The sequence below is a fragment of the Methyloceanibacter sp. genome (assembly GCF_058506495.1).
In genome coordinates, this window is record NZ_JBZMXT010000009.1 from 1 (window position 1) to 51,809 (window position 51,809).

At 59.0% G+C, this 51,809-nt stretch carries 55 protein-coding genes and 2 tRNA genes; 26 read left to right on the top strand and 31 right to left on the bottom strand.

Going from position 1 to position 51,809, the window contains the following annotated elements; all coding sequences use genetic code 11:
* Positions 1–71: 71 nt before the first annotated feature.
* The gene (locus AC33YF_RS03405; RefSeq protein WP_491775794.1) at positions 72–221 is read right to left on the bottom strand and encodes a hypothetical protein; all 150 of its coding nucleotides are present in this window, start codon (positions 219–221) and stop codon (positions 72–74) included.
* A gap of 258 nt (positions 222–479) precedes the next feature.
* Between AC33YF_RS03405 and AC33YF_RS03410 the strand changes: the two genes are divergently transcribed.
* Positions 480–752: a DUF3303 domain-containing protein gene (locus AC33YF_RS03410; protein ID WP_491775795.1), complete on the top strand. Its 273-nt coding sequence runs from the start codon at positions 480–482 to the stop codon at positions 750–752.
* 37 nt (positions 753–789) lie between these two features.
* Here AC33YF_RS03410 and AC33YF_RS03415 read toward each other — a convergent pair whose 3' ends face one another.
* The 6 genes from AC33YF_RS03415 to murA form a co-directional block, all read right to left on the bottom strand.
* Positions 790–1,260, bottom strand: coding sequence for a hypothetical protein (locus AC33YF_RS03415; RefSeq protein WP_491775796.1), 471 nt, complete (start codon positions 1,258–1,260; stop codon positions 790–792).
* 109 nt (positions 1,261–1,369) lie between these two features.
* On the bottom strand, positions 1,370–1,822 hold the full coding sequence (locus tag AC33YF_RS03420) for an arsenate-mycothiol transferase ArsC (RefSeq protein ID WP_491775797.1): 453 nt from the start codon (positions 1,820–1,822) through the stop codon (positions 1,370–1,372).
* Positions 1,823–1,826: 4 nt separating this feature from the next.
* On the bottom strand, positions 1,827–2,330 hold the full coding sequence (locus AC33YF_RS03425; protein ID WP_491775798.1) for a UPF0262 family protein: 504 nt from the start codon (positions 2,328–2,330) through the stop codon (positions 1,827–1,829).
* Positions 2,327–3,631 carry a histidinol dehydrogenase gene (hisD, locus tag AC33YF_RS03430; protein WP_491775799.1) on the bottom strand — a complete coding sequence of 435 codons (1,305 nt, stop codon included), beginning with the start codon at positions 3,629–3,631 and terminating at the stop codon, positions 2,327–2,329. Before hisD ends, AC33YF_RS03425 begins: the two co-directional genes overlap by 4 nt.
* A 6-nt stretch (positions 3,632–3,637) precedes the next feature.
* The gene (locus AC33YF_RS03435) at positions 3,638–4,129 is read right to left on the bottom strand and encodes a DUF2948 family protein (RefSeq protein WP_491775800.1); all 492 of its coding nucleotides are present in this window, start codon (positions 4,127–4,129) and stop codon (positions 3,638–3,640) included.
* An 85-nt stretch (positions 4,130–4,214) separates the two neighbouring features.
* Positions 4,215–5,504 carry a UDP-N-acetylglucosamine 1-carboxyvinyltransferase gene (gene murA, locus AC33YF_RS03440; protein ID WP_491775801.1) on the bottom strand — a complete coding sequence of 430 codons (1,290 nt, stop codon included), beginning with the start codon at positions 5,502–5,504 and terminating at the stop codon, positions 4,215–4,217.
* A 518-nt stretch (positions 5,505–6,022) separates the two neighbouring features.
* On the opposite strand from murA, the gene AC33YF_RS03445 reads away from it, so the two are divergent.
* Positions 6,023–6,097: transfer RNA gene (locus AC33YF_RS03445), tRNA-Thr, on the top strand.
* A gap of 640 nt (positions 6,098–6,737) precedes the next feature.
* Here the strand turns inward: AC33YF_RS03445 and AC33YF_RS03450 are convergent.
* Together AC33YF_RS03450 and AC33YF_RS03455 are read right to left on the bottom strand one after the other, a co-directional pair.
* Complete coding sequence (locus AC33YF_RS03450; RefSeq protein ID WP_491775802.1) at positions 6,738–7,037, bottom strand: hypothetical protein; 300 nt, start codon at positions 7,035–7,037, stop codon at positions 6,738–6,740.
* 44 nt (positions 7,038–7,081) lie between these two features.
* Positions 7,082–7,243, bottom strand: a complete 162-nt coding sequence (locus AC33YF_RS03455) for a hypothetical protein (protein WP_491775803.1) — start codon at positions 7,241–7,243, stop codon at positions 7,082–7,084.
* Between the two features lie 123 nt (positions 7,244–7,366).
* Between AC33YF_RS03455 and AC33YF_RS03460 the strand changes: the two genes are divergently transcribed.
* The gene (locus tag AC33YF_RS03460) at positions 7,367–7,612 is read left to right on the top strand and encodes a hypothetical protein (protein ID WP_491775804.1); all 246 of its coding nucleotides are present in this window, start codon (positions 7,367–7,369) and stop codon (positions 7,610–7,612) included.
* A 145-nt stretch (positions 7,613–7,757) separates the two neighbouring features.
* Here AC33YF_RS03460 and AC33YF_RS03465 read toward each other — a convergent pair whose 3' ends face one another.
* Positions 7,758–7,928 carry a hypothetical protein gene (locus tag AC33YF_RS03465; RefSeq protein WP_491775805.1) on the bottom strand — a complete coding sequence of 57 codons (171 nt, stop codon included), beginning with the start codon at positions 7,926–7,928 and terminating at the stop codon, positions 7,758–7,760.
* Positions 7,929–8,282: 354 nt separating this feature from the next.
* On the opposite strand from AC33YF_RS03465, the gene AC33YF_RS03470 reads away from it, so the two are divergent.
* The 3 genes from AC33YF_RS03470 (at position 8,283) to AC33YF_RS03480 (ending at position 10,008) form a co-directional block, all read left to right on the top strand.
* Positions 8,283–8,516: a hypothetical protein gene (locus AC33YF_RS03470; RefSeq protein ID WP_491775806.1), complete on the top strand. Its 234-nt coding sequence runs from the start codon at positions 8,283–8,285 to the stop codon at positions 8,514–8,516.
* A gap of 845 nt (positions 8,517–9,361) precedes the next feature.
* Positions 9,362–9,544 carry a hypothetical protein gene (locus tag AC33YF_RS03475; protein WP_491775807.1) on the top strand — a complete coding sequence of 61 codons (183 nt, stop codon included), beginning with the start codon at positions 9,362–9,364 and terminating at the stop codon, positions 9,542–9,544.
* Positions 9,545–9,747: 203 nt separating this feature from the next.
* Positions 9,748–10,008, top strand: coding sequence for a hypothetical protein (locus AC33YF_RS03480; RefSeq protein ID WP_491775808.1), 261 nt, complete (start codon positions 9,748–9,750; stop codon positions 10,006–10,008).
* Positions 10,009–10,142: 134 nt separating this feature from the next.
* Here the strand turns inward: AC33YF_RS03480 and AC33YF_RS03485 are convergent, their stop codons facing one another.
* The gene (locus AC33YF_RS03485; RefSeq protein ID WP_491775809.1) at positions 10,143–10,400 is read right to left on the bottom strand and encodes a hypothetical protein; all 258 of its coding nucleotides are present in this window, start codon (positions 10,398–10,400) and stop codon (positions 10,143–10,145) included.
* A 249-nt stretch (positions 10,401–10,649) separates the two neighbouring features.
* Here AC33YF_RS03485 and AC33YF_RS03490 point away from each other — a divergent pair, with 249 nt between their 5' ends.
* The 3 genes from AC33YF_RS03490 to AC33YF_RS03500 all read left to right on the top strand — a co-directional run bounded on the left by AC33YF_RS03490 (position 10,650) and on the right by AC33YF_RS03500 (position 14,236).
* Positions 10,650–10,955, top strand: a complete 306-nt coding sequence (locus AC33YF_RS03490; RefSeq protein WP_491775810.1) for a glutaredoxin family protein — start codon at positions 10,650–10,652, stop codon at positions 10,953–10,955.
* Positions 10,956–11,158: 203 nt separating this feature from the next.
* On the top strand, positions 11,159–13,573 hold the full coding sequence (locus tag AC33YF_RS03495) for a mechanosensitive ion channel domain-containing protein (RefSeq protein ID WP_491775811.1): 2,415 nt from the start codon (positions 11,159–11,161) through the stop codon (positions 13,571–13,573).
* Positions 13,574–13,729: 156 nt separating this feature from the next.
* Positions 13,730–14,236, top strand: coding sequence for a GlcG/HbpS family heme-binding protein (locus tag AC33YF_RS03500; RefSeq protein ID WP_491775812.1), 507 nt, complete (start codon positions 13,730–13,732; stop codon positions 14,234–14,236).
* A 124-nt stretch (positions 14,237–14,360) separates the two neighbouring features.
* Here AC33YF_RS03500 and AC33YF_RS03505 read toward each other — a convergent pair whose 3' ends face one another.
* The 3 genes from AC33YF_RS03505 to AC33YF_RS03515 form a co-directional block, all read right to left on the bottom strand.
* Positions 14,361–16,088 (bottom strand): L-lactate permease, encoded by a 1,728-nt coding sequence (locus AC33YF_RS03505; protein WP_491775813.1) that lies wholly within the window; start codon positions 16,086–16,088, stop codon positions 14,361–14,363.
* Positions 16,089–16,844: 756 nt separating this feature from the next.
* Positions 16,845–17,117, bottom strand: a complete 273-nt coding sequence (locus tag AC33YF_RS03510; RefSeq protein WP_491775814.1) for a hypothetical protein — start codon at positions 17,115–17,117, stop codon at positions 16,845–16,847.
* Positions 17,118–17,171: 54 nt separating this feature from the next.
* A complete protein-coding gene (locus AC33YF_RS03515; protein ID WP_491775815.1) occupies positions 17,172–17,984 on the bottom strand; it encodes a class I SAM-dependent methyltransferase in 813 nt (270 codons plus the stop codon).
* Between the two features lie 209 nt (positions 17,985–18,193).
* Between AC33YF_RS03515 and AC33YF_RS03520 the strand changes: the two genes are divergently transcribed.
* From AC33YF_RS03520 to AC33YF_RS03540, 5 genes are all read left to right on the top strand, one after another.
* Positions 18,194–19,486, top strand: coding sequence for an MFS transporter (locus tag AC33YF_RS03520; RefSeq protein ID WP_491775816.1), 1,293 nt, complete (start codon positions 18,194–18,196; stop codon positions 19,484–19,486).
* A gap of 198 nt (positions 19,487–19,684) precedes the next feature.
* Positions 19,685–20,047 carry a hypothetical protein gene (locus AC33YF_RS03525; RefSeq protein ID WP_491775817.1) on the top strand — a complete coding sequence of 121 codons (363 nt, stop codon included), beginning with the start codon at positions 19,685–19,687 and terminating at the stop codon, positions 20,045–20,047.
* A gap of 64 nt (positions 20,048–20,111) precedes the next feature.
* Complete coding sequence (locus AC33YF_RS03530) at positions 20,112–20,507, top strand: A1S_2505 family phage non-structural protein (RefSeq protein ID WP_491775818.1); 396 nt, start codon at positions 20,112–20,114, stop codon at positions 20,505–20,507.
* A complete protein-coding gene (locus tag AC33YF_RS03535) occupies positions 20,504–20,731 on the top strand; it encodes a hypothetical protein (RefSeq protein WP_491775819.1) in 228 nt (75 codons plus the stop codon). The genes AC33YF_RS03530 and AC33YF_RS03535 overlap by 4 nt, the downstream gene beginning before the upstream one ends.
* Before the next feature lie 212 nt (positions 20,732–20,943).
* Positions 20,944–21,162 carry a hypothetical protein gene (locus AC33YF_RS03540; RefSeq protein ID WP_491775820.1) on the top strand — a complete coding sequence of 73 codons (219 nt, stop codon included), beginning with the start codon at positions 20,944–20,946 and terminating at the stop codon, positions 21,160–21,162.
* Between the two features lie 42 nt (positions 21,163–21,204).
* Here AC33YF_RS03540 and AC33YF_RS03545 read toward each other — a convergent pair whose 3' ends face one another.
* The 8 genes from AC33YF_RS03545 to AC33YF_RS03580 all read right to left on the bottom strand — a co-directional run bounded on the left by AC33YF_RS03545 (position 21,205) and on the right by AC33YF_RS03580 (position 29,334).
* Positions 21,205–22,008 carry a sulfite exporter TauE/SafE family protein gene (locus AC33YF_RS03545; RefSeq protein ID WP_491775821.1) on the bottom strand — a complete coding sequence of 268 codons (804 nt, stop codon included), beginning with the start codon at positions 22,006–22,008 and terminating at the stop codon, positions 21,205–21,207.
* Positions 22,009–22,071: 63 nt separating this feature from the next.
* Positions 22,072–23,556, bottom strand: coding sequence for a sulfate adenylyltransferase subunit 1 (locus tag AC33YF_RS03550; protein WP_491775822.1), 1,485 nt, complete (start codon positions 23,554–23,556; stop codon positions 22,072–22,074).
* A complete protein-coding gene (cysD, locus tag AC33YF_RS03555) occupies positions 23,556–24,461 on the bottom strand; it encodes a sulfate adenylyltransferase subunit CysD (RefSeq protein ID WP_491775823.1) in 906 nt (301 codons plus the stop codon). The genes AC33YF_RS03550 and cysD overlap by 1 nt, the downstream gene beginning before the upstream one ends.
* Complete coding sequence (locus AC33YF_RS03560) at positions 24,458–25,612, bottom strand: phosphoadenylyl-sulfate reductase (RefSeq protein ID WP_491775824.1); 1,155 nt, start codon at positions 25,610–25,612, stop codon at positions 24,458–24,460. Before AC33YF_RS03560 ends, cysD begins: the two co-directional genes overlap by 4 nt.
* A complete protein-coding gene (locus AC33YF_RS03565; protein ID WP_491775825.1) occupies positions 25,599–27,254 on the bottom strand; it encodes a nitrite/sulfite reductase in 1,656 nt (551 codons plus the stop codon). The genes AC33YF_RS03560 and AC33YF_RS03565 overlap by 14 nt, the downstream gene beginning before the upstream one ends.
* Positions 27,241–27,537, bottom strand: coding sequence for a DUF2849 domain-containing protein (locus AC33YF_RS03570; RefSeq protein ID WP_491775847.1), 297 nt, complete (start codon positions 27,535–27,537; stop codon positions 27,241–27,243). The genes AC33YF_RS03565 and AC33YF_RS03570 overlap by 14 nt, the downstream gene beginning before the upstream one ends.
* Positions 27,530–28,975: a siroheme synthase CysG gene (gene cysG, locus AC33YF_RS03575; protein WP_491775826.1), complete on the bottom strand. Its 1,446-nt coding sequence runs from the start codon at positions 28,973–28,975 to the stop codon at positions 27,530–27,532. Before cysG ends, AC33YF_RS03570 begins: the two co-directional genes overlap by 8 nt.
* The gene (locus AC33YF_RS03580) at positions 28,975–29,334 is read right to left on the bottom strand and encodes a 2Fe-2S iron-sulfur cluster-binding protein (RefSeq protein ID WP_491775827.1); all 360 of its coding nucleotides are present in this window, start codon (positions 29,332–29,334) and stop codon (positions 28,975–28,977) included. Before AC33YF_RS03580 ends, cysG begins: the two co-directional genes overlap by 1 nt.
* Before the next feature lie 536 nt (positions 29,335–29,870).
* On the opposite strand from AC33YF_RS03580, the gene AC33YF_RS03585 reads away from it, so the two are divergent.
* The 3 genes from AC33YF_RS03585 to pip are packed head-to-tail and all read left to right on the top strand — an operon-like array spanning position 29,871 to position 33,006.
* Positions 29,871–30,176 (top strand): DUF4212 domain-containing protein, encoded by a 306-nt coding sequence (locus AC33YF_RS03585; RefSeq protein ID WP_491775828.1) that lies wholly within the window; start codon positions 29,871–29,873, stop codon positions 30,174–30,176.
* Positions 30,177–30,179: 3 nt separating this feature from the next.
* Entirely contained in the window at positions 30,180–32,024 is a 1,845-nt protein-coding gene (locus tag AC33YF_RS03590) for a solute symporter family protein (protein ID WP_491775829.1), read from the top strand.
* 19 nt (positions 32,025–32,043) lie between these two features.
* Positions 32,044–33,006 (top strand): prolyl aminopeptidase, encoded by a 963-nt coding sequence (pip, locus tag AC33YF_RS03595; RefSeq protein WP_491775848.1) that lies wholly within the window; start codon positions 32,044–32,046, stop codon positions 33,004–33,006.
* On the opposite strand, the gene AC33YF_RS03600 is transcribed toward pip, so the two are convergent.
* The gene (locus tag AC33YF_RS03600) at positions 33,007–33,441 is read right to left on the bottom strand and encodes a secondary thiamine-phosphate synthase enzyme YjbQ (RefSeq protein ID WP_491775830.1); all 435 of its coding nucleotides are present in this window, start codon (positions 33,439–33,441) and stop codon (positions 33,007–33,009) included.
* 178 nt (positions 33,442–33,619) lie between these two features.
* Between AC33YF_RS03600 and AC33YF_RS03605 the strand changes: the two genes are divergently transcribed.
* The 3 genes from AC33YF_RS03605 (at position 33,620) to AC33YF_RS03615 (ending at position 38,522) form a co-directional block, all read left to right on the top strand.
* Positions 33,620–36,637 (top strand): SEL1-like repeat protein, encoded by a 3,018-nt coding sequence (locus tag AC33YF_RS03605; protein WP_491775831.1) that lies wholly within the window; start codon positions 33,620–33,622, stop codon positions 36,635–36,637.
* 144 nt (positions 36,638–36,781) lie between these two features.
* Positions 36,782–37,708: a sulfite exporter TauE/SafE family protein gene (locus tag AC33YF_RS03610; RefSeq protein WP_491775832.1), complete on the top strand. Its 927-nt coding sequence runs from the start codon at positions 36,782–36,784 to the stop codon at positions 37,706–37,708.
* A 1-nt stretch (position 37,709) separates the two neighbouring features.
* Entirely contained in the window at positions 37,710–38,522 is an 813-nt protein-coding gene (locus tag AC33YF_RS03615; protein WP_491775833.1) for a TIGR02186 family protein, read from the top strand.
* Positions 38,523–38,527: 5 nt separating this feature from the next.
* On the opposite strand, the gene pdeM is transcribed toward AC33YF_RS03615, so the two are convergent.
* Both pdeM and AC33YF_RS03625 read right to left on the bottom strand, forming a co-directional pair.
* On the bottom strand, positions 38,528–39,253 hold the full coding sequence (gene pdeM, locus AC33YF_RS03620) for a ligase-associated DNA damage response endonuclease PdeM (protein ID WP_491775834.1): 726 nt from the start codon (positions 39,251–39,253) through the stop codon (positions 38,528–38,530).
* On the bottom strand, positions 39,240–41,843 hold the full coding sequence (locus tag AC33YF_RS03625; protein ID WP_491775835.1) for a ligase-associated DNA damage response DEXH box helicase: 2,604 nt from the start codon (positions 41,841–41,843) through the stop codon (positions 39,240–39,242). Before AC33YF_RS03625 ends, pdeM begins: the two co-directional genes overlap by 14 nt.
* Positions 41,844–41,962: 119 nt before the next feature.
* On the opposite strand from AC33YF_RS03625, the gene AC33YF_RS03630 reads away from it, so the two are divergent.
* Complete coding sequence (locus AC33YF_RS03630; protein ID WP_491775836.1) at positions 41,963–42,310, top strand: DUF6460 domain-containing protein; 348 nt, start codon at positions 41,963–41,965, stop codon at positions 42,308–42,310.
* A gap of 37 nt (positions 42,311–42,347) precedes the next feature.
* Here the strand turns inward: AC33YF_RS03630 and AC33YF_RS03635 are convergent, their stop codons facing one another.
* Complete coding sequence (locus AC33YF_RS03635) at positions 42,348–43,421, bottom strand: quinone-dependent dihydroorotate dehydrogenase (RefSeq protein ID WP_491775837.1); 1,074 nt, start codon at positions 43,419–43,421, stop codon at positions 42,348–42,350.
* Positions 43,418–43,765, bottom strand: coding sequence for a DUF952 domain-containing protein (locus AC33YF_RS03640; RefSeq protein WP_491775838.1), 348 nt, complete (start codon positions 43,763–43,765; stop codon positions 43,418–43,420). The genes AC33YF_RS03635 and AC33YF_RS03640 overlap by 4 nt, the downstream gene beginning before the upstream one ends.
* Before the next feature lie 169 nt (positions 43,766–43,934).
* Here AC33YF_RS03640 and AC33YF_RS03645 point away from each other — a divergent pair, with 169 nt between their 5' ends.
* Positions 43,935–44,576 carry a S24 family peptidase gene (locus AC33YF_RS03645; RefSeq protein WP_491775839.1) on the top strand — a complete coding sequence of 214 codons (642 nt, stop codon included), beginning with the start codon at positions 43,935–43,937 and terminating at the stop codon, positions 44,574–44,576.
* A gap of 22 nt (positions 44,577–44,598) precedes the next feature.
* A complete protein-coding gene (locus AC33YF_RS03650) occupies positions 44,599–45,249 on the top strand; it encodes a thermonuclease family protein (protein WP_491775840.1) in 651 nt (216 codons plus the stop codon).
* Between the two features lie 6 nt (positions 45,250–45,255).
* Here the strand turns inward: AC33YF_RS03650 and AC33YF_RS03655 are convergent, their stop codons facing one another.
* Entirely contained in the window at positions 45,256–46,896 is a 1,641-nt protein-coding gene (locus tag AC33YF_RS03655; protein ID WP_491775841.1) for a lysine--tRNA ligase, read from the bottom strand.
* A 200-nt stretch (positions 46,897–47,096) separates the two neighbouring features.
* On the opposite strand from AC33YF_RS03655, the gene AC33YF_RS03660 reads away from it, so the two are divergent.
* A complete protein-coding gene (locus tag AC33YF_RS03660; protein ID WP_491775842.1) occupies positions 47,097–47,510 on the top strand; it encodes a tellurite resistance TerB family protein in 414 nt (137 codons plus the stop codon).
* 13 nt (positions 47,511–47,523) lie between these two features.
* Here AC33YF_RS03660 and AC33YF_RS03665 read toward each other — a convergent pair whose 3' ends face one another.
* On the bottom strand, positions 47,524–48,819 hold the full coding sequence (locus AC33YF_RS03665; protein ID WP_491775843.1) for a hypothetical protein: 1,296 nt from the start codon (positions 48,817–48,819) through the stop codon (positions 47,524–47,526).
* Between the two features lie 277 nt (positions 48,820–49,096).
* Between AC33YF_RS03665 and AC33YF_RS03670 the strand changes: the two genes are divergently transcribed.
* Complete coding sequence (locus AC33YF_RS03670; RefSeq protein WP_491775844.1) at positions 49,097–49,981, top strand: sterol desaturase family protein; 885 nt, start codon at positions 49,097–49,099, stop codon at positions 49,979–49,981.
* On the opposite strand, the gene AC33YF_RS03675 is transcribed toward AC33YF_RS03670, so the two are convergent.
* Complete coding sequence (locus tag AC33YF_RS03675) at positions 49,978–50,844, bottom strand: transporter substrate-binding domain-containing protein (protein ID WP_491775845.1); 867 nt, start codon at positions 50,842–50,844, stop codon at positions 49,978–49,980. The genes AC33YF_RS03670 and AC33YF_RS03675 overlap by 4 nt on opposite strands.
* A 150-nt stretch (positions 50,845–50,994) precedes the next feature.
* Positions 50,995–51,069: transfer RNA gene (locus tag AC33YF_RS03680), tRNA-Gly, on the bottom strand.
* Between the two features lie 150 nt (positions 51,070–51,219).
* Between AC33YF_RS03680 and AC33YF_RS03685 the strand changes: the two genes are divergently transcribed.
* Positions 51,220–51,809: radical SAM protein (locus tag AC33YF_RS03685; protein ID WP_491775846.1), on the top strand; the 590-nt coding region annotated here is incomplete at its 3' end.

The window sequence follows — 51,809 nt, forward strand, 5'->3', positions numbered from 1 at the left end:
GGCCAGGAATTCCTGGCCGGGGTTGGCATTGCCGTAGAGATAACCTGTTTTGCTATCTCGTCGTTAGCTGCTTAGCCGAGCTTCAGCGGCTCAACAACAACGGTCTCCTGGTGGTGGCCGAAGCAACCGCCCAGACCGATCGAGGCAGAAACGACAATCGCGAGAGCGACGAACATGCGCATGGTTGGATCCCCCAAAAAAATTCCCTGCAGAATCGACATCTGATGAGACTCTTATAGACCAACCCGTCGCTCGATGCTGTGTTCTCTATGCCACAGTCGCTGTTTTTCGACCATTGCAGGCACCGCCGTGAGCACTCTTGTTAGTGCGAAGCCTCAGTTTTTGCTGCGTGAATCGTCGTGACCCTCCGGGAGCCATTGGCCAGAGCGAACACGCCATTTTGCGGTTGATTTGGCGACCGGAGCGGCAACTATGGCGTCGTCAGCGGGCATTGGGCCAATGAGTTTGAGGGGACCGAAATGCTGTTGATGTGCCATGTCACGATGCAGCCGGAAGACCGTGACGAGAGCCTCGGCCGTTTCATGGAAAATGGGGTGCCGGAGGTTCCCGGAATCAAACTGAAGGGCGTTTGGATTTCGCTCATGCAACAGGAGTCGTTCATTCTGGTGGAGTCGGATAAGCCGGAGGCAATCGCGGCGCTTTTTGAGCCTTGGACGAACCTGAACGTGCATGACCTGGTTCCGGTCATGGACTTCGATCAGCCGAAGAAGTTCCTAGGATCCAAGGGCTAGTACCGCCTTGGTTGGGCGCTCAGAGGCCGCTCGCGACTTAGGCTTTCATTTTGGAAGGCCCTTTAGTCAGTGCGCCTTGCGAAGGCGGTCCACTACGATCTGCACCGTTCATCTTTGCAGACCCATTCTGCAGCGCGCCTGAATTGGGCGCCGCCGCCTCCCACTGCATCTGGGTCTCGATGACGGTGTGGACCTCCTGAGCGGAATCCCGCAGCGCGGCGTCGAAGCGTTCTAGGTCGCCAACGACACTCTTGGCCATCTCAACATAGGTCTGGTGGACCAGCAGCAAACGATGCCGGAGCTCGTTATTGAGCGCTCGATAGGCTGCTGTCTCTTGCTCCTGGGCCCCAAGGCGCGTCCGCAATTCGTTACGCTCCGTCACCAATTTCTGAATAGCGGCGGCACCTGCGAGCGCCGCGCTCTCGACCGCCTGGTCGGTAGTCAGCTCCAGGGTCTGATTGTGGCCCTGGGGCACGCCCGCAGGGTTTGCTCTTGAGACTTCATTCATCGCCTGGCCCTTCGTTACGCTCGTTACAGGTTTCTAAAGACACAAAAAAAACGGCTTGGCGCCCAAGCTGTTCCAGTTGCGGAAAAAGATTCTGTTCTCCGACCGGCCGTTAGACGCCGCCTGCGGCTTGGACGGGGAACTCCGTCTTGACCCTGTCGAACAACTGGTCCCGGACTTGGCGATAGGCGTCGAGGATCATATCCCGAGAACCGCTGGCTAAAGTCGGATCTGGCGTTGGCCAGTAGTCCACATCGATTGCATACCCATGCGCTAGTTCTAGCGCCTTGTGCTGCGCCTCCGGAGCCAGAGTAACAATGCGGTCGAAGCCAAGATCGTGGAGATCGTCGATCGACTGGGCTACGTGATCGGAAATGTCGACACCGATCTCGTCCATCACAGCAATTGCGAACGGGTCGCGCTCGCCGGGTCGAACGCCGGCCGATTCGACATAAACCCGCCTGCCTGCGAGATGACGCAGTATCGCGGCTGCCATGGGCGAACGAATGGCGTTGCTGGCGCATATAAAAAGAACAGCGCCAGGCAGATCGCCGCTAGCGCTCAACGGATCAGCCCTTCCAGTGAAGAGCGCAAAGGAGCGTGAACAATCGCCGTGCCGTGGCGATGTTGACCGTTACCTTGCCCCGAAGGCGCTCCATCAATAGGTGACTGCCCTCATCGTGCAAACCGCGCCGCGCCATGTCGATGGCTTCGATCTTGGAGGCAGGCTGCGTCTTGATGGCGGCATAGTAGCTGTCGCAGATCAAGAAGTAGTCCTTCACGATGCGACGAAATGGGGACAGCGACAGCATGATCTGCTGTAGCAAAAGTCCTTCTTCGCTTGAGATCGCGAATACCAGCCTATTGTCGGCCAACGAAAGATGCAGCGTGTACGGCCCTTCTTGCCCCTCGGCTTCAAGGAGAAAATTGTTCTTCTCAATGAGGTCGAAAATCGCGACCTCGCGCTCATGCTCGACCTCAACGCTATCGCGCCCGAGCGAGGCCTCGTCCAACGTGACGGAGAGTAGGCGTGCTGTTTCCGGAAATGAGCTGTCGTCGTCCGTCTCTGTCATGACCAATCCGGGAAGTTAAGCCTTACGCCGACGGAACGGCGATGCGCGTCGAGTCCTTCGGATCGCGCGAGCGTCATGGCGGCGGGACCTAACGCCTTTAGAGCCTCGGCATTGAGCTTGAGCAGCGACGTCCGCTTCATGAAGTCCAGAACGCCGAGGCCCGACGCAAACCGGGCGCTGCGCGCGGTCGGCAAGACGTGATTGGTGCCCGCCACGTAGTCGCCGATGACTTCCGGTGTAAACCGGCCCACGAAGATCGCCCCGGCGTGACGAATTTTCTCGGCTAGGGCGTCCGCGTTCTCCGTTGCAATCTCGAGATGCTCCGGCGCGAGCCGGTCCGAGAGTGCGGGAGCATCGGCTAGGCTCTCGACGAGAATTACTGCGCCGAAATTTTCCCAACTCGCCCGCGCAGTTTCCGCGCGAGGCAGCGTCTCCAACTGCGCGTCCACAGCGGCGACGACATCCTCGGCGAAATCAGCGTCGTCCGTAATTAGAATGGATTGAGCAGCGGTGTCATGCTCCGCCTGGGCCAACAGATCGCTCGCAATCCAGGCCGGGTCATTTTCCTTATCAGCGATCACAACGACCTCCGAGGGCCCCGCGACCATGTCGATGCCAACCTGGCCGAAAACCTGTCTTTTGGCGGCGGCGACATAGGCATTGCCAGGCCCGACGATCGTGGACACGGGACGAATTGTCTCCGTGCCGAATGCCAGCGCAGCAATGGCCTGGGCGCCGCCAACTCGGTAAACTTCGTCCACACCAGCAACGGCCGCCGCAACAAGAACAAGCGGATTGAGCTCACCGCGCGGCGATGGAACGACCATGACCAGACGCTCGACGCCTGCAACCTTCGCCGGCACCGCATTCATCAAAACGGAACTCGGATAGCTGGCAGTACCGCCAGGCACATACAAGCCAGCCGAGGAGACCGGCGTCCAGCGCTGCCCGAGTTCTACGCCAATCGCATCAACGTAGCTCTCGCTCGCTGGGAGCTGTCGGTTGTGGTGATCGAGGATGCGCTGGTGTGCGAGTTTTAGCGCCTCCACCGTCTCGTCATCGACGGCGCTATGCGCGGCGGCCACATCCGTTTCCGTTACGGCCAAGCCTGCTTCGCGCAGATCGAGCTGATCGAATTTTTCTGTGAGCTCCACGAGGGCTGCGTCGCCGCGCGCGCGGACGTCGGCGATGATTGCGGCGACGGCGTCATTCACGTCGGAAGAAGATTCCCGCTTCATGCCGAGCAACGTCTCGAAGCGCGCCGTGAAGTCATCCTCACGTGTATCCAGCGTCTGAGCCATGCAACCTCAGACGCCCGTGGCCTCAGAACCATCCGGACGTGTTGCGCCGGGGTCGGATCCATCGCCTTCGCCCGGGTGTTCGGGCTTGTGGCGAGTTCGCCAAGCCGGACCAAGATCGCGCATTTCCGCCTCGATACACTCGACGTCAAGCTGCACCGTCACATCGCCGGAAAAATACAGCACGATCTTGCCGCTCGGAATCTCGCCCGCCTCAAAACCAATGGCGAGCAGAGACAGGACGCGGTCCTTGTCGTCAGGCGAGAGGTCCTTGTGCCGAGCGCCGAGCACACGATCGAATCGCAACGCCGTCTGCAGCCGGCGATAGGGTTTGCCATTGCCGCCCGCGCGCTGCCAATCGAACCGATTGAGCACCGCTGCGAAGCGCTTTTGAGACGGCAAGTATGTCATATCCCCAACCCGCACCACGGCGTCTTGGAGCTGGGAGGACACGACTTGAAGGTCCTCCTCGTCGAGCGCGAGCAGCTTAAGCGTCGTCATAGATAGGAATTACCGGTAAGAGCATCGTCAATATCGACCTACCACGCTTTTGGTCTGCTTCGGAAGACATTCCAACTGTAGATGCCTAGCCGGCGATGCGGTCGATCTGCGCACCGCACCGGCGGAGCTTCTCCTCGAGACGATCAAAGCCACGATCCAGATGATAGACACGCCCGATCGTCGTCTCGCCCTGCGCAGCGAGCCCCGCAATAATGAGTGAGACCGACGCGCGCAGATCCGTCGCCATAACGGGAGCGCCGCGAAGCCCGCTTACCCCATGGACAAGCGCTGTGTCGCCCCGGAGATCGATACGCGCGCCCAGCCTTGCCAGCTCCTGAACGTGCATGAACCGGTTCTCGAAGATCGTCTCGCGCACTTCTGAAACGCCGTTCGCCGTGCACATCAGCGCCATGAGCTGGGCCTGGAGGTCCGTCGGGAAGCCTGGGAAGGGCTGAGTCTCGACGGAAACTGCATCAAGCCCGCGCCCGTTGCGCGAGACGCGAATACCGCCGGGCTCTTCGGAGACGTCAACGCCGATGGAGCGTAGAGCCACGAGCGCCTCATGAAGAAGCTCGGGGCGTGCGCCCTCCAGAAAAATGTCGCCACCCGTGATCGCGGCAGCCATCGCGTAGGTGCCGGTCTCGATGCGATCCGGCAGAACGCGGTGCTCGGCGCCGTGCAGGGATGGTACGCCTTGAACACGAAGCGTAGAGGTTCCGATTCCCTCGATTTTGGCGCCCATCTCAACAAGGCACGTTGCGAGATCCCCGACCTCGGGTTCCCGTGCGGCGTTGACGATCTCGGACTCGCCTTCCGCCAGAACGGCCGCCATCAGAGCGTTATGCGTCGCGCCCACCGAGACCTTGGCCAATTCAACCCTGTTGCCTTTCAATCCCTTTGGGGCCTTCGCGATGACGTAGCCGGCATCGAGCTCGATGTCCGCACCAAGTGCTTCGAGCGCTACCAGATGAAGGTCAACAGGGCGGGTTCCGATCGCGCAGCCCCCAGGCAACGAGACTTTGGCCTCGCGGCACCGCGCAAGAAGCGGCGCCAGCACCCAAAAGCTTGCCCGCATGCGTGCGACCATCTCGTAGGGCGCGGTCGTGTCGACAATCTCGGCCGCGGTCAGCTTGTAGGTCTGACCGTCGTTGACATCCTGGCCGGCCCGCTTGCCCGCGATGGTCACGTCGACACCATGGTTGCCGAGAATGCGGGAAAGAAGGGACACATCCGCAAGGCGCGGCATGCCATGGAGTGTCAGTGTCTCTTCCGTGAGAAGGCTGGCAATCATCAGCGGCAGTGCAGCGTTCTTCGCACCGCTGATCCGAATGGTGCCCTCGAGCCTTTCGCCGCCAACAATGCGGATGCGATCCATAACGCGTAACTCCCTCTGCCGCGTCTCGAACCGACGCGCCCCGTGTCCCCTGTTCAGCCGCATCACGCGATGCGACAAGCGACCAGCTTACCCTTTTCGGCTCACCCCTGTCCCCCCTCTTTCGAGCCTTTTGGTGCGGCCCTTCGCGCGCGCGCGTTCTCTCTGCGTTTCAATAGGTTAGCTCGCAGGGCGTTTGCCAGGCGCTCCTGCTTTGCATCCTGCGTTGGCGCCCGGGCCGCATTCGGTCTGCGCTTGTCTTCGTCAGCCATCCCGCCTCTCAGTTGGCGCCTGTGGGCAGACGCCTTTTAACCTTTTGCTTCAGTGCCTGTAAGAGCACGTGGACTCCTTGCGTGGCTAGGCCCTCTATGGCAGTTTGCGCGCCGCATTGGGAGGGGTTCGCCGGCGATAAATGCCGGGCCAGCTTGCTGGGATCCGCCCACCCGTCGCAACCCCATCGGCCCAACCGGGAACCGCGTGCTCATATCGATGCGTGCGCCGAGCCGAGAGGGACTTGGAACGCCGCCGTAGCTCAGTGGTAGAGCGCGTCATTGGTAATGACGAGGTCGACAGTTCAATCCTGTCCGGCGGCACCAGGCCTTCACCCATATTTCGTACCATCGCCAAATAGTAGCCGACAAAGCGTCCAACGGCTGCAGCGCTGCGCACACGGCCAGCCGTGGCGCCCAACTCAATGCTGCTATTCGGCGTCTGCGCGGGGAAGCACATAATGGCGCACGCTCTGCGGCTTCTATTGGTTTTGAATTCGGTCAATCCTAGCTGTTGCCGTCGGAGGGTATGATGGCTCAGTCCAAATTGGTCATGGCTCTGCTGTTGGCGCACCTTTGAGGAGCAAAGCGATGTCGAATAAATTACTACTTTCCGCGATTGGCTTGGCCTTCGTATTGACCTTCTCCCTGCAGCCCTCGCCTGCGCAAGCTGCCGATATGCAAGACACGTGCAGGGAAGTCGCAAAAACAAAATATCCCGACGACCCTCAGAAGCGTCGTGCTTGGAGGAGGTTCTGCAAAGACAATTTGGACGAGAGGGACACACGTCTAATGCCGAGGATGCGGCGTCGATAGGTAATAGGCCTTTCGGGGCACTGCCGCATCGACCACCTACAATCAATCACTCTGAAGCCCGGCCCAAAATCCGGGCTTTCTTTTTTGCACCTGCTCGGCGCCTGTCCGTGCTTTTGCTAAACGCGCTCTGCGCAGGGAAAGCGTGGACAGGTTATTCCATCGCCACAGGAACCCACCCGGTGAGTTCCTTTATGTCGAGGTTGTAGGTTCCCCTGGCGACGACGTCTCCGTCATCGTCCATCACCTCGAAGAACAGACCCTTCAGATCGCGATGCACCACATGAATTTCCGGCTCAAGCCATAGCCCCATTTTCTCTTTCGTAGCTTTGCAGAGCAGTGCTCGGCTGTACAGGGGTTCGTGGCGCTCGTACTGCACATCTTTGAGGTGGCTGTCGCACTTCATGATCTTGCTGGGCACGATAGAACAGGCTGCATAAGCAGCCGTCGCCATGATCATTGTCGCTATAAAGATCAGGATGTGCATCGCTCTACCGGCTAAGACTTGTCTGGCCTAGCGGGCCCGGGTTTAGGGATGCACTTCTCTTCGGTTTCACTGTAGACGTGGCCCTCCTTGCATTTCTTCTCATCGGCCATCGCACCCGAAGAGACGCTTACGGCCATCATTAGCGTGAGGGCGAACGCTGTGCACGATTTCATAGTTTCCTCCTGTTGCCTGCCAGTTGAGCCGCGCACTGACGTTACTCCAAACCATTGACGTGAGTCAGGGCCTAAATTTGTACTCTTTGCTAAGTGTTATTTGACCCATAAGGTAGAAACGCGATGAAGTCGTCGTTAGTCCTCATTGCTGGCGCTGTCGGTCTTTTCTTGCTGACGCTTGCTTCGACGGCAGCCTTGGCTGGCGGCATGCGCACTTATGTCGGGCCCGGTCCCGGCTATGGTTACAGCGACCTGAGAGGCAGGCGAGGTTACGTCCCGCGGGCTCGTGACGACCGTCCACGCGGTTATCACGTCTACCGCGCGCCGCGTCGAGACCTAAGGCACCGGGGTCGTCGCTACAGGTACTAGTATCCTGCCTACATCCGCGCGCGAGAGACGCAGTCCGATGCGGACATATTTCATCTTCGGGCTACGGATGAACAACGCAGGATTGCCGTGAAGATCGCGAAGCTGCCCGTGCTTATTGAAAGTTTGGCACTGTGGCCTCTCCGATTTACGTGCCGCTCAGTGTCGCGACCGTGACCCTGAGCGTGGACGCAAAGATCTGTCCTTCGGGCTTATGCCAGTGTTCGCTGACGAGTAAACAGCCGGTCCAAAGCGCCAGGGCGACCGGTCCTGTCCAACGAAGTACGTGATCCTTCAAAACGAGCGTCTCCAAATTCATTCGCCTTCACTCGTCACCTGAACGGCACGAGGACTTCGGTTGGATTGCCTTGAGGCAAATTTTCATGTCAGGAGTGGCAGCAATCGGCCCAATGAGCCCCGGCCACCCCAAACGTACGCGTCCAGGCCGGGGCTCTTGGCCGTCCTGGGTGGCTCGAGCACCAGGCTCTACGTTACAGAGCGCTCGAAGCAGGACAGCTACCAGTGGAACGAAACCGTGTCGCCGCTGGATTATCCGCATGCAAACTTTCATTGCGCCGAGAAAATGGATCCACCGGCGGTACGTTTTCCCTCGAAGTCGCCGCAAATCGGCTACACTCGTTTTTTTCATGCGCGCTGTCTTCGGAGCCCGCCGATGGCCAATGAACCGCTGACAACCGGCATCGCCTACCGCTTGGGCTGGGCGATCTATTGGATCTGCATTGTCGTCGGACTTGTTTGGGTCGGCGGCATTTACCTCTACCTGTCGAACGCTGTCGGCGAGCGGAGCGCCTTCCCTTGGACGTTCTTCGCCGTGATGGCCGGTTCCGGCGCTGCGATCTCTTACGCAGCCGGCCGTTTCCTCCGCTACGTGTTATCCGACGAGTAGATCGGCTGCGGCACGCCGAGTAAGAACCGCCGCCCACGGCGAAGCAACCAGGCGTTAATGGCAGTGAACGCGGCAGGTGCTGTTGTCCATGTGGCAGCACTGTCCTTCCGGCGCGGAAGCCCGACAGCCGCCACCACGTGCAAGGGCAACGGCGGGCAACGAAATGGCGGCAAGCGCCAGCAATATAAAGAGTGACCGCATCAAAACGGTCCCTTTGGTTGCAACAACAACAATTGTACTATTATAGAGAGTATATCTGGCAAAGGTGTCGTACTGGTAGCTGTTTGGGTTAGTGCGTCGGCATGGGCAGAATCTCTCTGGCATGCCTCTGCAGGAGATCGCCTACAGAAACAGCGCCGACAAGCGACGCGATGTATTCCGCTGGGTTGGGAAAGTTCTAAGCGTTAGTGACGTGAGAACGGCTCTCTTGATCGGCAAACAACACACGACGCCTCACGGTGATGACACAGTGCTCACACATCGCCGTGAGGCAGCGAGAGGTTTCAAGCACGTCGTTCTGACACAGCGTTATTGGTAAAGCGCGCGGCCAGTTTCTACCTCCTGATCAAGTCGAACCCGATAGCACTCTCGCAGACGGGGCACTGATTAGGAGACATACGATGAAGGCCACCCTTCTTGCTCTCGCACTTCTGGCAGCCTCTGGCGCACCTGTTCTCGCCGACGGTTTCCCGAACCCTTACCAGACGAACTTTGATCGCTAAGCGACCATGCTAGCGAAAAGCCCCCGGTCCTCCCTCCCTGGCCGGGGGCTTCTCTTTAATGCAGTGATCCACTCGCGTCGCCGGAGCGTTGGCTACTAGAGTTTGATACGGAGCCGCCCGACCATGAACAAACCACTTGTAGACAGATCAAGCCTCCAAGCTCTTACTCGGTCCTTTGGCAGCAGCCAGACCGTTCTTTATCCGGCAGCCGTTATGGTGTTCGCCTTGGGCGCTCTGAGCCTGAAGATCGGTGTCGTTATGGCCCTGTTGGAGCGGCTCAGCATGAGCGTGACGAGCAACCTCTAACGCGCGACGTACGACGCCGGCGAAAGATCGAAAATCCCGCTTCCCCTGATCGATTTCCTCTACCGCACTTGCACGACCCCGCAGGGAAACTACCTGAATAGGGTCCCCTTGCGGCTGCGAGCGGACACCACCAGCACGGCGAGCCGGGCAAGACTGCTAGGGTCGCATCAACCGACAATAACCCAGTTAAAGGATCAGCTATCATGCGCGTCTTGGCGACTACACTTATTCTCACTCTCTTTACAGCAGCATCAGCGTCCGCAGCGAAGCAAGCCTTGACGGAGGAGCAAATCGAAGGCGTGCAGTCCGCCATTAAAGAGATGGGTTGCACGGTAGCGGACTCGGAAATCGAGATAGAGGGCAAGTGGTTCGAAGCTGACGATGTCATCTGCGACCGAGTCAAATACGAGGTCTATCTCGACAAGGACTTCAAGGTTCTGAACAAGGTCAAGGAAGAAGACTAAACGGGCGCGACCTAAACCTTTCGCTTCGCGACGTCATACAGTCCGTAGCGCCTGACTGCTGCGAAGACAAGAATGGGGTCCGCTCGGTTTCGAGCGGACCCCATCTGTATTCAAGCGATGCTTAGGAGCCGGGCTTAGAGGCTCTTGTAGTACTTGCTCGCCTTGGCGAGGTTTCCATCCGCATCCTTCATGAAACTCACTTTGGCCTCTTCAGTGCCGAAGCAGTAGGTCGTGCCACCGATCTCGCCGCTAATGGAACAGTCGGTCTTGACTTGCTTGCCCATGGCGAGGCCCATTGCGCACATATTGTCGTAGGCGCCCGTACCCGCAATCGCGGCGGTGGACATCAGCGTTGCGCCGGCGATAGCGGAAATCAGATATGTCGCTTTCATAGATAGTACTCCGTGTTGTGAACCTGTCTAGAACTGGGTCGCAAACTACCCAGAAAGTCGTGATACTATCGTGGTATGGAATTCCTGTGTGACGGAGGTCACTGACAAGCGATCACAGTTTCGAGAGCATTTCGCGAGCTCGTCGCTCCCCTGGACCTTCCAAGGAACTCATATATCGTCCGTAAGGCGAGCAATTGATCGCAATCTGCGACGCGTGAACTCGAATAGGATCAGACGCAAAGAGAAGCCATGCTTATCAGGTTCACCCTCGGCGTTTTTGCACTAGCCCTACCCTTGTCTCTTGGGACGCCATCCCACGCGGCCTGCAGCAAGCGGGTTGTCATGTACGACGCCTCGTGGTGCCCTTATTGCCGGCAGGTGCGCGCCATCCTAAAGCGCAACAACATCCGCTATACCGTCCGAGACGCCACGACGCCGCGCGTCCAGGCGGAGATGGTCAAGCGGTTCGGTGACGCGGCAGTGCCGCGGACCGTCATCGGCCGGACCGTGGTGGCAGGCGTCGATGAGGCGCGAATAAAGAAACTCTGCCGGTAGCAATACCACCCGCTAGGCGTTAGCCGGTACCGCGCAAGGGACTCTGTCGAACCTCGAGATGTTGTCGCAAGGACGACAAACCAGAGGCCAGATGGCCCGTTGCCGTTCTTCCTCCTCATTGTCATGGCTGAACGTCGCGCAGAAAAAGGGGCTAGGGCGCGTGTGGCGTCCCGGCCGTTGTTTGCTCAGGAGAAACACCAACAGTGTCGAGTTTCTGGTCCAGATCGAGCGTCTTTAGGATGATGGTCGCTTGCGGGGTTTCCCTGGCGGCAGCGGCCTTGCCACCCGCACAGGCACAAGAGGCTCCCGCGGGGCCGGGATCTGAACGGAGCCTCGCCGATCCTGATGCCGCAGCATTCGACGAAGCGCTAGGCCAGTGGCAAGCCGAAATTACGGCCAACGAGGAGCAGGTCACTGATTCATCGACGAGCGACGAAGACCTGCGGCAGATCCCACAAAAACTGGAGGAACTCCGCGAGAACATCCTGCAGCAGCGCGCACGGCTAACACCAAGATTAGAAGACCGACGCGAGCGACTGGCTAAGCTCGGACCTGTTCCAGCCGACGGGGCACCGAAGGAAAGCGACGCGATCGCCGCGAAGCGGCAAGATCTCGAGAGCCAGATAGCGGCACTCGACGGTCAGCTGAGGCAATCGGATCTGTTGATCGTGCGTGCTGCCCAAGTGATTAGCCGGGCCAATGACGCCCGCCGGGAGCGCTTTACAGAGTCGCTTTCTCGGCCGGTTCCAAATTTCTATTCCGTTGTCATCCCGACTGCGCTCGAAAAGATACCCCAACAGTTTTCTCGAACACTCGATGCCGTCGGTGAGTGGATTTCGGAAGCTTTAGGCAAAGGCATCATATTTTTTGCCCTATTGCTTTTAGCACCACTTGGTGTCGCGGTCTTGACAGGGCGGATTATCCGCCGCCTGACCGCAGTGCAAACGCGTGTTCAAGAGGAGGAGTTGCCTTCCTTACAGGACCGCGGCGTGGCGCTAATTAAGAACACACTGAGGACCTGTCTGCCTATTTTTGCGGGACTTACTGTTTTCTACTTAATCTCAACGTCCGCAGGTCTTACCGCTCCTACTTTCGATACGTTCCTGCCGCGAGCGCTCTTGGTGACCGGCTGGGCCATCCTGCTTGCTTCGCTCGTTCGTGAGACACTGCTTCCTCAAGACAGGAGCATGGCGATCGTCCCCGCAACAGATGCCGTTGCACGGAAAGTCGCGACGTTACTGTGGATCCTGATTGCTGTCTGGCTCGCCGACAAGCTCCTTGAGCTTAAGGACCTTGTTGTCTTTACGCCCTACCACGTCGCGGTATTTCGTTCGGCCGTGGTCGCTGCACTCTGCGGGCTCCTCATCGCGTCGGTGTTGTGGGTTATTCAAAGCGGACCCCAAGTGCGCCAAGCTGCCCTTTCCGGCTGGCGGGGCTGGCTGTTCTCACTCTTTGCCATCCTAGCTGGCGCGATCTTGCTATCTGCGCTGCTTGGTTACCAGGCGCTCGCTCACTTCTTCAGTACGCACGCCGTCTCAACCGCCGGCGTGCTGTGGATCATGTATCTCCTGCATTTAGCCGCGGAGTCCATGTCGAGCGCCAGTGCAATCTCAGGTCAAGCTATCGACGATGATCTTGATGAAGAAGAGGACATGGGCGCGCCCTCTCTTTTGACAATGCGGATCATCGCGAGCCTGATGCTTGACATCGCGATACTGCTGGTTGGCATCACGGTCCTTTCGCTGCTCTGGCGGTTCGACTGGGTCGAGGTCAAGGGCTGGATACAATCGGCATTCTTTGGCTTCCAGTTCGGCCCGATACGGATTTCGCTCCAGTCTGTTCTTGTTGCACTTGGCGTTTTTGTACTGGGGCTTGCACTTACGCGCTTTGCGCAGCGCTGGGTCGCCGGCCGTGTTTTCGCGGGACGAAAAAGTGTGTCTGGGCTCCACGAGTCCATTCGGATTGGCATTGGCTATCTGGGCTTTGTCTTGGCTGCACTTGCAGGCCTTTCCTATCTTGGCGTTGACTTCTCAAATATCGCCATCGTCGCTGGCGCGTTGTCCGTTGGCATCGGCTTCGGCCTGCAGAGCATCTTCAACAACTTTGTATCGGGGCTGATTCTGCTGGCGGAACGGCCCATAAAGATTGGCGACTACATCCAAGTCGGGAACTACGAAGGGACCGTCAAAAAAATCAGTGTGCGATCTACGGAGATCGAGACGATTCATCGTCAGTCTGTGATTATTCCAAACGCGACGCTTATCACTGACCCGGTCAGCAATTGGATGCACATCGACAGGAGCTGCCGCCTCGACATACCGGTAGGCGTCGATTACGGAACTGATGTAGAGCAACTGCGTTCAACGTTGCTTGATGTCGCACGGGCGCATCGAGGTGTCTTGAGGCATCCGCCTCCGGTTGTTCACTTTGCCGGCTTTGGTGACAGCTCGCTCGATTTCGAGCTTCGTGTATTCCTGCGCGATGTCCGCAACCGAATTGGCTGGAGCAGTGAATTGCGCTTTGCGATTCTAGAAGCCTTGCGCGAAGCGAACATCACCATTCCATTCCCGCAGCGCGACGTCCACGTTTTGGAGCGGGCACCAGAGACGGGGTCTTAGCTCGCCCGACACGGCTTGCTCAGATAATCGATCTTTGGGCGTAAAGCGGGCTGTACCGGCTATATGAGAAGGAATGCTAGCCACCCAGAGCGAACAAGGGGTCTGTCTCCTGCTATAAGCTCAAAGTAATGCCAGATCGGATCGAGGAGAGAAAACATGCTGTATAGAGTTGCGCTGAAACTCACTGCGTCACTGTTGGTCACCGCCTGGCTAACGGCCAGCGCGCTAGCCCTCGATATGCGCCCCAACGTTTCGTTGGATCTTGCCAAACGTATGGCAGAGGCCTGCGAAGTGAAGGCAACGCAAGAAGGCTGGAACCTGAGCATCGCGGTCGTCGATGCAGGCGCCAATCTCGTTCTGTTTCATCGTATGCCCAATGCCCCTCTCGCTAGCATTGACATCGCTGCTAAAAAGGCCAGCACCTCAGCACGGATGCCATTTCCTACGCGCCGGCTCGCCAACATTGTCTACGGAGAGGACGGAAAAGTGGGGCGAACACCCGGCCTGGCTCATATTGAAGGGCTCACGGCTTTTCCGGGCGGCCTCCCCATTAAGGCCGATGATACCTTGGTCGGCGCTATCGGCATCAGCGGCGCCACGGGCGACCAGGACGAGGAATGCGCACAGGTTGCCATCGATGCTGTCGCCGATGACCTGAACTGAGCATCTGTTCTAAGGGCTATGTGGCATGCCTGGCATTCAGGCGTACGCCGGCTTGCGAGCGTATGGGTCGGCAGACGCCACAAACACTTCGAGCCCAATCGATCCGCGCCCAGTTGCTCGCACATCACGGCGACATAGTCGGAGCGATGTCGAGCAGGTAGATGCCGGCCAAGCCTGCGGCGCCGATCACGACAAGATAGTAGATCATGGGCCATATGGTCTTCCGGATCAGAAGCCCTTCCTTACCCACAAGACCCACCGTGGCTGCGGCGGCGACCACGTTGTGGACGCAGATCATGTTTCCGGCCGCCGCGCCGACAGCCTGGAGCCCGACGACGATTGTGGGGCTGATGCCAATATTGTCCGCGACGTCGAACTGAAACAGAGAAAACATCATGTTGGACACGGTGTTGGAACCGGCCAGGAACGCGCCGAGAGCACCGATGACACCAGCGAAGGCCGGCCAAGCCCCACCTGCGACGTTCGACACGACGTTCGCAAGCTCGATGGGCATGCCTTCTAGGCCAGCGGCGTTGACATTCGAAGCGATGAAGACGCGAACGGTCGGAACAGCGAAACCGAGCGCGATGCTCACAGAGAGCATGGTAACGGCGGTCTCCTTCCAGGCAGCCGCGTATTCGCGCGCGGACATCCGGAAAATGGCCCAGGCTGCGAGCGTGGTCAGGAAGAAGATGAAACCAGGCAGGTAGAGCCACTGAATACTGGCGGAGATGCCGTTCTCACCGAACCAGTCCCAAAGCCAATCGAGGCTGCTGGTCACAGCTGGGCTGGTCATCCAGCCCTCGAACGGCAGAAAGTCTACGCGAGTAATCACCAGCAGCGCCGCAACGATGACGTAGGGCGACCAGGCGGCCACCATCCCTATATGCGCTTCAGTCTCTGGACCTGCGCGGTCTTGATCTTGACCGGAACCGAACCACTCGGGCTCCCACTCGCTCTTCGGCGGAAAGTCCCAGGACTCCCTCGGCATAAATAAGCCTGCGCGAGCTGCTGGAACCACGATGGCAAGGGCAATCAGCCCGCCCAAGAGAGAGGGAAACTGCGGACCCATGAGATAGGCGACCGCCAGGTAGGGAAGAATAAATGCGAGCGCCGCAAAGATCGCAAACGGCCATACTTCGAGGCCCTTCCTGAGGGAGCGCTCCTCGCCGAAAAACTTGGTCAGGAATGCGCACATGATTAGGGGAATTAGGATCCCGGCGATCGCATGGAAAGTCGCGGCGGTGTAGCCGACGACCTCCAAATAGCTAAAGGGGATGACCCCCGCCTCGGTGACGGCGTAGTTGTTGTCGGTTAGGAACGCGTCCACGATGGGTGAGCCGGCCAGGCCCGCTTTGATGCCTACCAGAATGGGCGTGCCCACTGCGCCGAAGGTCACCGGCGTAGACTGGATGATCAGTGTAACCATAACGGCGGCAAAGGCGGGGAAGCCCATGACCACTAGCAGCGGCGCGGCGATTGCAGCCGGTGTGCCGAAACCCGAGGCGCCTTCAATGAAGCTCCCGAACAGCCAGGCGATAATGATGCACTGAACGCGGCGGTCAGGGCTTATGCGCCGGAACCCCTCTCGAATAGTGTTCACGGCGCCGCTGTGGCGGATGGTGTTTAGCAACAGAATCGCGCCGAACACGATGTACAGCAGCGTAAAAGCAATGATGAGGCCTTGCACCGAAGCGGCGAAAAATCGATTCGCGCTCATGTCCCAATAGGTCAGGGCCACGATCCCGGTGATAACCCAGGCGATCGGCATGGCCCGTGTAGCCGGCCAGCGGAACGCCACGAGCAACAAGGCGATTGCCAAAATGGGTGTTAATGCAAGCCAGGCTGCCATTGGGGCTCTCTAATTCGCTAGATCGATATCGAATGGAGGGCAAAGGTTAGGGACAAACAAGCAGGCCCTTCCCGGCGAGCTTGTCCGACCGAATCTTTAGCGCTGTTTCGGTGATGTATGGCAATCCCCCCTTGTCCGTATTTACCCGCGTGGCGCGCACGCAAACAATACCGATAGCACGCTCGCTCGCGCCGGACCGTTACAGCTGCCGATCCGCAACAGTGATGCCTGCCCTACCCGGTTCGCTGCTGCGGAGGATGCGTGTTGACAAATCACGGCATGGACCTGCCTTGGCGGGGATATGACGCCAAAGATATGGGTCGACCAAGGGCGCCTGCGCTCGCCGCAACGCCTGAACGGTGAGCGCAACATTAGAATCATTTCAAATATAAGCTAAAGTCTGGAGGCGTTCTAAACTATTATTAGAATAAATCCAAATATAGGTGCTTACATGCAACACCTTAGATGAAATTAAGTCATCATATATATTCGAATTGACCTGAAAATTACCCCAACTATGCTGGCTTTATCTTCAACGCTGATAAGAGCAATCGGTTATGACGACAACTGGCCAGCCATGCGCCAACCCGTGTGCGAAGGGCAAAGCCGGCGGCTGCACCGGGGCGTGCGCCGTCGATTTTCTTGGCGCAGCTACCGAAGTCACAAGCGCTCAGGTGAGCGAAGGCAAGACGAGGTCGTCAAACATTGCGGGCGCAAAGCTCAGCAATGCCGCCCGCTAGGGCGCATCACAGGCGTCTACTGATCGGCGATCGACTTGTAGTAGCTCTGCGCTCGCTCGAGATTATCTCCAGGCTTCTTCATGAAGTCCGATCTGGCCGCATCATCACCAAAGCAATATGTCTTCCCCTGATAGATTGCATTGGTGGAGCAGTCTGTCTGCATCTTCACACCCCCAACTGGCGCCATGGCGCATAGATCTCCAAACTCGCCGGCGGCGGCGAAGCAGTTGGTTGAAAGGCCGAGCGTGAAGACGCCCGCAAGGAAGCCACCAACGTTTCGAGTGCTCACAGAAACCTCCATCCCAAAGCTGTTTGGCCGGTCACGCGTTCGACGATCCGACCTTTACCGCGTGATCGTTACGGTGGCATTCGGGGCAAGCCATAGAAGACGCTCATCTCGCTCGAAGCAGGCGGCCTGAAGATAAGCGACGATGTCTGACTTCCACGGTTCGTCCAGGTCCTTGAATTCAATCTGTAGACAGAACGAAAGATACTGATCCCTCTCAGCCTCGTTGCCGGCATCGAACAAGCGGGTCAGGTCATGAGGCGTTGGGTCGAACTCCACCGTGGCGGCAATACCGTTTGCTCGCAGGCCGATAACCAATTCCGCGCTTGAGAACGCATGATCCGGCCCCGGAGGACGATCGCGTTTGAAATACGGATTGAACAAGCGATACATAGGATGATCGCCAAAGGGCCCTTGCAGAAAAGCGATAATCTTGCCGTTCGGCTTCAGAGACTGTCGCGCAAGCGCCACGCAGGCAATGGGTTCGGCCATCCAGTAGAGTGAGTGAGAGAAAAGGACCAGGTCGAAGGTGCCTGGGATCACATAGTCCGTATCGAAGGCTGCCTCATCCAACTCGCAGTCAATGCCAAGCTCGGACAGGCTGACGCGTAGTTCTGACGTATGGGCGGGGTTGGGCTCAATCGCAAAATAGCGCCCCGGCTTGCGGCGGGTCTGCGCGAGCCAATCGCGGACCACCATGCCTGTGCCGGCGCCAATGTCCAGACATAAAAAGTCATCGGGCAGCGATTCCGCGACATCCACCAATCTTCTGATCATCGCGGGGTACTCGAACGAGCGCGAAACAAAGACCGCGAATGTCTCTGCATAACGGCGGGCGTTCAAAGTCGCGACGGGGACTTCGGCTGTCATCCAAGGGCTCGCTTCAGCTAGGTAAGGCAGTCAGCGCACCAGCGCTGAACAAGGAGTCAGAACACCAAATTGGCATATTGGCCACTGGAGAGCGAGCTGCCGTCTTTTGAAATTGGCGCGACAACGGTAAAAGGGCTGCGCCGTCGACGACAAGTTCTTGCGTCCGTCCGGCCATTTCATAGACCAGTCATCGGGAAAGTACCCTATTTGTGAACACTGCCTCCGCCGCCAAGAGCAAGAAGCGCCGGCTCATCCTCGCTGGGCTGATCGGCAACGTGATGGAATGGTACGACTTCGCCCTCTACGGCTATTTTGCCGCCGTCATTGCGCCTCTATTTTTCCCAGCGTCGTCGCCGTCAGGTTCGCTCAGCGCAGCATTTGGCGCATTTGCAGCCGGCTTTTTAGTCCGCCCGTTCGGCGGCGTGTTGTTCGGCCGGATCGGCGATCTCATTGGTCGCCGGCGAGCCCTCAATCTGTCCGTTCTGGCCATGGCTGTCCCTACGGTCCTGATCGGCTTCTTGCCAACCTACGATGCTATCGGCATCGCCGCCCCATTGTTGCTTGTCGCGTTGCGCATCGTGCAAGGACTGTCGGTCGGCGGCGAGTATACGTGCTCACTGGTTTTTCTGGCGGAGAACGCGGCACCGCAAAGGCGTGCCCGGGCCGCGATGTGGGGCATGTGGGGAGGCACCGCAGGCATTTTGCTCGGATCGGGGGTGGGCGCGTTGGTTGCGCTCGTCGTAAGTGCCGATCAATTGTCGAGTTGGGGCTGGCGAATTCCCTTCGTTTTGGGCGCCGTGGTTGCCTTCGCCGGGATACTGATCCGGCGCGCCATCGATGTCGAGCCGGTACGGAGTCACGAGCATCGTCCCGTGCAACAGGCACTCACAACGCATTTGGGCGCCGTCATTCGCGTTGCTTTGCTCAATGTCGCTCTGGGCGTCGGCTTCTATACCGCCTTTGTCTACGCAGTCACGTATATTCGAGACGTGGATCACCTCAGCGAGTCCCTGGCTCTCGATCTCAACACGCTGAGCATGGCTATTCTTCTTCTTATTCTTCCGATCACCGCGACATTGGCTGACCGGATCGGGCGAAAGCCCTTAATTGTCGCGGGATGCGCGATGCTAACTTTCGGGGCGGTTCCGTTCTTTTGGTTGATGCATCACCAGGACGCCGCGGTGATCTTTCTTGGTGAACTCGGCTTTGTTGTCGCTATCGGAACTCTGGCAGGCGGTCTTCCAGCCGCCAATGTTGAACTAATCCCGGAACCCGTGCGGTGCACAGGGCTGTCCCTGGCGTACAATACGTCCGTCGGCTGGTTTGGCGGTACGACACCGCTGATTGCAACCTGGCTGATCGCACAGACCGGCGATCCCATCTCCCCCGCCTATTGGGTCATGCTCGCGGGCAGCGTATCGCTATTCACCGCGATCTTCCTGCTGCACGAGACGAAGCCTTCAGCGGGCGAGGAGGCGTCGCCCGCATCGACGACCAGCTAGACCAGCCAAGTCCTACGTCAACGGTCCGTGGTCCGCTGACTCGTGTTTCTCATTCAATTACCGAGACGACGACAGGGAACCCATCGACACCGTTCGATCCGGATCACGAGAGTGGAGTAGCAGAAGCGACAGAGGGGAGATTGCCCGGCCGCAATGTGTTACGCTCCATGCTGGCTAGGACAGGGAGGAAACCGAGCCATGAGGATCATTACAGGACTTGCAGTTTTCGTTTTTGTCGCGTTTGCCGCGACGGTGACATTCCAAACACCGGCGGACGCCCGACCTGGCGTTGGAAAACGCGTCGGTAACGGCGTCAACGTGGCAACACGCGGCGTCTATCGAGGCGTCCGTGGCGCCGGACGCGGTGTTTACAGAGGCGTGCGGGGCGCCGGGCGTGGCGTCTACCGGGGCGCTCGCTGGGGAACACGCGCCCTCTGGGTCGGCACCGGCGTTGGCGCAGGCGCAGCGGCCATGACCCGTAATTGCAACTACTATCGCAAGCGTTACGAGGAGACCCGCGCCGCGAAATGGCGCAACAGGTACTACTCCTGCATTCGCTGACTGAAGGTCGCGCCCCGCATCCCGGGGCGCGTCCCTTGTTTGGTCATAGGTAACCCCGATGCATATGGATCGGCCTGTTTTCGTATTCGGCTCAGACCTTGCTGGGCAACACGACAGCGGCGACGCGCTCGTCGCGCTTCAAACCCGAGGCGCGGTCTACGGGCAAGGGAGTGGACCGCAGGGTGGCGCATATGCAATCCCCACAAGAGAGAGAACAGGGGAGCCACGTCCGCGTCACGAAATCGCTGAGAGCGTGAGCGCCTTTCTAAGCTTCACCCGCATGCGCCCCTGGGCGCTATTCAATGTTGCCCCAGTGGGTTGTGGCGCTGCGGGCTACGGCGCGGAGGAGATTGCTCCGATGTTCGCAGCCGCACCGCACAACGTCACATTGCCCAAAGACTTTGAAGACGTGTTGTCGCGAAGAACTCTCGGCAAGACGCAAGGAGCACAGAAATCATGAGCCGACTGTCGAGTGTCGGTATCGTCACAGCGATCGTCCTCAGTGGCTTGATCGGCCTTGGGGGAGAACCTGCGTTGGCAAAAAAAGTCGGCGCAAGCGAAGCTGCCAAAGTGCAAAAGCAGAAAAAGCCCGCTACTCCAAGGAAGTGCCAACGCGGTCCAGTGCCGCCCTTTATGCGCAACCCGCGTTACATGAATCGCGGCTTCATCAAACGAAGATGCTAGGGGCGACGAAAGCCCAGATTAAATCTTCGCAAGGGCCTCTTCGTCCCACCTGCGCCGCACGGCTAAGACACTGAGCAACATGAGCTAACTTGAGCAGCCGTTCGAAAGCTCCTGGCTCGCTTCCGGCGCGTTGTCATGAACCTCGTATTGAAAGTTGGGTGGCAATCCCAATGTAGTTGCAACGGGGGACATGAATCGCGAAGGAAACGAAGATGGAAAGCGATAAGTCCCAATATCGAGGCTACGAGATCCGGCTCCGTCAGGAGTGGTCGAATTGGTGCGCAAACATTGTTCCGACTCGGGACGATCTTCCCATGATCACCATGTCGCCACTGCGGACGCTGGCGCCCTCTCCCGAGGGAGCACTCGCTGCGGCCAAACAGAATGTCGACGAGTATCTCGGGGTAGAGCTTGAACGAAGAGTCGCTTAAGCAGCACCCTCTTGTGTTGCCGCGCGCCGCACTAAACGTGCTCTACTTCGAGAGGAGCGCATATGCGGCATAGCACAGCGTGACGGCGAGTAGCGGCCGGAGCAGCCAGTCTGGCGCGACACCGGCAAGGCGCGTGCCCAACAGGATGCCGGGTATCGACCCAATAAGAAGTGCCGCAAGGATGCCAAAGTCGACGTGGCCTAGCCCAAGGTGCCCCGCACCAGCGACGAGCGTCAACGGAACAGCGTGGGCAATATCCGATCCGACAATGCGTTTCGCCGGCAATGCCGGAAACAGCAGCGCGAGCATCACAACACCGATAGCGCCGGCCCCGACCGATGTCAGCGTAACGAGAAAACCGAGAGCAGCGCCAAATAGAACCGTCACTCCGGCCCGTCTTGGCGTTACTCCGTTAGGGTCCCAATTCCCGTTCGCATGGGACTTCATCATTATTGGATACAGCACGATGGCCAGCGCGCTCACAGGCAACGCGAATGCAAGACCGTAGCGGATCCAAGAAGCCATCGCTTCGGTGTCCAGCGGCACGTAGGCAATCACGGCAAGCAGAATGATTGCTGCAGGTAAAGAGCCGGCTGCGAGCTGCAGCACGATCGGCCAGTCGACATTCTCTTGCACGTGATGCCGCCAACCGCCGACTGTCTTCGTCGCCGCTGCATACAGCAGGTCCGTACCCACAGCGATGGTCGGCGGAACGCCGAAACTCGAGATCAGCAGTGGCGTCATCAGGGCGCCGCCTCCGACGCCCGTGAGTCCCACGAGGAAGCCGACGCCGAATCCGGCGCCAACCAGTGGCAGCAGGGCAACAACCCCGCTGAGATCAAGCATATATGAGGGCCTCCCCCGACTTATCCAGCACGATCAGAATCCGAAGGGATTCGATGGCCCCTTTTAACGATCCGTCTCAATCAGCACAGGAACGCCGGCCGACCGTAGCAGAATTGCAACCTCCTGGGCGCGCCGTTCGTATTCGGCCTTATCTTCAGGAGTATCGCCAAGGTCGGCGCAAAGGCCAGCCAACCGAGCCTGATCCAGCACCAAGACATTTTCTCCCGCGGAGGCCGCCCCCGACTGCACCCAAGTAATCACACCGCCAGCGACGGTCGCTCCATCCAACGCATTGACGAGCACAAAGTTTCCGGTCAACCGAAGGTCGCTGAACAGGTCCAATGCCGTAGACCGCCCGAGCAGAATGCGACAATCGGCAATGTCATTCATGCTGCACCCATGCGCCTGGGTCGAGGAAAGCGTCTCAAAGTCAATCAGCGATGAGACGCTCATCGACGTTACCGGTGTCAGGTCGGTTGCCGAACGCAACAAGTAACCGGCCTCGGGATCGAACGGCTTCTCCGACATCCAGACCAGCCGCGCTTCAAGTACATCCGCGTTTGTGGGCCGCCGCTGCGTTTCCGTGAGCACCGCGCCGCGCGAGATATCAAGATCAGTATCAAGCACGAGCGTGACCGCATCTCCGGTTGATGCACTTTCTAGGTCGCCGTCCATTGTTGTGATGCGCTGCAATGTTGCGCCGAGGCCGCTTCGTGCGTCCACCACAGGGTCGCCGACGTGGATTGTGCCGGAAGTCACCGTGCCAGCATAACCGCGAAAATCGTTCTCCGCCCGCAGAACCATCTGCACCGGCAAACGAAATGGCGCATCCACAGGCTCGGTCTTGGCTTCGACGCTCTCAAGATACTCAAGCAGCGTCGGGCCCCCATACCAAGGCATCTCATCGGACCGCGCAACGACATTAGCGCCAGTCAGGGCTGCGACAGGGATGGACGAGATCTCCGCGAAGCTGAAATTGCTCGCGAGGGAACGGAAGTCAATCTCGATCTCACGGTAGCGGTCTTCGGACCAGTCGATCTGGTCCATCTTGTTGACGGCGAGAACAACTTTCTTGATCCCGACGAGGTCGCAGATAGCGGCATGCCTCCGCGTCTGGCGTTTCACGCCATGGCGCGCGTCAACGAGCAAGATGGCGATGTCGGCGTGCGACGCGCCGGTGGCCATGTTGCGTGTGTATTGTTCATGCCCGGGAGAGTCGATGATGACAAAGCGCCGACGCTCGGTCTCGAAATAACGCCACGCGATATCGATCGTGATTCCTTGCTCGCGCTCGGCCACGAGCCCGTCCAATAGCAGCGAAAAGTCGATACGCTCTCCGTTGACGGCGCGCGCGTGCGAAGCATTCATGATCTGGGCGCGCTGATCGTCCGTGACACCAGCAGCGTCCCACAGCAACCGGCCGATCAACGTTGACTTCCCGTCGTCGACGGAACCGCAGGTCAGTAGCCGCAACATGGCTTCCGACGTGTCGCCCGGTTGAGCGGCTGGCCGTAACGACCGTTCCTCTGAGAGCGCTGCTAGCGTCATTAGAAGTACCCCTCGCGCTTCTTCATCTCCATCGCGCCCGCCTCGTCGTGGTCGATCAGTCGACCGGCCCGCTCTGAGACACGGGCATCCAAGGTCTCAGCTACAACCGACTCAAGATCGGTCGCCTCCGATTCGATTGCTGCAGTAAGCGGGTAGCACCCAAGCGTCCTGAAGCGGACCTTGCGCATGACGGGCTGTTCGCCAGGCTTAAGTGGCATACGCTCGTCGTCGACCATCAAGATCTGGCCGTCGCGCTCTACCGTTGGCCGTTCCTCGGCGAAGTAGAGCGGCACAACTTCCAGATTCTCCAGCGTGATGTAGCGCCAGATATCCGCCTCTGTCCAATTGGACATAGGGAACACACGAACCGTCTCGTCTTTGCCAAGACGGCCGTTGAGAAGCTGCCACATTTCTGGTCGCTGGAGGCGCGGGTCCCAGCTGTGTCCGCTGGCGCGAAACGAGAAAACCCGCTCTTTTGCGCGCGACGCCTCCTCATCTCGACGAGCACCGCCGAAGGCCGCATCGAAGCCGCCATTGTCGAGTGCGGTTCGAAGAGCCTGTGTCTTCATGATGTCGGTGTAGACCGACGGCGCATAGTCGAAGGGGTTGATGTTCTTCGATGCGCCGTCGTGATTCGTGTGAACAATCAGATCCAGTCCCATCTCCGAAACGGTTCGATCACGAAACGCGATCATCTCGCGGAACTTCCAGGTCGTGTCTACATGGAGCAATGGGAAGGGCAGCTTGGCAGGCCAAAACGCTTTCCGCGCCAGATGCAGCAGGACCGTTGAGTCCTTCCCAATCGAGTACAGCAGGACAGGCGTTCGAAACTGCGCAGCTGCCTCACGAAAAATATGAATGCTCTCGGCTTCGAGCAGCTTGAGGTGAGACGTCAAAGCGGTCATGCAGCTTTCTCCCCTTGCGCGACTGATTCCGCCGATGTCTCGGACCCGGCAACATGCAGTCCGCATTCCTTCCTATCTTCGCTCTCCCACCACCAACGTCCCGCGCGTGGGTCTTCCCCTGGCTCGATCGCACGGGTGCAAGGCGCACAACCTATCGAGACGAAGCCTTGCGCATGTAGTGGATTGACCACCACACCATTGGCATCGATGTAGTCGTTCAGGCGCTCATCGGACCAATCGGCGAGAGGATTGATTTTGATGAGTCCGCGTTCTGCGTCCCATTCGGCCATCGGAACGTCGGCGCGGGCCTGGGATTGCTCGCGCCGCAGCCCGGCGATCCAACCCTGCGCGCCTTCCAAGGCCCGATTCAAGGGCCGGACTTTACGGATCTCGCAGCAGCTCTTGCGATTGTCGATGGACTGACGAAAACCGAACACGCCGTCGCGCGATACAAGCTCCTCAACCTCGCGGGCATCGGGAGAGACTAGACGGATACGTATCCGGTATCGAAGCTCCGAAAGTTCGATGGTCTCCAAGACTTCCGGGAACAGACGGCCTGTATCGAGTGTGAATATATCGAAGTCGGCTCCTGCCTTGACCACTCCCGACTTGGCAATGGCCTGCAGGATCACCTGGTCCTCGAGACCGGCACTCGTCGAAAACGCTACACGGCCCTCGATATGCTCGGCAGTCAACTTGATACGCTCGATGAGATCGTCTGTCGCAGCGAGCGCGCGACCGAGTTCAACAGCAGCCTCGGAAGATGCGTTCCATCGCAATGGCAACGGGTTCCGTGCCGACGGTTGGTAGCTACGGCCGATGAGCGAAAGGGTCTTCCTCCACGTCTCGGCTGCGTCGCGATCGGCAATCTCAGCCGTGTCGAAGCCCGACCGAAGCAGAAACTGCGACTGGTCCGGAATAAGCGATCCGACCGCACGAATTTCGCCAGCAAAACCGAGTCGATCACGAAGTATGCGGGCCAGACTAAATCCGCGCCCATCTGCAAAGGTCGGGAACAAGATAGCGACGGGACCCGCGTTGCCGCCCGCCGCAGTCGCCAAGGCATCGTGATCCGCTGATGGCTCCAACACAGTCGCGGGCTCCTCTGGTTCCGCAACCAGCGCGCCTGTTCCTAAATCAACGAGCACCATAAAGGGCCTCCTTAAACGGCGCGGGCCCGACACGGCGCCAGGTGTCGAGGAAGTTCTCTCCCTCGCGACGATTCTCGACATAGGTGTCGACAATCGTGTCGATTGCTTCGGGAACGTTTTCGGCTCGGAACCCGGGACCGATGATCTTACCTACAGAGGCATCATCCTTCGGGCTACCGCCGAGCGTGATCTGATAAAGCTCCGTACCCTTCTTATCGACTCCGAGAATGCCGATATTCCCTGAGTGGTGGTGGCCGCAAGCATTTATGCAACCCGACATGTTCACGCGGATTTTGCCAATCTCTGTCTGCCTCTCGGGGTCCTCGAATTTCTTCGCGATCTCCTTCGCAATCGGGATCGAACGGGCATTGGCGAGGTTGCAGTAGTCAAGCCCCGGGCAACAGATCATATCGCCCAGCAGTTCATTGTTGCCCGTCGCGAGCCCTGCCCCGGCTAGAGCATCGTAGATCGCCGGAACATCGGCCAGCGCCGCGTGCGGCAGAACGAGGTTCTGCGTGTAGTTCACGCGAACTTCATTGTGACCGAAGCGCTCGGCAAGGTCTGCCACGAAATCCATCGCATCGGACGAGGCATCGCCGGGCGTGCGCCCCGGTTCCTTCAACGACACAACGACAGAAGCGTATCCCGGCACCCGATGAGGCAGAACATTGTTCCGATACCAGTTTGCAAAGCGCGGGTCGCTTTCGCGGCGCGCGGCTAGCGCCTCGTCGCGGGGAGCCTGTTCTGGAAGCTCGGGGGGCGCAAAGTAGGAAGCGATCCGGCGAAGCTCATCCTCAGGAAGATCGATTGCAGCCTTATTCGTGGCATTCCAGTCCGCCTCGACTTCCTCGCGGAACTTGTCGATACCCATCGCGTTGACGAGGATTTTGATGCGAGCCTTATAGATGTTGTCCCGGCGCCCATGCAGATTGTAGACGCGCAGAATGGAGTCGACATAGGAGAGCAGGTGTTCCTTGGGCAAAAACTCCCGGATCACTTGGCCCACATAGGGCGTGCGCCCCATGCCGCCGCCAACCAGCACGCGAAAGCCATTCTCTCCGTTTGGACCCCGGACCAGGCGTAGACCAATATCGTGAAAGGCAGTAGCCGCACGATCCTCCGCGGCCCCCGATACCGCAATCTTGAATTTGCGGGGTAGCCAGTTGAATTCCGGATGTAGTGTTGACCACTGACGCAGGATTTCACACCAGACACGCGGATCCTCAAGCTCATCATTTGCCGCAGCAGCATAAGGGTCAGACGTTACGTTCCGCACGCAGTTGCCACTGGTCTGGATGCAGTGCATCTCGACCTCGGCCAGTGCGGCGAGCACGTCCGGGACGTCAACCAGCTTTATCCAGTTGAACTGCAAATTTTGACGAGTCGTGAAGTGTCCATAGCCACGATCCCATCTGCGGCCAATCATAGCGAGTTGACGCAGCTGGCGCGGGGACAACTGACCATAAGGGATCGCGATACGCAGCATATACGCATGAAGCTGCAGGTACAGGCCGTTGCGCAGGCGCAAAGGACGAAACTGTTCTTCCGTTAGTTCGCCGCTCAGTCGCCGTGCGACCTGATCTCGGAACTCCGCCACACGTTCGTTGACGAAGGCGTGGTCAAACTCATCATAGCGGTACATCGTACCAATCCTCTGTCAGCGTCGTGCGATGGGATGCGCGGATGCGTTCCCGTACGGAAATGGGATCGACGGTGCCGTCTTCCTTAATCTCGATCGGCATTGGGTAAACGCCGACGACGATCCGGTCCTGGACCGCAATCTCTGCAGCGGACTCCAGCACCTTGAGCTCGTCATCGGTTTCAGCTCGGGCTGCGTCGGCAATACTCTCCGTCCACGCACCTTTCGGTGCGAGATAGACGACGATGCCGTCGTTCAAACGATTGGCGGTAACGACACTAGGCATAGGCACGTACGACCTCCTCTTGTGCCAGAACCGTTTCGATGTCCCCTGCGGCCGGAAGCCCGGCAACTTCGCCAAAGACGAGTACTGCCGGACTGCTTAGCCCAAGTCGTTCCGGGTCATTGGCGAGCGTGGAAATGGTCGTAGCGAGACGACGCTCATCGGGTCGGCTGGCGTTTTCGACGGCGATCACGGGTAGCCCTTCGCGGAACCCAGCATCCAGCAAGCGCCGTGCAATCACAGCGCTGGTGGTCACGCCCATATAGACGACCAACGTGTTGTTACCTGACGCCAAGGCCCGCAGATCCAAATGCTCGAAGCTCGGCGCCACGCCGCCAGCTTCGTGTCCCGACACAAAGGTCACGCTGTGCGAGACGTCACGGTGGGTCAGCGGAACCTGCAGACTGGCCGATGCCGCCGCACCCGCTGTGATGCCCGGGACGACGTCAATCGGAACCGCTGCCGCCCGCAATGCGTCGAGCTCCTCGCCGCCACGGCCGAAGATAAAGGGATCGCCGCCCTTGAGACGAACCACCGTCTTCCCGGCCTTCGCATGCGCGACCAGCAAGTCGTTGATCTCCGTTTGAGGCACGCTATGAGCGCCCTTTGCCTTGCCGACGGAAATCAGTTTAGCTTCGCGGCGCGCCAGTTCCAGGACACCCTGACCGACCAGTTTGTCGTAGAAGACAACATCGGCGGCCTTGAGCGCGCGGATGGCCTTCATGGTGAGAAGGTCTGGATCGCCAGGACCAGCGCCGACGAGGATCACGCGACCTCGCGGCGCCACAGATTCACGCTCGTGCTCTGAGGCGGCGCGCGCGATCTCCAGATCGATCAGCCTCCGCGCTGCATCTTCGTCTCCATGAAGCACAGCGTCAGCGGCCGGACCGCCGAAGACCGCCTCCCAAAAATGGCGTCGTCCGGGCCCTTCCGGCAAAGCTGCCGCCACACGCTCCCGAAAGGAGCCCGCAAATTTGGCAAGCTCACCGAGTCTCGGATGCAGCTCGTGCTCGAGCCAGGTCCTTAGGCGTTGCGCCAAAACCGGGGCTGCTGCGGATGTCCCTATCGCGACGGTGACTTCGCCGCGATCGACAATCGCAGGCAGCGCGGCCGTGCACAGCGGTGGCCGATCAGGAACATTGACGGGAACTCCCAGCGCGTGTGCGATCTCCGCGACGCGCTCGTCCTCTCGGTCGTCCTCTGTAGCGGAAATCACGAGCGGTCGGCCCTGAATCTGATCCACTCTGGGCTCTGCTGGCTGCCGCACGACTTTGCCGACCTCGGCAAGCTTAGAAAGCTCCAGCCCTAACTCCTCAGCGGCGATATCAACGCGCTGAGCCCGCTTCAGCAGCAAACGCGTCTTGATAGCCGCAAGATGGCCTCCGCCGACAACAAGCGGCGGTTTGCGATCAAAGCTCACAAAGATGGGGAAGGTTCGCATCAACCAGAGGTTCCTGTGGCAACTTGGCCTTCGCCAAGTTCGTTGAGACTTTCCGGCGCAAGCTCGACTTCAAGCCCATCAAGTTCAGGCGTCATAATCAGCTGGCACGACAACCGCGAGCGTTGCTCATCGACGGAAAAGGCGCCGTCGAGCATTTCTGTTTCTTCGTCGGTGGGCGGGACGAGCTTGCCAACCCAACCCTCGGCCACCCAGACGTGGCAAGTGGCGCAAGCGCAGGCTCCGCCGCACTCCGCCTTGATGGGGAGCCCCCAATCGCGGATGACCTCCATCACGCGCCACCCCTCCATAGCCTCGAGGCGGTGCGTGGAGCCATCAGGCAGACGCACATTGATGAACATGTCTCAACCCACCTTCCCAACCGGCGTCACGGTTCATGAGAGAACGGCTCGTGTACTTGGCTGAGGCTCATCCCACAAGTCCGCAAAGCTCCACATCGTGAACACTCATCATGGCGCCGGACGGCCGTACAAAACCGGTCGCGCTCCCTGCCGCGCGCTCCATGTCAAAGCCGGCCCGAAACAACGCGTATTTGCAGTCTTACAAAAAATCATTCTACGAAAAATGTCCATGCTGCGCATTGAGTGCAATATTGTTTCTCTTAAGGCCGATTAAGAGAATTTTTCTTCTTACGCCTGGCGGCATTGCGAACAGATTCTCTGTCGGTGACGTCAGCCGAAAAACTGTTCCTTTCCAACAGCTCTCGTGAGCAATTACCGCTGAAGCCGTTGAAGAATAGCCACAACAATTGTTTGCAGCTTCGGACCTGGCTGCTAAGTGCTTTTTTGAGGCAGCGCTTCGCTGAGAACTGGCTTCCGCATGCTAGGGGTCTGATAGTCTTGTCGATATTTCAGCGACGCATTTTGGGGGAGTACGCGTGACGACGCAGGACGCCGACCAGAACACGGAGCAAGACATTGAAATCGAGAACGCGGCCCGCGACCGACATCAGTTGCGCACCCTGGCCGTCGCGATTACGTCATTGTCCGTAGTTCTGTTATCCGTTGTCGTAGCCATCATCTATGTGATCCCTTTGAACCGCATCTGGTTCCTGAGCTTCCCTGTCGGCTTTTACCTGTTGGCTCAGGGGCTTATCCTCTTCGCCGTCTTCGTCACATTTTGGTATGTGCGCGCCCAAGAGCGAATTGACCTGACCCGCAGCATGAACGAGGAGATCACGTAGGGGATGGCACTTCAGTCGCGCCAGCGCACGCCAAATCCGCATCTCGGCGCCTATTACGGCATTGTCGCCAGCGCGTTCGTCTCCCTCGCCGTCCTGTTGGCCATGGCAGAGCAGCTGGGCTGGCGTGATGCGTCAATTGCGCGGCTCATGATCCTGGTGCCGATGGTTCTTTACATCGCCATCGCTGTTGCAGCGCGGACGCTTTACATCGAAGACTTCTTCGCCTCAGGCCGCCGGGTCCCGCAGGTTTACAACGCCTTTGTTATGGCGGCGATTACCGTCGGCGGTACGGGATTCTTCGCTTACACGGGCGCACTATTTTTCGTTGGGTTCGACGGCTTGGCAATCGGCCTCGGCTGGGTCTGTGGCTCGTTACTCGCCGCCGTACTATTCGTACCGTATTTGCGACGTGTCGGCGCATACACGCTCCCCGCCTTTTTCGGAGTCCGATTCCGATCACCACTGACGCGCATGGTTGCCAGCGCGCTCCAGATCGCGCCAACGTTCTTGCTGCTCGCTGCTGAAGCCACAATCGCTGCGATGGTCATTTCGATCTTCCTGCCCACTGCTTACTGGCTAGCCGTGCTGATCGTTATTTTGTTCATCGCAACGACGGGAATCTTGGGCGGCATGCGTTCACTGACCTGGACAGGAAGCGCTCAGTTCATCACCGGCAGCCTTGGTCTGGCTATTCCCCTGACGGTCATTGCGGTTGTTCTGACCAACTTGCCGGCCCCACAATTCACCTATGGCGCGCTACTTGATTCATTGGCGAATGCCGAGGTGGCGGCGGGGGTCCAGACGGATGAGCCAAGTGACATCCGAGGCTTGCCTGGCAGCGAACCGACGGCCGCCATAACGCCGTTTCTAAGTGTGTTCAGCGCAACTTCGGAGGCGGGCTTCTTTGCGTTGTTCTTCTGTTTTGCGCTTGGCACAGCTGCACTGCCCAGCCTCCTGACCCGAAGCGGGGTGACCGCGTCTGTCGCCGACCAGCGCCGATCCTCGGCGTGGACGGTTTTGCTTGTGGCTCTATTCGCGATCACGGCGCCCGGGCTCGTCGTGTTCACTAAAGTCCTGATGTTTGGGGACCTCGTTCTGATGCCGACGCAGGGTCTGCCATCCTGGTTCAACGCACTAAGCGAGCTTGAGATAGTTCGTGCTGCCGACTTGGACGGCGACGGCTCGATAGGCGTCGGCGATTTGCTGGTCGCGCGAGACGGAATTGCACTCGCTCTGCCCACACTGGCGTCACTGCCTTACATTTTGACCGCGGTCATGGCCGCAGCCGGACTCGCGATCGCACTCGCGGCGTCTGGCTCTCATCTCTTCACATTGGGTGCGAGCTTGGCCGAGGATCTTTACGGCTCTCTCGATCCGCAGCCAATCATCCTGCCGCGGCTTCTGCTGGCCTGGGGTGTTATCGGCGTGGTCGCGTTAATCATGGCGGCATATCTGTTGGTTGCGGATGTGGATGCCCTAAGTTACGCGGTGACTGCGTTCGCTCTCGCAGCTGCGACTTTTTTCCCGGCTGTTTTCCTATCAACCTGGTGGAAACGTTGCAGCGCCTGGGGCGTTATCGCAAGCCTGTCGATTGGTTTCGGCCTCATGCTTCTAAGTCTAATGGCTGGAGGGCTTGTCGGAATCGCTGATACGGCTGCAGGAATAGCGGGGTCAAGTCTTGTTTCTGCCCTACTGGCCGTACTGGCGGGCATTGGTGTGAGTCTCTACGGACCAGCGGCCAAGTCTGCAGATAAAGATTTTTTCGAGGCGATACGCCGCCCGGATGGCGAAACCCTTTACGATAAGGCAGAGGCACAAGCCTCAGCCGCGCAGCGTAAGGCAGAGTAACGAGTTCATTTTGGATACCCTGGCCGAGCCACAACATTTTCCACTTTACCCCTCGGTCGCGCCATTCCGCACGGGGCGTCTTCCCGTTTCTGGGGGGCATGACCTCTATTTCGAGGAGTGCGGTTCTCAACTGGGCAAGCCTGTCGTTGTTCTTCATGGCGGACCGGGAGCGGGCGTATCACCTGTTATGCGCCGCTTACACGATCCGAGGCTTTACCGCATCGTACTCGTCGATCAGCGTGGCTGCGGCCGGTCGCTCCCGCATGCCTCGATCGACAACAACACCACGTGGGACCTCGTCTCCGACCTCGAAGCGCTTCGCGAGCACCTCGGTATCGAACGCTGGCAGGTTTTCGGCGGCTCGTGGGGATCCGCGCTCGCGCTCGCCTACGCTCAGACGCATCCTGGCCGTGTGAGGGAGCTAATCTTGCGAGGCGTTTTTCTTATGAGGCGCTCCGAGCTCGATTGGTTCTATCGCGATGGATGCAGCTGGCTGTTTCCGGAGGCATTTTCCGACTTTCAGAATGCCATTCCCGAAGAAGAGCGCGACAACTTGGTGGGCGCCTACTATAAGCGCCTGACGAGCTCAGACCCTTCGGTGCAGCTCGCAGCCGCCCGTGCATGGACTTCTTGGGAGGGGCGGACTCTCTCGCTGCTGCCTGATCACCACCGCACGCATCACGTCGCGGCAGACCACTACGCGCTCGCCCTTGCGCGGATCGAATGTCATTACGTCATCAACGGTGGGTTTTTTGAGAACGACGAGCAACTGTTGCAGAACGCTACTCGGCTCGCAGACATCCCGGGCGCCATCGTACACGGACGCTACGATGTCGTTACACCCATCAAGAATGCAGTCGACCTGTCGAAGGCGTGGCACTCGGCGGACCTGCGCATCGTTGCGGATGCTGGGCACGCAATGACAGAATCAGGAATCGTGCATGCCTTGATCGCCGCCACGCGAATGTTCGCCGGCGAATGACTACGCGCGACCGATGCGTCCGAGATAGCTGAGCACCACCCGACGCTGACTAGGTGCAGTGCGATGCTCGATCAGGTAAATGCCCTGCCAAATGCCAAGCGCCATCCTTCCCTCCACAATTGGGATTGAGAGACTCACCGATGTCAACATCGATTTGATGTGACTTGGCATATCGTCTGGCCCCTCCTCGTGATGGGCGTAAGGGTGATCCTCGGGCGCAATTCGCTCAAGCGCGTCCAGCAGGTCGACCCGAACATTCGGATCGGCATTCTCCTGGATCGTAAGTGACGCCGAGGTATGGGTCACAAAGACCGTCAGTAGGCCGCCTTCAGCGCCGACAGACTCCAGCCATGCAGCGACCTCCCCCGTGAAATTGAAGAAACCTTTCCCGCGCGTGGGCACACTCAGAACCTGGCTGCACTCTTCTAAACCCATCACAGACACCTCCTGCTGCGTCTGAGTACAGGACCTCTCTGTCCCATCATCGGTCAACTTTTAAGGGAAAATTTACTCTGCCTTGCCACCGTCAAATGAACCGCTTCGGAAACGCCCTCGCGGTTACGCCGGCCGCTGCATGGGGAGCGGCAACGGCTGCTCATTCACGGGGAACGGTATGGCTTCAAACGCTGGTTGGCAAACTTCGGCAAGTGGCCGAAGGGCGGACAACACCACTGACGAGCAGTGCTCCGAGCGCCGCTTCGAGACACCCGACCGCCCCGCCACGCACGCATCGATTGACGCCCTTCTTAAGGAGCCGATGGACCAGCACACCGTCGCATCGCTCCTTCGACGTCTGTTGGACCGGATTGAGGAGACCGAACGCCGCTACGGCCGGGCGCTAGACGCGCTCCATGCACGGCTCGATCAGCTGTCGCAGACGACGAATACGGCGCGCAGCACGAGCGCACCGGAGAATGCCGATACGTTTGACCGCCTGCATGAGCAGGTCAGCAGTCTCGCTCGGCGGCTTGAGGGCGAGCCCAACACCCACCTCGATGACTTTGAACGCCTGGGCCGCGTTCTTGCTGATAGCCGGCAAAGCCAGCTCCACCCTGGATCAATGGCATCTCCGCGCGAGGAACCTGCTCCCAGCCAATTTGCTCAATCACTCCGCGATTTTCACCGTCCGAACCATCTCGCCCCGGAGGTTACACCACGTTTCGACTGGCGATCGGATACGAAGCCCGAGACAGCCACCCCGGATTGCGGCGACCGGCTGACCGAGATGGCAAATCGGCTGGAACAGTCGATCGGCGCGGCGATGCCGAGCAGCACGATTGAAGCGTTGAACACGCGCCTTGAGGAAATAGGCCGGCAGATCGCTGAGTCACTAAAGGCCGCGCCGAGTGGAACGGCACTCCAATATGTCGAGCGGCAAATAGCCGATATGGGCCGCCAGATAAACCGAGCCGAGGACGAACTGAGTCGTCTTGGCGGTGTCGAGGAGCGCTTGGTGCAGATTCTCGCTCGCCTGGAAGACAAGGACGCGGCCCCAAAGGCACCCGATACAGACGCCGCACAGCTTCAGGAGGTTGCGGCCAAGGCCGCCGTAGAGGCCGCACGCCTGGTTGCAGACGACTCGCGAAAGACAACAGACCGGATTGAGGCTATGCAGCGTGAGCTGAATGCCGTCAGCCAAAACAGCCGCCAGGCCAACGAAAAGCTCAATAGTTCGCTGCAATCGGTTCACGCGTCGCTAAGGCAGCTTGTGCAGCAATTCGAACGCCCGATCGCGCAGTCGGCCAAGAAGGATCCGTTCGTCGCGGAGGCTGAGCGCAAGCGGACCGCTTCGGCAAAGCCGGCTCCTGCTCAACCCGTTCGAGGCGCACCCAAGCAACCGGCGCCCTCCAAAGAGGCGGTTTCCGAAACGCCGAAGCCTGCGGCTAAAGCCGACCCTGTTCGCGAACAGCAAGCGGGAAAAAGGCAACAAGACCAGCAGCGTCCCAAAGATCGGCGCCAGCCTGCTCCGTCCCGACCAGAACGCCCGGTGGACGACGCCGAGCTCCGAGTGAAGGAGACACTCCGGAGCAGGCTCGACACAAAAGACAAGAGCCGCAAGTCACGAAATCTCCTGGCTGCGTTCGAGCGTGCTCGAGCACCGCATGTAGAAACAGCCGCGCAGGACCTCGGAGGCGACATGGGGTCAGACGCGGATACGCCGCGGGAGAAGACGGCTTCAGAAGAAATGGTGGCAGCGGCACGACGCGCTGCGCAGGCTGCGGCTGCCCAGGCCGCCGCGCTTGCCGAAAGTCGAGATCAGAAGCCGGAAAAAAAGGTGCCACGGCTTCATGTTGCATCTGAGGATCACAACCGCGACCGGAGGCGGCCTTATCTCATTCTTGCCGCCGCCATACTTCTCGCAATTAGCGCACTGCTCCTTTTCGGTCGCTTGGGATCCAACGCCACTGATGAAGTCGAGACTATCGCGCCCACCGATGAGGCAACGGCGCCTATAGATGCCAATCCGACGGCGCCGACAGCACCGGCGGCCTCACCTGCCAAACCACAATCGGGATCTTCCGGCCTCCTGCCACGTCGTGACGTGGCGCCACCACCCGGAATGGTGCCGCTGCACAATCGCGTCGGCGAAGCCAAAAGTGGCGTGACGAATTTCCCGAAGTCTCTGGGTCAGGCGACGCCGCCGAAAGTCATTACACCGATCCCTCAGCTTGCCTCGTTGAATCCCAATGAGATGACCTCAATCGCGGACGATGTTGTCTTCTCGATCGAGGAGCCATCTCCGGCGAAGGAGTTGGCATTGGCTGAGGAGCTAACGGCTTCCTCAGCGAAGGGCCCGCCGCCGCCTGAATCCGTCGGTTCGGAAGCTCTCCGCGAGGCTGCTTCGCGCGGCAACCCCGTTGCACAATACGCCGTCGCCACGCGCTACATCGACGGCCGTCATGTGATGGCAGATCCCAAGACGGGATCAGAGTGGATGGAGCGCGCTGCCCGAAGCGGCCTAGCTCCAGCACAGTATCGGCTCGGCACCATGTATGAGCGCGGCATTGGTGTTGACGCCGACGTCCAAAAAGCACGGGGCTGGTATCTGGCCGCCGCAGAACGCGGCAACGTAAAGGCCATGCATAATCTCGCGGTGAGCGTAAGCAGCGGTTCGAAGCCTAACTATCCTCTCGCTGCCAAGTGGTATGGCGAAGCAGCCAAGCGCAATTTGAAGGACAGTCAGTTCAACCTCGGCATCTTGGCGGAGCATGGCTTGGGCAGAACGAAAGACCTCGCCGAGGCCTATCGCTGGTACGCGCTTGCGGCAAGTCAGGGCGACGAGGAAGCACACAAGCGCCTCGACGTCATTAGCGCGCAACTCTCTTCCAAGAAGATCGTAGAGCTCGACGCCAAGCTCGTGACGTGGAAACCCAAGGCGCTGTCACGAGAGGCCAACACCATCACCGAGCCAGCAGGCTGGGGCGGCCAAGCCACTTCGCGAGAGTCTGATCTTGTGAGCCGTGCTCAAACCTTGCTCAACAAACTCGGTTACGACGTGGGTAGTCCGGACGGCTTAACCGGCGATGAGACAAAGGCCGGCGTCAAGCGGTTCCAAGAGCAGAATGGTCTTACACAAACCGGCGAGGTCACTACTGAGCTTGTTGCCAAGCTAGAGGCTCTCGCCAACTAAGCCGCAGAGCCGGATACTCGGGCGCTCTTTCCACACTTCCGCCTGAAATTCGGTGAGAAATGCATTCGGCTCTGCCTCGCGCATTGACTAGTCGACTTGAGACGAACTCGGTGCAAGTTCATTCGCCTTCCGAACGATCAACCGATGTTCCAGATCTATCTGCCGATTGCCGAGATTTCAGTGAACCTCATGGTGATGCTGAGCCTTGGCGCAGCGGTTGGATTTCTGTCGGGGATGTTCGGTGTTGGAGGTGGCTTTCTGCTGACCCCGTTTCTGATGCTGTCCGGGATCCCCCCGGCCATTGCCGTCGCTACTGGCGCTAACCAGATCGTCGGCACATCGGTATCGGGCACGCTCGCTCAGTGGCGGCGCGGCAATGTCGATCTGCATATGGGGGCTATCCTGATCGCAGGGGGCGTCGCGGGAGCACTCATTGGCGTCCTTCTCCTGCGTTATCTGCGCGGCGTTGGACAGGCGGGGCTGATAATCTCTCTGACTTACGTGCTGTTTCTTGGCACCATCGGTGCGTTGATGCTGTGGGAGAGCGTCAACGCGATGCGGCGTCAGCGCGCTGGCAAGACCGTTTCCGCCCGGAAGTCGGGTCAACACAATTGGATTCACGGCCTGCCCTTCAAGATGCGTTTCCCACGATCGCGGCTCTATATCAGCGCGATCCCGCCCTTGGTTATCGGTGGCCTCGTCGGGCTTCTCGCCGCGTTTCTTGGCGTTGGCGGCGGCTTCATTATGGTTCCAGCCATGATCTACATCTTGCGCATGCCAACCAACGTTGTTGTGGGCACTTCGATCTTCCAGATTATCTTCGTCACGGCTGTCGTCACGCTGCTCCACGCCACGCTCAACCACACCCTGGATATCCTTCTCGCCTTCCTCTTGATCATTGGGGGCGTCATTGGCGGACAGTTCGGTGTGCGGGCTGGGCAGAAGCTTCGCGGCGAGCAACTCCGAGCCCTCCTAGCGCTAATGGTGCTGGGTGTCGCCGTCCGTATCCTCTACGATCTCGTTGCGCGTCCGGCGGATCTGTACAGCATCATTCCAACGGCGGGAGGCTAACGTGCGCGCGACTTTCTTCCCCCCGGCACTCGTGATTTTCGCGCTTCTCGCCGGCGTCGCTCATGCACAGGTCGAGGTGCCGCCAGCACCCGTCATGAAACCTGGAACAAGCCAGGAGCGTGTACAGGCGGATATCTCGACGCGCGAGATCGCCATCCAGTCGAATTTCACTGGGATCGAGATCCTGATTTTTGGAAGCATCGACTTCAGCGATGCGCGCATGCCAACCCAAGGCAACTATGACGTTATTACGGTAGTTCGCGGCCCAACGGCTCCGATCGCCATAAGGCGCAAAACGCGCGTTGCGGGAATTTGGGTGAATGGCCCAAGCGAGACATACCCGGATGCCCCCAGCTTTTATGCTGTGCTGTCGTCACGGCCCGTACGGGCTATCGCATCGAACGAAACTGTAAACGAACTCGGCATCGGTCTCTCAGCACTCAACTATGGCCGAGGGACACCCGAGAGCTCTGAAGAACAGAGCTTCGAGTCCGCCTTGATCCGGCTGATGGAAGAGAAGGGTCTGTACACGGAAGACGATTCGGGCGTGGTCTTTATTGGCCGTAGCCTGTTTCGAGCGACCGTTGCCCTACCAACAACAGTGCCAACAGGCCGGTTCCTCGTGGATGTTTATCTGTTTCGGGACGGAGAGCTCGCAAGCAAGACCAAAGGGTCGCTGGAAGTCAGCAAGGCTGGCATAGAGGCGGCGATCTACAATCTCGCTTTCCAAAGTCCATTTCTCTACGGCCTGGTCGGCATTGCAATCGCTGTCCTGGCAGGACTGCTGGGCTGGTTCGCCTTCCGTCGTGACTAGCGCCATCAGTCCGGGATAAGCAGACTGCCCAGAACGGGGTATACGGCGTGCCTTCCCATCATCCAGGCCTCGACCTGGTTCCAGTAGAAGAGTGGTTTGAACGCATCATCCATTACGTTCAGCCCGCCCGTATAGGCACCGAAAGCCGGCATGACGAGACGGCGACCGTCGGTCGCGAAACAGCGGCGCCGGACCACGGTTCCTCGCCGGCTAATGCGGGCGATTGGATGAAGATGTCCAACGATCTCCGGTCCGGTGACCTCGTCGGACGGCTCGTGCCGAAGGACCACACCCTCGATCCTGAGCGAACCGCAGACTGTCCCTCCGATGCTATCGGGGAGGTGAGGATCGTGATTGCCGCAAATCCAGAACCAGTCCCTTCCCTTCTGTAGTGTTCGCAACAACGCGAGGTCTTCATCGGGGATCGTCTCTGCGCCTTCACTCCGGTGAAAGCTGTCGCCAAGCGCCACGACGCGCTGCGGATCGATCGCGTCGACAAGCTTGCTCAGCCGCGACAAGGTCACCCGGGTATCGTATGGCGGAAGCAGCACACCGCGCGCAGCAAAGGCTGCGCCCTTCTCCAGATGGAGATCGGCGACCAACAACACATCCTCTTCCTGCCAATACAGGGCGCCGGCAGCGAGCGGCCGAAGCGAGTGTTTTCCAATAGTCAGATGTGAACGCAAGGTGGGCGCAGTCTCAGGCATAAGATCGAGTCTAGCGTGCAGCATGCTCCCCCCCAGGGCTCTGCGTCACGTCGTCCGAGGCCTCCTTCCCCAGGGCCTCGGCGACAAGTTCTTCGGCGGTTTCACGCAACAGGGTGTCGCCTGCATCGCCCGGCACGCTCTCGCGCCCGATCTCAAGCATGACTGGAACGGCAAGCGGCGACACGTGACTCACCTCACTATGCCTGATTCGTCCACTAATTCGCTTCAAGAATTCGCCCAAACGGCGTAAGTCGATCAGCCCGGTCGCCGCATCCGCGAAAGCAGCCTTCAACAGAACATGGCCAGGCTCGTGCTGGCGAAGCACGTCGTAGATCAGATCAGAGGAAGCTGTCATCTGTCGGCCGGACTTTTCCTGGCCAGGATGGCGCCTCTCGATCAGTCCCGAAATGGTCGCGCAAACCCGGAAAGACCGTTTCATAAGATTTGACTCTGCGAGCCACGCGTCTAGATCGTCCCCGAGCATATCTTCGTCGAACAGGTCTCTCAGATTGAGTCGCCCGCTTCGAATCATCGCGCTCATATCGTTGAGCCCCCAGACAGCGAGCGCATATTCGTTCGCAACAAAGCCCAGGGGCGCGGCGCCTGCGCGCTCTAGCCGGCGGGTCAGAAGCATGCCAAGCGTCTGGTGCGCTAGTCTCCCCTCGAACGGGTAGCACACGAGGTAGTAGCGATGTCCGCGCGGGAAAGTCTCGAGCAGCATTTCGCGGGCGTTCGGAACAACGGAAAACGCCGACTGCAATTGCAACCAGTACGAAACTTGTTCCGGCAGCTTTGCCCAATCTCGGCGCTCGGACAGCATCCGCCGTACGCGCTCCGCAAGATAGGTCGAGAGCGGGAACTTCCCGCCAGCGTAGGCCGGGACCTTGGCGTCTGTAGCGTGCGCGCGGCTCACGATGGCATCCATCTCTCGCAAGCCCTGAAAGCGCAGCACCTCGCCTGCGAAGACGAACGTGTCGCCGGGCGTCAGTTGCTCAACGAAGTATTCCTCGACCTCTCCCAAGACGCGGCCTCCAGCCAGCACGCCCGTGGGTTTGAGTGCGCCACCCTTCAAGCGCGCCAAACGCACGCGTAGCATCGGCGCCTCGACGATCGTGCCTACATTGAGCCGGTATTGCTGCGCGATGCGCGGATGGGCCACGCGATAGGTGCCCTCTTTGGTGCGCTTTAGTTTGGCGTAGCGATCATAGTTCGCCAGCGCGTATCCGCCCGTCGCCACAAAGGTTAGCACATCATCGAAGCTCTCGCGGGAGAGATCGCGATAGGGCGACGCACTTTTGACCTCTGTAAAAAGCAAATCGGCATCGAAGGGTACCGCACATGCAGTGCCGAGAATATGCTGCGCCAGCACGTCGAGCGCGCCGGGCCGCGTCGGCGGCGTGTCCTGCTGGCCCTCTTCTGCGGCTTCGAGTGCGGCTCGGCATTCCATAACCTCGAAGCGGTTGGCCGGAACGAGTAGCGCCTTGCTCGGTTCTTCGAGGCGATGATTGGACCGCCCTATCCGTTGAGCTAGGCGGCTTGCGCCTTTGGGAGCGCCGATATTGATGACCAGATCCACGTCGCCCCAGTCAATGCCAAGATCGAGCGTCGACGTACAGACGACCGCCCGAAGCTTCCCCGCCACCATGGCCGCTTCAACCTTTCGACGCTGCCCCACATCGAGCGAACCGTGGTGGAGCGCGATCGGCAGATCGTCGTCATTGAAGCGCCACAACTCGTTGAAGAGCAGTTCGGCTTGCGAACGCGTGTTGACGAACAGCAGGCACAGCTTGTGCGCTTTGATCGCCTCATAGATTTCGGGGAGCGCATACCGCGCCGAGTGCCCAGCCCAAGGCAAATCAGCATCGGACTGGAGGATCTTGATGTCCGATCTCGCGCCACCATCCGCGTAAACAATCTCGGCGAAATGAGTTGCGGGCGCCCCACCGTCTTGTTGGGGGACGAGATAGGCTGAAAGCTCATAGGGACGCGCGACGGTAGCCGATAGGCCAATCGTCCGCAGCCCCGGCGACAATGACCGAAGCCGAACTAGGTCGAGCGCCAGAAGGTCACCTCGCTTACTTGCGCTCAACGCATGCAGTTCGTCGAGGACAACGCATTTGAGGTCTCCAAAGAGCTTGGCCGCACTTTTGTGCGACAGCATCAGCGCGATCTGCTCCGGCGTGGTCAGGAGAAGATCCGGCGGCAAGATGCGTTGCCGCGCGCGGCGAGCCTGTGGCGTGTCGCCCGTCCTCGTTTCGGTATGGATAGAAAGCCCCATCTCGGCGATCGGCGCTGAGAGATTTCGGGCAATATCGGTCGCGAGCGCCTTGAGCGGCGACACATATAGCGTATGGACACCGGAAGCCTGTGGCGTTAGCGGCCTGTCCGCAAGGTCGATCAGGCTCGGCAAGAAGCCAGCGAGGGTCTTGCCGCCACCGGTCGGCGCAATCAGGAGTACATCGGCGCCGCGCTCGACCGTCTCCAGTAGTTCGAGCTGATGGGCGCGCGGTCGCCAGTCCCTAGATGTAAACCAATCTGCGAATCGCTTGGGCAAAGGCGCGGGCGAGGTCTTGGGCTGACCCTCAGTCGTCCGTCTCGTCTTTTGCGCAGCCACCTAGGCGATCCCTCTTCTCTGCTGTGCTGTACACCCAGTCCGCTTGATCTTCGGGCTTGGTCCCCCCACCTGTCTGTCAAGTTTCGCGCAATACTTGGACGTGGAGGACACGCGTGTACTTGGAACGATTCTTTGGCGGCAATCCGGTTCTTGTGCTCGCTCGGCTGGCCATCATATCTCTGATCGTCGGCGTCGTCCTCGCGGCGCTGGGCTTCAGTCCTTACGACCTAATCCAGACCGTACGCGAACTCGTCCAACGCATCTACGATATGGGCTTTGCTGCGGTCGAGAGGGGATTCCGCTACTTCCTGCTTGGCGCCGTGATCGTATTTCCCGTTTGGTTCTTGATGCGGCTCCTCAAGGTATTCGGTGGCCCCGGTAATGAGGCGTCGGATGATCTTGTGCCACCGGAGCGAGATCAGCGCGTTGCGACGACGCCTAAAGAATCGCAGTCATCGACGCCGTAGCCCTTTTCCTTAAGGGCTTACCTCGAAGAACCTCTTACTAGAGCGTCTTGAATGCCCATTCGTCCGCGCGCGTGCCGGTGAGTGTTGCGAGGGAGGGGGCTGAAGCGTCTGATACCGCCTGAACCAAGCGGCGCTTAATGCGGTCCACGAGTTGGGGCCCTTCGAAGATTAGTCCCGTGTACATTTGGATGAGCGATGCGCCGGCCTCTATCTTCGCCAGCGCGCTCTCAGGAGAATCGATCCCACCGACACCGATCAGGGGCATCGTGCCGGCCGTTAGCCGATAAACCTGAGCCAACATGCGCGTCGAGCGAACAAACAACGGACGCCCGGATAACCCGCCTTGCTCTTTGCGCAGCGTTTGGGACGTCAGGCCGTCGCGTGAGAGTGTGGTGTTGGAAACGATGATGCCGTCAGCGCCGGTACCTTGAATAATCCCGACGATCTCTGGCAAGTCCGCATCGGCAAGATCGGGCGCAAGCTTGACGAAGAGCGGCGGTTTTGCGTCCGGCAGACTACGGCGTGCTTTTTCGACTTCCGTCAGAAGCTTGGCGAGCTCCTTTGGCGCCTGCAAATCGCGCAAGCCCGGCGTATTCGGAGAGGAAATGTTGACCGTAAGATAGGACGCAACCGGGCCCATGCGCGCCACGCCCGTTACGTAGTCGGCCACTCGGTCTGCACTGTCGCGGTTGGCGCCCAAGTTGACCCCGATGATGCCGGGAACCCCGTGTTCCAAGCGTTCCAACGCAGCCGCCTGCCCCTCATTGTTGAAACCGAGCCGGTTCACGACAGCGTGGTCTTCGATCGAACGAAACACGCGCGGGCTGGCATTTCCAAGCTGCGCACGCGGCGTCAGTGTTCCTACCTCCACGAACCCAAAACCCATATCAAGCAATGGAGCGGCAACACGCGCGTCTTTGTCGAAGCCGGGCGCAACGCCAATGGGGTTAGGAAAGTTGAGGCCAAGGAAAGTCTGACTTAGGCGTGCGTCGTCCGATGCAGAGCTACGCGGATAGATCCCCATCTCCAAAGATTTGATAGTCAGCGCGTGTGCATGCTCGGGATCGAGCGCGAGCATGAGCGCCTGTCCGAGGCCGAAGAACGGATTCACGCGACGCCCTCTGGAAGAATATGTCGGTTGTCTTCGTCGAGCGCGAGCAGCGTTTCGGCGACGACAGCATCCAGAGCAAGTGGGCCGTAAAGGTGCGGAAAAAGATCGCCGTTGCGCGATCTCTCCCATTTGAGCGCAGGCCCGAGTTGATGCTGATCGACCGACAACAGAACGAGATTCGCCTGACTGGCGTAATGCTTGGCGAGGGTCCCCGCGACCTGATGCCCGGCCGAGAAATGGATGAATCCATCGCGCAGATCGTCCGAAGACCCGAGGAACTGTCCCCGGCTCTTGGCCGCCTTGTAGTCGCCTTCGCTCAGGATTTTGTAGATGGGCTTGACCATTGCACGAGACGCCACACTAGCGGCCCTCTCTTCGAGCAACAAGGCAACAATCAGAGATCGAGGTTTGCGTTTTGATCAATCTATGCATGGTGGACGGGTGCACCTAAACAAGGCATAAGCGGATAGGTATTATTTCCTTGTCAACAATTCAGGAACTGGGGCCATTTCGTTGAAAAGGCTCACCCACGACCGGATTTGGTCGGCGATAGACGCCTTGGCGCATCGCTATGGACTGTCGGCATCGGGACTTGCGAAACAGTCCGGACTAGATCCTACAGCGTTCAACAAATCCAAACGCTCAACGGGTGATGGACGACCGCGCTGGCCGACAACTGAGAGTATCGCAAAGGTCCTAGAGGCGACGGGCGCGACGCTCGAGGACTTCACGACACTCGCCTCGGCCAAACCCGAGATGGTCGACCGGAACCAGCCAATTCCTTTGATCGGCATGACACAGGCTGGGGCCGGCGGATTCTTCGATGACGGCGGGTGCCCCGTGGGCGGCGGCTGGGAGCAGATCCGACTACCCCAGATCAAAGACGAAAACGTCTACGCACTCGAGGTGAGCGGCAACAGCATGGAGCCACTTTACCGTAAAGGCGATATCCTGATTGTTTCACCCAATGCGTCCACCCGAAAAGGCGACCGCGTCGTGATCCGCACGACCGATGGCGAAGTGATGGCAAAAGTGCTTGTGCGCCGCACCGCAAGGTCAATCGAACTCGCATCTGTGAACCCGGACCATCCGAATCTTGTTTTCCCACTTGAGCGGGTCGAGTGGATTGCGCGTATCATCTGGGCGAGCCAATAGACGCCACGCAGTAGCCTTACCGATGGTCCTCATCTCACGCATCATCATTATCGCGGCCGTTCTCAGCGTCGTTTGGCTCTTTTGGCCGTTCGGCAAGTTCGATGACGAAGTGCCAGTTGAACCGCCTCGCGCCGATTCGGGACTTGATCAGATATTCACCAAGCCTCTCTCCTCTGAGCCAAACGGAGAGGCGAGTAGCGACGGAGGTGAAGGGGCGGAGCAAGAAAACGCTGCCGAGAACGTCGCCGCCGTGACCCCGAAGGAGGACGCGCAACAAGGGCTCGAAAGCTCTCAGCTAAAGCCGAAACGCTTCTACCGTGTGGTCGTTGAAGACGGCAGATCACTCAAAGCCGGCACCACCACGATCAAGCTAGCTGAGATCGAAGTTGAAGGCCTCACGGGTGAGTGCACAGACTCTCGCGGTGAAGCCTGGCCCTGTGGACGAGCCGCCCGCTCCGCGCTCATGAGGCTCATCAGAGGCCGGGCCGTCGAGTGCCAGGTACCGGCGTCTGGTGAGACGGCCACTTTGGCGGCGCGCTGCTCGGTTGGCGGTAAGGACTTGTCTTTTTGGATGGTTACCCAAGGCTGGGCCAAGCCCAAGCAGCCCGCGCAAGCGGCCTTTAAGGAGGCGGAAGAAGCAGCCCGCGAGCGGCGGCTCGGGATTTGGCGCTAAGCAATATCAGCCACCCGCCAGTTCGCCTGAGAGTGCTCTTGCGATGAGCCCGCGCGTGTTTTCGATTCCGTATAGCTGCACGAAAGACCCAAACCGAGGCCCCTGCGACTGCCCAAGCAGAACCTGATATAGCGCTTGGAACCACGCCCGCAGAGGCTCAAATCCATGATCTTTGCCGACGGCATAAACCTCATTCTGAATTTCTTCGGCCAGGACGCCATCCGGCAGTGCGACGAGCCGTTTGTCGAGATCGACAAGCGCCTCTCGTTCCTGGTCACTTGGCGCGCGGTACTCCTTCGATGGCCGCACGAAGTCGTGGAAGTAGCGGATCGCGTAGCCGACTAGCTCGTCGAGTAGGGGCTGGGACTCGGGACTTGCTTCAGGCGCATAGCGCTGAATGAATCCCCACAACACAGACCGGTCTTCTGAATTCGAAGCCGAAGCGAGGTTGAGCAGCAGCGCAAAGCTGATGGGCAAGTCGGCTTGAGGCGGGTTGCCCTCGTGTATGTGCCAGACGGGATTCATCAGCTTCGCAGCCTGTTCCTCTTTCGGGAAGGCCGCGAGATGCCCTGCGTATTCGTCGACCGCACGCGGGATCACGTCGAAATAGAGTCGCTTCGCCTTTTTTGGGCTCTGATACATATAAAGAGCAAGACTCTCGGGCGATGCGTAGGACAGCCATTCCTCGATCGTCAGACCGTTACCGCGCGACTTGGAGATCTTCTCGCCGTTCTCGTCGAGGAACAGCTCATAATTGAAACCCTCCGGCTGCTGGCGGCCGAGAATGCGGCAAATGCGACCGGACAGACGCACCGAATCAATCAGGTCCTTGCCCGCCATCTCGTAATCAACGCCGAGCGCGGCCCACCGCATCGCCCAGTCCGCCTTCCACTGCAGTTTGCAGTGGCCGCCCGTGACGGAGACTTGCGTTAGCTTCTCCGTATCCGGGTCCTTGTAGAGAACAGACCCCGCGGCCAGATCGCGATCGATGATCGGAACTTGCAAGACCTTGCCCGTCGCTGGCGAGATCGGCAAAAACGGGCTGTAAGTGGCGCGCCGCTCAGGCCCCAAAGTCGGCAGGATCACGTCGCGGATCTCATCGTAGTGCTCCAGCACGCTCAGCAACGTGGCGTCGAATCGGCCAGACGTGTAGCACTCCGTGGCTGAGAGAAATTCATATGAGAAGCCGAACGTGTCCAGGAAGGCTCTCAGCCGCGCGTTGTTGTGCTGGCCAAAGCTCGGATACTCGTTGAAGGGATCCGGAACTTGCGTCAGCGGCTTTTCCAAGTGAGCCGCGATCATCTCCTTGTTGGGGATGTTGTCCGGTACTTTGCGCAAACCATCCATATCGTCGGAGAAGCAGATCAGCCGTGTCGGGATCTTGTCCTCCGTCAGAACCCGAAAAGCGTGGCAAACCATTGTGGTCCGCGCGACCTCGCCGAACGTCCCAATATGCGGGAGCCCCGAGGGTCCATATCCAGTCTCGAATATGATCGGTCCTGTAGGCTCAGGAATGCGCTTTAGCCGGCTGAGAACCTTGCGTGCCTCCTCGAACGGCCACGCTTTACTCACATGGGCGTAAGCCAGCAGTCCGGAGTTGATCTCAATTGGGGCCACATCGGGGCCAGCGTTTGTGGTCTCGGGCATGACAAAAATGGGCGTGCAGAAGAGGCAGGCAATGACGCCCACGTCGAAGGGCGCCCTTACAGGAAAACAAATTTCACAGATTTCCGCATGGCGCTAGTGTTTCCCAAACTTTCTTCTCAAACAGGCGCTTGCTCGCTCCGCTTCAATTTCATACCGTCCCGCCCGTTTAGACAAATACGGCAAGAAAGGGTGAAAAGCCGATGACGAAGTCCTTGGACCATCACGACGCGCTTATCTACACGATGGTCACAACCTCGGCGGTCGATCGGACCATGTCCGGCGCCGAACTCGCCCGAATTGGGGAGATCGTTTCGCATTTGCCCGTGTTCGCGGACTATAACGACGATGGCCTTGTGGCAGCCTCTCAGGCCTGCGGCGAGCTCCTTGGTAGCGAGTCGGGCCTTGATATCGTCCTAGAGCTGATCCGAAGCAGCCTACCGTTCGAACTGCGCGAGACGGCATATGCTATCGCACTAGAAGTCGCCGCCGCAGATCTCGATGTACGACCGGAAGAAACTCGTTTCTTGGAGCTTCTTTCTGAGGCGCTTGAGATCGATATGCTCACGAAGTCGGCAATCGAGCGCGGCATTCGGGCCCGAAACAAGATCATTTGAGACAGACGTCCGACTACCGAGCGAGCTTTCCCGCACCTGAGTAGAGTGCCCCGCCAATTACACACGGCACCGCGATCTGCGCCTGGCCGAGCGCGGACGCGGCTACGCACCCCGTCGCGATCGCAATGGAGCCTGCAGTCCAGCCCTTGGACATGCCCGCATCTGCAGTAAGCTGACGGCGCTCTGCGTCTTCGATTGCTCCGTATTGCTCTTTTCGAATTTTCTCAGCTTCGAACAGCGACGCGGCCTCGATGACGTCTTCTAAAGGACCGGCAATCTCCTTAGGCTGGTTAGCGAGCTCAGCGCGATACAGATCGATTAACTCGCGATCGCGCTCCGCATAAGATGCGAGCGTCCACTTTGCGGTCCCACCGGTTTTGACTTTCTCAACATTGTTGGCGTCCTTGCCCCAACCCGATGCCAGCTTTTCGAAGAAGCCCGCTTTCTCAGCTCCCTTCGACCATTTCAGCGCCTGCATGATGCGCATGACAGGTTCGTGCTGCCCGGACGCGACGTAGTAGCCCCAAAGCGCATAGACCGCTGTTGTACCCCCCGTTTCGAGCTCCATCGCCTGCAGCGTCGCCCGTCGTCCGTTGAGCAAGTCATCGATCAGCGGCTTACGCAAAGGCATACGATGCGCGTTCTTTTCCATCAGGTCTTGCCAGTCGGGTCGCCCTGAATAGGCAATCGCGCGGATAATGACCTCCTGCTCCTTTGGGGGCATGGGGAACATCTTCGGGATCAGCCCGGGTCCGTCATTGGGGTTCGTGCCAAGTACGCCAGCGATGAAGCCGATGCAGAACCAGCGCTGTTCCTCATCCGTGAAGAGGCGATGGTCTCGCATAGCGTGGACGGCGGCGGGAACCCTCCAATATTGCGGCCGGTCGCGATAGTTGGAGACCCAGTCGAGCAGGCGCTCGGCCGATACAAATTCGGGCGCAGCTGTCGCTGCGTGGGGAGATCCAACGGGGTACTGAGTTGGTCGGTTGAGCTGGTCGTGAAGGGGCTGAGGCGCCTCCTGATAAGGGGGCTCGGCGGCGACCACTCCAGTGCTTGCCTGCGGCGTGGGCGCAGACGCAGCTGGTTGCGGTTGACGCGCTGGGTCGGTCTCATTCTGGGTCGGGCCGAGACGCTGCGGAGGCGAGAAACGATTGTTCTGGGGACGCACTCGAGGCCGACCGGGCGCGGTTTTCGAGAAGACGCTGCTATTTTGCGCGCGTACGGTGCCGTCAGCCGCCAGCGCAGCATTGGACTGCGCAGCGGCCGCTAGGCCTATGAGACCAACCGCGACGATATAGGCAGTACGCATGCCATCAGCTTCCTCCCCCCAACCCCAGAGTGCTGACGAACCAGGACATACGGTTAACGCTTTTCGCGCGTTACTCGTTCCAGAAACCAAGCATTTTCAGATAGTTCTTGGCTATTTAAAGGCCGTTGCGTTAACCATAAGAGAAGGTTGCCAATCGCTTTGGCCCAAAGAGTCCGGCCGCCCCTCATCTTTTGACGCGGCACCATGCCGCCACCTCGCGCCGTTTTGATCGATCGTGCCATTGGAACGCCACGCCAGGCAGGCCAAACTGCGCGCCATGGAAACCCCATTTGCATTCAATGACTCTTTGGTTCGTTTCAGCATCTTCGCCAGCCTGCTGGTCCTATTCGCGTTGCTTGAGCTCGCGTGGCCGCGTCGTCAGCTGATCGTCTCAAAGGGGCGACGCTGGTTCACAAATGTTGGAATGGGCGCGCTGACTGGTTTGCTTATGCGGTTCATCGCGACACTGGCCGTTCCACTGACCGCCGTCGCGGCTGCATTCTACGCTCAGCAAAACCAGCTCGGACTTTTGAACAATGTGGATTGGCCGCAGTGGCTAAAGATCCTCATTGTCCTTGCGGTCCTCGACCTTGCGATCTGGGCGCAGCACCTCGCGTCACACAAAATTTCGGTCTTGTGGCGCATCCATCGCGTGCACCACGCCGATCGCGACATCGATGTGACAACAGCGATCCGCTTTCACCCCATCGAGATTGTCTTATCCATGTTGTGGAAGATCGCAGTCGTCGTCCCCCTCGGAGCCTCTCCATTTGCTGTTTTTCTGTTCGAGGCGATCCTAAACGGGTGTGCGATGTTCAATCACTCAAACATCAACTTGCCACGCTCGCTTGACCGCGTCCTTCGCCTCTTCATCGTCACGCCAGACATGCATCGCGTTCATCACTCCGTGTTCAGGCCCGAACACGACTCCAACTATGGGTTCAACCTGTCAATTTGGGATCGGATCTTCCGCACCTACACAGCCCAGCCGAAGGATGGGCATCTGGGTATGCGGATCGGGCTCGATTCATTTCAGACAGCCGCGCCCACGCAGCTCGGTTGGAGCCTGTGGCTGCCTTTCAAGCGCGAAGCGTTCATGGACGATGAAGCTCAGCGAGAACCGCCCGAATATGCGGCCAGAAGCACCGAGACGCTTCGCTAGAAGAAGTTCATGGGGAAGTAACGCAAGAATAGCTCCTCATACGTGCCGCGCGCATGGACCTGCTCAAGTGCATAGTTAAGGGCTCGCACGAGCGTGCGGTTGCCCTTCTCAACGGCAATGCCGACGCCTTCGCCGAAGAACCGCGCGTCTAGGTAAGGACCACCTCGAAATTCGCAACAGCGGCCGCTCTCAGCACCGTTGAACCAAAAAGCGAGCGTGATCCCATCTGCGAATACGAGATCGATCGCTCCTTCTTTGAGCGCTCTTTGAGCCGCCTCACTTGTATCAAAGGTGGCGAGTGCCGCTTCCGGGAAGAACGTCTTCAGATAGGCTTCATGCCCACTGTTCTTGGCAACGCCGACCTTTAGGCCCTCGATCGTCTCAGGAAGGATGTCGGCAACGTCGCTATCTTGCCTTGCCGCAAAGCGCGCGGGGGTCGCATAGTAGCGCAACGTAAAGTCTGCGGATTTCAGCGCCTCTGCCGTAATTCGGATCGAGGCGATCGCCGCATCTGCTTCGCCGACTTGGATCGCCGAAATCAATCTCGCCCAATTCGTGGCGCTGATCTGACACTCGACCTCAAGCACATCGCAGATCGCCTGAGCGAGATCGATATTGAAGCCTGTCAGCGTGCCGACTTCATCGTAGTAGTGAAATGGAGGGTAGTCCGTGTCCGTGATGAAGCGGATCTTCTTGAGACCTTTGAGGTCCGGCTTCTGACGATGGGCCTCACCCTGCCAGGCATCAGGTACGATGGGCTTCACAACGGAGGCCCGCTCCTGCGCTTGGACCGGCAACGGTCCCAAGCCTGCAATCGAGATTGCCAGAAGAACGGCACTCACCGCTGCAACAAACCTTATCATTCGAAGATCACCAGTCGTCGCAAGTATTTTCCCTCTTAGCGCGGTTGGATGGCTATAGCCAGACCAGCGCATTGTCTTCGATCCCCTATCTAGGTTGCAAGATCAATGGAAGCAATCTGAAGATGAACTCAGGCAGTTTATCTGTCGCGTTGGAGCGGGTGATGAGAATCGAACTCACGACACGTAGCTTGGGAAGCTACTGCTCTACCACTGAGCTACACCCGCTTTTCCCCTTAATAACTAGCGTCACCGGGACGCATTGAGAAGGCAGCTTTGAAACAAATGCTCACGCAAGGGTGATGCAATATTGGCTTGCGGTTCACACGCGCGCATCCACTAATGCGCGAAAAAGCCAAGGAAGAATCTGTCGCACCTATGACTGACGCCTCCCTCGCAATACAATTAGAAAAATTCTCCGATCCCGACTTGACCGTTGACGGCAAGCGCCGTGCCCGCGTGTCGCTCGAACTGCTTAGTACGCTTTGGATTAATACAGGCACGCTGTGCAATATAGCGTGCCGCAATTGCTACATCGAATCGAGCCCTACCAATGATACATTCGCATATATAAGCCGCGCCGAGGCCGCCGCGTTTCTCGACGAGATTGCGAGCGATGGCTTGCCAGTAACGGAGATCGGATACACCGGCGGGGAACCCTTCTTGAATCCGGACATATTGGGCATGCTTGCCGACGCTCTTGAGCGCGGTTTCTCGGTGCTCGTCTTGACAAATGCCATGCAACCGATGTTGCGGCCACGCGTGCGTGCAGGGCTGCTCGATCTGCGGAAAGCCCATGGCGACCGCTTGACGCTACGCGTCAGTCTCGATCACTACACGGCCGCGCTCCATGACGAGGAGCGTGGCCCTGGATCCTTTGCAAAAACCTTGGAGGGAATCGATTGGTTGGCCGAACATCGCTTCTCCATCGCCTTGGCGGGCCGGACCTGCTGGGGAGAGGCTGACCG

Coding starts and splice junctions, on each gene's coding strand:
- AC33YF_RS03660 (WP_491775842.1), top strand. CDS start 47,097: ATGACGAAGTCCTTGGACCATCACGACGCGCTTATCTACACGATGGTC.
- AC33YF_RS03490 (WP_491775810.1), top strand. CDS start 10,650: ATGCTTATCAGGTTCACCCTCGGCGTTTTTGCACTAGCCCTACCCTTG.
- AC33YF_RS03405 (WP_491775794.1), bottom strand. CDS start 221: ATGTCGATTCTGCAGGGAATTTTTTTGGGGGATCCAACCATGCGCATG.
- AC33YF_RS03610 (WP_491775832.1), top strand. CDS start 36,782: ATGTTCCAGATCTATCTGCCGATTGCCGAGATTTCAGTGAACCTCATG.
- AC33YF_RS03525 (WP_491775817.1), top strand. CDS start 19,685: ATGAGGATCATTACAGGACTTGCAGTTTTCGTTTTTGTCGCGTTTGCC.
- AC33YF_RS03545 (WP_491775821.1), bottom strand. CDS start 22,008: ATGCTTGATCTCAGCGGGGTTGTTGCCCTGCTGCCACTGGTTGGCGCC.
- AC33YF_RS03675 (WP_491775845.1), bottom strand. CDS start 50,844: ATGATAAGGTTTGTTGCAGCGGTGAGTGCCGTTCTTCTGGCAATCTCG.
- AC33YF_RS03570 (WP_491775847.1), bottom strand. CDS start 27,537: ATGCCTAGTGTCGTTACCGCCAATCGTTTGAACGACGGCATCGTCGTC.
- AC33YF_RS03580 (WP_491775827.1), bottom strand. CDS start 29,334: ATGTTCATCAATGTGCGTCTGCCTGATGGCTCCACGCACCGCCTCGAG.
- AC33YF_RS03655 (WP_491775841.1), bottom strand. CDS start 46,896: ATGCCCGAGACCACAAACGCTGGCCCCGATGTGGCCCCAATTGAGATC.
- AC33YF_RS03455 (WP_491775803.1), bottom strand. CDS start 7,243: ATGAAATCGTGCACAGCGTTCGCCCTCACGCTAATGATGGCCGTAAGC.
- AC33YF_RS03600 (WP_491775830.1), bottom strand. CDS start 33,441: ATGGGTTTAGAAGAGTGCAGCCAGGTTCTGAGTGTGCCCACGCGCGGG.
- AC33YF_RS03410 (WP_491775795.1), top strand. CDS start 480: ATGCTGTTGATGTGCCATGTCACGATGCAGCCGGAAGACCGTGACGAG.
- AC33YF_RS03550 (WP_491775822.1), bottom strand. CDS start 23,556: ATGACGCTAGCAGCGCTCTCAGAGGAACGGTCGTTACGGCCAGCCGCT.
- AC33YF_RS03530 (WP_491775818.1), top strand. CDS start 20,112: ATGGATCGGCCTGTTTTCGTATTCGGCTCAGACCTTGCTGGGCAACAC.
- AC33YF_RS03500 (WP_491775812.1), top strand. CDS start 13,730: ATGCTGTATAGAGTTGCGCTGAAACTCACTGCGTCACTGTTGGTCACC.
- murA (WP_491775801.1), bottom strand. CDS start 5,504: ATGGATCGCATCCGCATTGTTGGCGGCGAAAGGCTCGAGGGCACCATT.
- AC33YF_RS03540 (WP_491775820.1), top strand. CDS start 20,944: ATGGAAAGCGATAAGTCCCAATATCGAGGCTACGAGATCCGGCTCCGT.
- AC33YF_RS03605 (WP_491775831.1), top strand. CDS start 33,620: ATGGCTTCAAACGCTGGTTGGCAAACTTCGGCAAGTGGCCGAAGGGCG.
- AC33YF_RS03475 (WP_491775807.1), top strand. CDS start 9,362: ATGAACAAACCACTTGTAGACAGATCAAGCCTCCAAGCTCTTACTCGG.
- AC33YF_RS03535 (WP_491775819.1), top strand. CDS start 20,504: ATGAGCCGACTGTCGAGTGTCGGTATCGTCACAGCGATCGTCCTCAGT.
- AC33YF_RS03560 (WP_491775824.1), bottom strand. CDS start 25,612: ATGGTGCTCGTTGATTTAGGAACAGGCGCGCTGGTTGCGGAACCAGAG.
- cysG (WP_491775826.1), bottom strand. CDS start 28,975: ATGCGAACCTTCCCCATCTTTGTGAGCTTTGATCGCAAACCGCCGCTT.
- AC33YF_RS03665 (WP_491775843.1), bottom strand. CDS start 48,819: ATGCGTACTGCCTATATCGTCGCGGTTGGTCTCATAGGCCTAGCGGCC.
- AC33YF_RS03565 (WP_491775825.1), bottom strand. CDS start 27,254: ATGTACCGCTATGATGAGTTTGACCACGCCTTCGTCAACGAACGTGTG.
- AC33YF_RS03425 (WP_491775798.1), bottom strand. CDS start 2,330: ATGACAGAGACGGACGACGACAGCTCATTTCCGGAAACAGCACGCCTA.
- AC33YF_RS03470 (WP_491775806.1), top strand. CDS start 8,283: ATGGCCAATGAACCGCTGACAACCGGCATCGCCTACCGCTTGGGCTGG.
- AC33YF_RS03590 (WP_491775829.1), top strand. CDS start 30,180: ATGGCACTTCAGTCGCGCCAGCGCACGCCAAATCCGCATCTCGGCGCC.
- AC33YF_RS03480 (WP_491775808.1), top strand. CDS start 9,748: ATGCGCGTCTTGGCGACTACACTTATTCTCACTCTCTTTACAGCAGCA.
- AC33YF_RS03465 (WP_491775805.1), bottom strand. CDS start 7,928: ATGAATTTGGAGACGCTCGTTTTGAAGGATCACGTACTTCGTTGGACA.
- AC33YF_RS03505 (WP_491775813.1), bottom strand. CDS start 16,088: ATGGCAGCCTGGCTTGCATTAACACCCATTTTGGCAATCGCCTTGTTG.
- AC33YF_RS03435 (WP_491775800.1), bottom strand. CDS start 4,129: ATGACGACGCTTAAGCTGCTCGCGCTCGACGAGGAGGACCTTCAAGTC.
- AC33YF_RS03485 (WP_491775809.1), bottom strand. CDS start 10,400: ATGAAAGCGACATATCTGATTTCCGCTATCGCCGGCGCAACGCTGATG.
- AC33YF_RS03650 (WP_491775840.1), top strand. CDS start 44,599: ATGGTCCTCATCTCACGCATCATCATTATCGCGGCCGTTCTCAGCGTC.
- AC33YF_RS03670 (WP_491775844.1), top strand. CDS start 49,097: ATGGAAACCCCATTTGCATTCAATGACTCTTTGGTTCGTTTCAGCATC.
- cysD (WP_491775823.1), bottom strand. CDS start 24,461: ATGACCGCTTTGACGTCTCACCTCAAGCTGCTCGAAGCCGAGAGCATT.
- AC33YF_RS03450 (WP_491775802.1), bottom strand. CDS start 7,037: ATGGCGACGGCTGCTTATGCAGCCTGTTCTATCGTGCCCAGCAAGATC.
- hisD (WP_491775799.1), bottom strand. CDS start 3,631: ATGGCTCAGACGCTGGATACACGTGAGGATGACTTCACGGCGCGCTTC.
- pdeM (WP_491775834.1), bottom strand. CDS start 39,253: ATGCTGCACGCTAGACTCGATCTTATGCCTGAGACTGCGCCCACCTTG.
- AC33YF_RS03415 (WP_491775796.1), bottom strand. CDS start 1,260: ATGAATGAAGTCTCAAGAGCAAACCCTGCGGGCGTGCCCCAGGGCCAC.
- AC33YF_RS03515 (WP_491775815.1), bottom strand. CDS start 17,984: ATGACAGCCGAAGTCCCCGTCGCGACTTTGAACGCCCGCCGTTATGCA.
- AC33YF_RS03460 (WP_491775804.1), top strand. CDS start 7,367: ATGAAGTCGTCGTTAGTCCTCATTGCTGGCGCTGTCGGTCTTTTCTTG.
- AC33YF_RS03640 (WP_491775838.1), bottom strand. CDS start 43,765: ATGGTCAAGCCCATCTACAAAATCCTGAGCGAAGGCGACTACAAGGCG.